Annotated in this window: 48 protein-coding genes and 1 pseudogene (2 of these 49 cut by a window edge); 23 read left to right on the forward strand and 26 right to left on the reverse strand. The window is 72.0% G+C overall.

Annotated elements, in window-relative coordinates; all coding sequences use genetic code 11:
• The 14 genes and pseudogenes from FB157_RS34290 to FB157_RS34355 all read right to left on the reverse strand — a co-directional run.
• Positions 1 to 110, reverse strand: partial view of a nuclear transport factor 2 family protein gene (locus FB157_RS34290; protein ID WP_145884573.1) — the beginning only. 289 nt of this gene lie to the left of the window's left edge; the window shows 110 of its 399 coding nt (coding positions 1-110); the start codon lies at positions 108 to 110; the stop codon falls past the left edge of the window.
• Positions 111 to 200: 90 nt separating this feature from the next.
• Positions 201 to 998, reverse strand: coding sequence for an enoyl-CoA hydratase/isomerase family protein (locus FB157_RS34295; protein ID WP_145884574.1), 798 nt, complete (start codon positions 996 to 998; stop codon positions 201 to 203).
• The gene (locus tag FB157_RS34300) at positions 995 to 2,242 is read right to left on the reverse strand and encodes a cytochrome P450 (protein ID WP_145884575.1); all 1,248 of its coding nucleotides are present in this window, start codon (positions 2,240 to 2,242) and stop codon (positions 995 to 997) included. Before FB157_RS34300 ends, FB157_RS34295 begins: the two co-directional genes overlap by 4 nt.
• 96 nt (positions 2,243 to 2,338) lie before the next feature.
• The gene (locus tag FB157_RS34305) at positions 2,339 to 3,700 is read right to left on the reverse strand and encodes a cytochrome P450 (RefSeq protein WP_145884576.1); all 1,362 of its coding nucleotides are present in this window, start codon (positions 3,698 to 3,700) and stop codon (positions 2,339 to 2,341) included.
• Positions 3,701 to 3,713: 13 nt separating this feature from the next.
• Positions 3,714 to 4,274: an ATP/GTP-binding protein gene (locus FB157_RS34310; RefSeq protein WP_145884577.1), complete on the reverse strand. Its 561-nt coding sequence runs from the start codon at positions 4,272 to 4,274 to the stop codon at positions 3,714 to 3,716.
• A 3-nt stretch (positions 4,275 to 4,277) separates the two neighbouring features.
• Complete coding sequence (locus tag FB157_RS34315) at positions 4,278 to 4,661, reverse strand: DUF742 domain-containing protein (protein ID WP_145884578.1); 384 nt, start codon at positions 4,659 to 4,661, stop codon at positions 4,278 to 4,280.
• Positions 4,658 to 5,500 (reverse strand): roadblock/LC7 domain-containing protein, encoded by an 843-nt coding sequence (locus tag FB157_RS34320; protein WP_261386717.1) that lies wholly within the window; start codon positions 5,498 to 5,500, stop codon positions 4,658 to 4,660. Before FB157_RS34320 ends, FB157_RS34315 begins: the two co-directional genes overlap by 4 nt.
• A complete protein-coding gene (locus tag FB157_RS34325; protein WP_145884579.1) occupies positions 5,497 to 6,678 on the reverse strand; it encodes an ATP-binding protein in 1,182 nt (393 codons plus the stop codon). Before FB157_RS34325 ends, FB157_RS34320 begins: the two co-directional genes overlap by 4 nt.
• Before the next feature lie 326 nt (positions 6,679 to 7,004).
• Positions 7,005 to 7,854: pseudogene (locus FB157_RS34330) on the reverse strand (DMT family transporter).
• Between the two features lie 125 nt (positions 7,855 to 7,979).
• Positions 7,980 to 9,359 carry an FG-GAP-like repeat-containing protein gene (locus FB157_RS34335; RefSeq protein ID WP_261386718.1) on the reverse strand — a complete coding sequence of 460 codons (1,380 nt, stop codon included), beginning with the start codon at positions 9,357 to 9,359 and terminating at the stop codon, positions 7,980 to 7,982.
• Between the two features lie 150 nt (positions 9,360 to 9,509).
• Positions 9,510 to 10,325 (reverse strand): ABC transporter permease, encoded by an 816-nt coding sequence (locus FB157_RS34340; protein WP_145884581.1) that lies wholly within the window; start codon positions 10,323 to 10,325, stop codon positions 9,510 to 9,512.
• Between the two features lie 12 nt (positions 10,326 to 10,337).
• Positions 10,338 to 11,231 (reverse strand): ABC transporter permease, encoded by an 894-nt coding sequence (locus tag FB157_RS34345; protein ID WP_145884582.1) that lies wholly within the window; start codon positions 11,229 to 11,231, stop codon positions 10,338 to 10,340.
• Positions 11,232 to 11,234: 3 nt separating this feature from the next.
• The gene (locus tag FB157_RS34350; protein ID WP_145884583.1) at positions 11,235 to 12,428 is read right to left on the reverse strand and encodes an ABC transporter substrate-binding protein; all 1,194 of its coding nucleotides are present in this window, start codon (positions 12,426 to 12,428) and stop codon (positions 11,235 to 11,237) included.
• Positions 12,429 to 12,487: 59 nt separating this feature from the next.
• Positions 12,488 to 13,519, reverse strand: coding sequence for an ABC transporter ATP-binding protein (locus FB157_RS34355; RefSeq protein ID WP_145884584.1), 1,032 nt, complete (start codon positions 13,517 to 13,519; stop codon positions 12,488 to 12,490).
• Positions 13,520 to 13,629: 110 nt separating this feature from the next.
• Here FB157_RS34355 and FB157_RS34360 point away from each other — a divergent pair, with 110 nt between their 5' ends.
• Both FB157_RS34360 and FB157_RS34365 read left to right on the forward strand, forming a co-directional pair.
• Positions 13,630 to 14,391, forward strand: coding sequence for a FadR/GntR family transcriptional regulator (locus tag FB157_RS34360; protein WP_145884585.1), 762 nt, complete (start codon positions 13,630 to 13,632; stop codon positions 14,389 to 14,391).
• A gap of 38 nt (positions 14,392 to 14,429) precedes the next feature.
• Positions 14,430 to 15,206, forward strand: coding sequence for a cache domain-containing protein (locus FB157_RS34365; protein WP_145884586.1), 777 nt, complete (start codon positions 14,430 to 14,432; stop codon positions 15,204 to 15,206).
• 20 nt (positions 15,207 to 15,226) lie between these two features.
• On the opposite strand, the gene FB157_RS34370 is transcribed toward FB157_RS34365, so the two are convergent.
• The 4 genes from FB157_RS34370 to FB157_RS34385 all read right to left on the reverse strand — a co-directional run bounded on the left by FB157_RS34370 (position 15,227) and on the right by FB157_RS34385 (position 20,251).
• A complete protein-coding gene (locus FB157_RS34370) occupies positions 15,227 to 15,835 on the reverse strand; it encodes a flavin reductase family protein (protein ID WP_145884587.1) in 609 nt (202 codons plus the stop codon).
• Between the two features lie 13 nt (positions 15,836 to 15,848).
• The gene (locus FB157_RS34375; protein WP_145884588.1) at positions 15,849 to 16,523 is read right to left on the reverse strand and encodes a DUF6215 domain-containing protein; all 675 of its coding nucleotides are present in this window, start codon (positions 16,521 to 16,523) and stop codon (positions 15,849 to 15,851) included.
• A 90-nt stretch (positions 16,524 to 16,613) separates the two neighbouring features.
• Positions 16,614 to 18,092, reverse strand: coding sequence for a glutamate-cysteine ligase family protein (locus FB157_RS34380; RefSeq protein WP_145884589.1), 1,479 nt, complete (start codon positions 18,090 to 18,092; stop codon positions 16,614 to 16,616).
• Between the two features lie 92 nt (positions 18,093 to 18,184).
• Positions 18,185 to 20,251: a SpoIIE family protein phosphatase gene (locus FB157_RS34385; protein ID WP_145884590.1), complete on the reverse strand. Its 2,067-nt coding sequence runs from the start codon at positions 20,249 to 20,251 to the stop codon at positions 18,185 to 18,187.
• 176 nt (positions 20,252 to 20,427) lie between these two features.
• Here FB157_RS34385 and FB157_RS34390 point away from each other — a divergent pair, with 176 nt between their 5' ends.
• Positions 20,428 to 22,890 (forward strand): SpoIIE family protein phosphatase, encoded by a 2,463-nt coding sequence (locus FB157_RS34390; protein WP_145884591.1) that lies wholly within the window; start codon positions 20,428 to 20,430, stop codon positions 22,888 to 22,890.
• A gap of 38 nt (positions 22,891 to 22,928) precedes the next feature.
• Here the strand turns inward: FB157_RS34390 and FB157_RS34395 are convergent, their stop codons facing one another.
• A complete protein-coding gene (locus FB157_RS34395) occupies positions 22,929 to 23,750 on the reverse strand; it encodes an SDR family oxidoreductase (RefSeq protein WP_145884592.1) in 822 nt (273 codons plus the stop codon).
• An 80-nt stretch (positions 23,751 to 23,830) separates the two neighbouring features.
• Here FB157_RS34395 and FB157_RS34400 point away from each other — a divergent pair, with 80 nt between their 5' ends.
• Entirely contained in the window at positions 23,831 to 24,436 is a 606-nt protein-coding gene (locus tag FB157_RS34400; protein ID WP_145884593.1) for a TetR/AcrR family transcriptional regulator, read from the forward strand.
• Positions 24,437 to 24,526: 90 nt separating this feature from the next.
• On the opposite strand, the gene FB157_RS34405 is transcribed toward FB157_RS34400, so the two are convergent.
• Positions 24,527 to 26,473: an acyl-CoA dehydrogenase gene (locus FB157_RS34405; RefSeq protein WP_145884594.1), complete on the reverse strand. Its 1,947-nt coding sequence runs from the start codon at positions 26,471 to 26,473 to the stop codon at positions 24,527 to 24,529.
• A gap of 394 nt (positions 26,474 to 26,867) precedes the next feature.
• Between FB157_RS34405 and FB157_RS34410 the strand changes: the two genes are divergently transcribed.
• The 16 genes from FB157_RS34410 (at position 26,868) to FB157_RS34490 (ending at position 44,533) form a co-directional block, all read left to right on the forward strand.
• Complete coding sequence (locus FB157_RS34410) at positions 26,868 to 27,551, forward strand: ScbR family autoregulator-binding transcription factor (RefSeq protein ID WP_145884595.1); 684 nt, start codon at positions 26,868 to 26,870, stop codon at positions 27,549 to 27,551.
• A 121-nt stretch (positions 27,552 to 27,672) separates the two neighbouring features.
• Positions 27,673 to 28,911, forward strand: a complete 1,239-nt coding sequence (locus FB157_RS34415; protein ID WP_145884596.1) for a cytochrome P450 — start codon at positions 27,673 to 27,675, stop codon at positions 28,909 to 28,911.
• A 277-nt stretch (positions 28,912 to 29,188) separates the two neighbouring features.
• Positions 29,189 to 29,845: a ScbR family autoregulator-binding transcription factor gene (locus tag FB157_RS34420; RefSeq protein WP_145884597.1), complete on the forward strand. Its 657-nt coding sequence runs from the start codon at positions 29,189 to 29,191 to the stop codon at positions 29,843 to 29,845.
• 339 nt (positions 29,846 to 30,184) lie between these two features.
• Complete coding sequence (locus FB157_RS34430) at positions 30,185 to 30,436, forward strand: hypothetical protein (protein WP_145884598.1); 252 nt, start codon at positions 30,185 to 30,187, stop codon at positions 30,434 to 30,436.
• 116 nt (positions 30,437 to 30,552) lie between these two features.
• Positions 30,553 to 32,760 (forward strand): cation-translocating P-type ATPase, encoded by a 2,208-nt coding sequence (locus FB157_RS34435; RefSeq protein ID WP_261386722.1) that lies wholly within the window; start codon positions 30,553 to 30,555, stop codon positions 32,758 to 32,760.
• On the forward strand, positions 32,757 to 33,266 hold the full coding sequence (locus FB157_RS34440) for a copper chaperone PCu(A)C (RefSeq protein WP_145884600.1): 510 nt from the start codon (positions 32,757 to 32,759) through the stop codon (positions 33,264 to 33,266). The genes FB157_RS34435 and FB157_RS34440 overlap by 4 nt, the downstream gene beginning before the upstream one ends.
• Positions 33,267 to 33,424: 158 nt before the next feature.
• Entirely contained in the window at positions 33,425 to 34,066 is a 642-nt protein-coding gene (locus FB157_RS34445; RefSeq protein WP_145884601.1) for a hypothetical protein, read from the forward strand.
• A 170-nt stretch (positions 34,067 to 34,236) separates the two neighbouring features.
• Positions 34,237 to 34,893, forward strand: coding sequence for a sigma-70 family RNA polymerase sigma factor (locus FB157_RS34450; protein WP_145884602.1), 657 nt, complete (start codon positions 34,237 to 34,239; stop codon positions 34,891 to 34,893).
• 143 nt (positions 34,894 to 35,036) lie between these two features.
• Positions 35,037 to 36,104: an ABC transporter substrate-binding protein gene (locus tag FB157_RS34455; protein ID WP_145884603.1), complete on the forward strand. Its 1,068-nt coding sequence runs from the start codon at positions 35,037 to 35,039 to the stop codon at positions 36,102 to 36,104.
• A 2-nt stretch (positions 36,105 to 36,106) separates the two neighbouring features.
• Positions 36,107 to 37,177: an iron ABC transporter permease gene (locus FB157_RS34460; RefSeq protein ID WP_145884629.1), complete on the forward strand. Its 1,071-nt coding sequence runs from the start codon at positions 36,107 to 36,109 to the stop codon at positions 37,175 to 37,177.
• On the forward strand, positions 37,174 to 38,010 hold the full coding sequence (locus FB157_RS34465; RefSeq protein ID WP_145884604.1) for an ABC transporter ATP-binding protein: 837 nt from the start codon (positions 37,174 to 37,176) through the stop codon (positions 38,008 to 38,010). The genes FB157_RS34460 and FB157_RS34465 overlap by 4 nt, the downstream gene beginning before the upstream one ends.
• Before the next feature lie 11 nt (positions 38,011 to 38,021).
• Positions 38,022 to 39,416 (forward strand): MFS transporter, encoded by a 1,395-nt coding sequence (locus tag FB157_RS34470; protein WP_261386719.1) that lies wholly within the window; start codon positions 38,022 to 38,024, stop codon positions 39,414 to 39,416.
• 674 nt (positions 39,417 to 40,090) lie between these two features.
• Positions 40,091 to 41,920: an asparagine synthase (glutamine-hydrolyzing) gene (gene asnB, locus FB157_RS34475; protein WP_145884605.1), complete on the forward strand. Its 1,830-nt coding sequence runs from the start codon at positions 40,091 to 40,093 to the stop codon at positions 41,918 to 41,920.
• Between the two features lie 9 nt (positions 41,921 to 41,929).
• Positions 41,930 to 43,159 (forward strand): cytochrome P450, encoded by a 1,230-nt coding sequence (locus FB157_RS34480; protein ID WP_145884606.1) that lies wholly within the window; start codon positions 41,930 to 41,932, stop codon positions 43,157 to 43,159.
• Positions 43,160 to 43,186: 27 nt separating this feature from the next.
• Positions 43,187 to 44,125 (forward strand): L-tyrosine/L-tryptophan isonitrile synthase family protein, encoded by a 939-nt coding sequence (locus FB157_RS34485; RefSeq protein ID WP_145884607.1) that lies wholly within the window; start codon positions 43,187 to 43,189, stop codon positions 44,123 to 44,125.
• A gap of 9 nt (positions 44,126 to 44,134) precedes the next feature.
• The gene (locus FB157_RS34490) at positions 44,135 to 44,533 is read left to right on the forward strand and encodes an ACT domain-containing protein (RefSeq protein WP_145884608.1); all 399 of its coding nucleotides are present in this window, start codon (positions 44,135 to 44,137) and stop codon (positions 44,531 to 44,533) included.
• A 90-nt stretch (positions 44,534 to 44,623) separates the two neighbouring features.
• Here the strand turns inward: FB157_RS34490 and FB157_RS34495 are convergent, their stop codons facing one another.
• Positions 44,624 to 46,903: an FUSC family protein gene (locus tag FB157_RS34495; RefSeq protein ID WP_145884609.1), complete on the reverse strand. Its 2,280-nt coding sequence runs from the start codon at positions 46,901 to 46,903 to the stop codon at positions 44,624 to 44,626.
• A gap of 19 nt (positions 46,904 to 46,922) precedes the next feature.
• Positions 46,923 to 48,155 carry a cytochrome P450 gene (locus tag FB157_RS34500; protein WP_145884610.1) on the reverse strand — a complete coding sequence of 411 codons (1,233 nt, stop codon included), beginning with the start codon at positions 48,153 to 48,155 and terminating at the stop codon, positions 46,923 to 46,925.
• A gap of 262 nt (positions 48,156 to 48,417) precedes the next feature.
• Here FB157_RS34500 and FB157_RS34505 point away from each other — a divergent pair, with 262 nt between their 5' ends.
• On the forward strand, positions 48,418 to 49,779 hold the full coding sequence (locus FB157_RS34505) for a tannase/feruloyl esterase family alpha/beta hydrolase (protein WP_186581819.1): 1,362 nt from the start codon (positions 48,418 to 48,420) through the stop codon (positions 49,777 to 49,779).
• On the opposite strand, the gene FB157_RS34510 is transcribed toward FB157_RS34505, so the two are convergent.
• Together FB157_RS34510 and FB157_RS34515 are read right to left on the reverse strand one after the other, a co-directional pair.
• A complete protein-coding gene (locus tag FB157_RS34510) occupies positions 49,768 to 51,366 on the reverse strand; it encodes a glycerol-3-phosphate dehydrogenase/oxidase (RefSeq protein ID WP_145884612.1) in 1,599 nt (532 codons plus the stop codon). The genes FB157_RS34505 and FB157_RS34510 overlap by 12 nt on opposite strands.
• Positions 51,363 to 51,971: a TetR/AcrR family transcriptional regulator gene (locus FB157_RS34515; protein ID WP_145884613.1), complete on the reverse strand. Its 609-nt coding sequence runs from the start codon at positions 51,969 to 51,971 to the stop codon at positions 51,363 to 51,365. The genes FB157_RS34510 and FB157_RS34515 overlap by 4 nt, the downstream gene beginning before the upstream one ends.
• An 83-nt stretch (positions 51,972 to 52,054) precedes the next feature.
• On the opposite strand from FB157_RS34515, the gene FB157_RS34520 reads away from it, so the two are divergent.
• Complete coding sequence (locus FB157_RS34520; protein WP_186581820.1) at positions 52,055 to 53,644, forward strand: FAD-binding oxidoreductase; 1,590 nt, start codon at positions 52,055 to 52,057, stop codon at positions 53,642 to 53,644.
• Between the two features lie 48 nt (positions 53,645 to 53,692).
• Positions 53,693 to 54,598 (forward strand): YegS/Rv2252/BmrU family lipid kinase, encoded by a 906-nt coding sequence (locus FB157_RS34525; protein ID WP_145884614.1) that lies wholly within the window; start codon positions 53,693 to 53,695, stop codon positions 54,596 to 54,598.
• 4 nt (positions 54,599 to 54,602) lie between these two features.
• On the opposite strand, the gene FB157_RS34530 is transcribed toward FB157_RS34525, so the two are convergent.
• Positions 54,603 to 56,492 carry an ATP-binding cassette domain-containing protein gene (locus tag FB157_RS34530; protein WP_145884615.1) on the reverse strand — a complete coding sequence of 630 codons (1,890 nt, stop codon included), beginning with the start codon at positions 56,490 to 56,492 and terminating at the stop codon, positions 54,603 to 54,605.
• A 259-nt stretch (positions 56,493 to 56,751) separates the two neighbouring features.
• Positions 56,752 to 57,671 carry the 3' portion of a hypothetical protein gene (locus tag FB157_RS34535; RefSeq protein WP_145884616.1) on the reverse strand. Its footprint extends 382 nt past the window's final position, so 920 of the gene's 1,302 nt are visible here — the last part of the coding sequence; its start codon lies off the right edge, out of view; its stop codon occupies positions 56,752 to 56,754.

Raw genomic sequence — 57,671 nt, forward strand, 5'->3', positions numbered from 1 at the left:
GAGGGGAGGACGAGCCTGCGGATGCGTGCCACGTCGGCCGGTCTGCCGCCGCGGTTGTCGAAGGCGCCGAAGAACTCGGCCGTCACCGCGTCGATCTCGATCTTGGACACCGTGTGAAGCTACCACGCACCCGAAGGTCCGCCAAGGGAGCAGCAGTTGGGGGAGGATGCCGCCCGGTCGCCGTCGACCGGGCGCTTTCCCTACGAGTGCTCGGCCACGCGCTGCGGGCGGGCCTGGCCCAGCTGTGCGGTGAGGAGGTGCGCGTCCAGCAGGGCCACGTCGGCCGTGCGGTTGGCGCGCGCGTAGCCCGCGAACATGCGCTTGGTCAGGGTGAGGGCTTCGGGTGAGCGCCGCAGGATCGGGCGTACCCAGGCGCCCACGGCCGCGTCCAGTTCGTCGAGTGGTGCGACCTTGTGCAGGAGGCCGAGCCGGTGGGCGGCGGCCGCGTCGAAGGTCTCGCAGGTGAGCATGAGTTCGCGGATCCTGGCGGCGCCGCCCTCGACGATCAGACGGCCCATGGCGCCTCCCCAGGCGGGCGGCAGGCCGAGGCCGATCTCGGGCATGCGGAACCGGCAGCTGTCGGCTCCGGCGCGCAGGTCGCAGAAGGAGGCGAGCGCGAGACCGGCACCCACCACCTTGCCGTGGAGTCTGGCGACGGTGACCGCGTGCGTGTTCTCCAGTGCGTCGCACACACGGTAGGCCTTGTCCGCGATCCGGCGCATGGCGGCTCCGGTCGGGTCCTCGGCCAGCGCCGCCTGGTACTCGACCCGGTCGGCGCCGAGACAGAAGTCCGCACCCGCGGCGGAGAGGATCAGCACCCGGATGTCGGGCCGGTCGTGGAGGCTGTGGAGGAGGGTGGCGAGATCGTCGAGTGCGGCGACGGTCAGCGTGCCGTCCTGTGCCGGGGGGTTGAGACGGACCCGGAGGACCGGCCCGTCGTGTTCGACGTGCAGCGCCTTGTAGGGGAAGTGGGGGGAGGTGTTGATCATGTCGGTCATGAGAGGGCGACGTCCAGGTTCAGCAGGCGCCTGAAGGCCACACGCGGTGCCCAGGTCGGTCTGCGTACGAGGGTGAGGCGGGGGAAGCGCCTGACCAGCTGGTGGAGCAGGGTCTGTGCCTCCATACGGGCCAGGGGAGCCCCGAGGCAGTAGTGGATGCCACCGCTGAAGGCGAGGTGCGCCGGTTTGCGGTGCAGGTTGAACAGTTCGGGATCCTCGTGCTTGGCCGGGTCCCGGTTGGCCGCGCCCACCATGAGGTGGACCATCTCGTCCTTGCGGACCTCGACGCCGCCGAGGACGCCGTCCCGGGAGGAGACGCGGCTGATGACATGCGTGGGCGGGTCGTAGCGCAACGATTCTTCGACGGCGGCGGGCACGAGTTCGGGGTGGACGGTGAGCCAGTCCCACTGCCGGGGATGTTCCAGCAGCAGGAGCGTCATCGTCGACAGCAGCGTGGCGGTCGTCTCCAGCGCGGCCAGCAGCACGAACAACGCCAGGAAGTAGACGGCTTCGTCCGCCTTGTCCTGGTCGCTCTCCAAGGCGTCCCACAGCGTGATCCACCGCGAGACGGGGTCGTCGCCGGGGCGGGCCCGGCGCCGGCGCACCAGGTCCATGAAGTAGGTCCGCAGCTCCGCCGTGGCCGCGTCCGACTTCGCCAGCTGGCTGGCCGACGGCAGCAGTTCCTGGGTGAAGACCTGGTCGTGGGTCAGCTCCCGCAGCCGGGGGAAGTCGGCGGTGGGCAGCCCGAGCCAGTGCCCGATGGTGGCGACGGGCAGCTCCTCGCCGACCAGGGCGTTGAAGTCCGCCTCGCCGTCGTGCAGCCGCTCGGCGAGCGAGTCGAGGAGCCGGGTCGTGCTCCGGCCCACCGTCCCGCGCAGTTGCTCCAGGGTGGTGCGGTCGAACATGCCCGCCGACCGGCGCACCCAGGTGTGCTCCGGAGGGTTGAGCGCGGGCAGTGTCCGGCTCATCTCACGCGAGGACGGGGCCGTCCAGCGCGTGCCGTCGCCCTGCTGCTCCCGCCAGCGCGCGTCGGGCTCCAGCCAGTCACGGCTGCGCAGCACCTGGTCGCACACGTCGAATGCGGTGACCAGATGTCCGCCCCAGGGGGCTGCGACGACTCCGCCCCTCGACCGCAGCTCCCCGTAGATCGGGAAGGGATTTGCCTGGCCCTTGGCCGTCCTTAAACGGGAGAACAGCGAGACGGCAAATCGTCTGTCGACGGGCGGAGTTATCGCAATCTCCACGATGTCCCCTTCTTGCTCTCACGTATCAGCCGCCATGCATACCCCCCCGTTGGCTGATGCATACAAGATGACTATGTGCGCGGAGAGTTGCCTACGTCACTCTCCCCTGGTCCATGCCAGGAACCGGCTGAAGAGGCCCGGTTTGGGCTTGGAGGCGGCCGGCACCGCAGGCTGCGGCACGTGGTTCGGGCCGTGGTGCGCGGTGGTCGGGGCGGGCTGCTGCGGTGCCTGAGCGGGTGCCGGCGCCACGGTGCGCGGCGTGAACCGGACCGGCAGCGCCACCAGGGACCGGCTCCAGGGAGCGGGCACCCAGTTCAAGTCCTTGAAGGGCACCCGGACTTCGATGTCGGGCAGCCGGTTGAGGAGGGACTCGACGGCGGTGACGGCGATCACGAACGCCGGGTCCTTGGCGGGACAGGCGTGCGGTCCGGCACCGAAGGACAGATGGGCCTTGGCGCTGAGCTGCTCGCGGTGCTCCGCCAGCCGGGGATCGGTGTTGGCGGCCGCGAAGGAGATCACCACCGGGTCGTTCGCGTGGAGCGTCCGGCCGCCCAGCTCCACGTCGTGAGTGGGGTAGTGGGCCGCGTAGTTGGCGATCGGCGCGTAGTTCCACAGGGCCTGGCCGACCGCGTCCTCCACCGGCAGACCGGTCTGCCAGTCCTCGCCGAGGATCAGAGCGCTGCTGGTGCCGATCGTCGCCGACAGGGGCGCGGTACCGCCCGAGAGCAGCGTCACGAGCTGGTGCAGCACCTCCTCGTCGGTCAGTGCCGCGGAGTGCTCCATCAGCCGGGTCGTCAGGTCGTTGCCGGGCCTGCGCCGCTTGAGCGCGATCAGCTCGCCGAGCGCCTCGCCCAGCACCTGGTCCGCACCGGCCGTGCCGTCGAAGATGCCGCTGATCCCGACGATCACCCGGTCACCGATCTCGGGCGGGCACCCGAACAGGTCGCTGAAGACCAGCAGCGGCAGCGGCTGCGCGTACTCGGCCATCAGCTCGGCCTGCCCGAGCCGGTCGGAGCTGAACCGGCTGACCAGGTAGTCGGCGGACTGCTGGGTCTGCCGCACCAGCTGGATCTCGTTGACGGTGGCGAGACTGTCGGTCACGGCCTGGCGGAGGCGGGCGTGTGCCGCTCCGTCGCTGAACAGCGCGTTGGGCCGGTACCCCATCATGGGCAGCGCCGGGCTGTCCTCGGGCACCCGCCCCTCGTTCAGCGCCCGCCAGCGCCGCGAGTCCCGGACGAACGAGGCGGGGTTCTGCAGGATGTACAGGGCGGCGTCGTAGCTGGTGACCAGCTCGACCTCCACGCCCGGGGCGATGTCCACCGGCGCACTCGGGCCGAGGCTGCGCAGGTACGCGTAGGTGGCGTCGGGGTCGGAGCCGAACTGCGGTCCGTAGAGGGGGACATTGCCGTGCGCGGGGCAGCCGGGCGGTGGCCCTTGTATGCCGGGACGCTGCTGCATGTGGGGGAGGCTCCTAGTCGAGAAGGGACAGTAGGTGGTGGACGAGGGTGATGAGGGCCTGCGCCGACGACTGCTGGTCCCGTACGTCGCAGGAGACGACGGGGGTCCGGTCGGACAGGTTCAGCGCCTCGCGGATCTCCGCGAGCGGATAATTGGTCGTGTCGTCGAAGTGGTTGACGCCGATGGCGTACGTCAGGCCGAACCGCTCGACCAGGTCCAGGACCGGGAAGGACTCCGACAGCCGCTCCGGGTCGACCAGGACGAGCGCGCCCAGCGCCCCCCTGGACAGTTCCTCCCACATCTCCTTGAAACGCTCCTGACCCGGCGTGCCGAAGAGGTACAGCACCACCTCGTCGCTGATGGTCAGGCGGCCGAAGTCCATGGCGACCGTCGTGGTGGTCTTGTCCGGAGTCCCTGACAGATCGTCAAAGCCCACACTGGCTTCGGTGATCTCCTCTTCGGTCCGCAGGGGCTCGATCTCGGAGATGCTGCCGATGCATGTGGTCTTCCCGACCCCGAAGTGCCCCACCACGAGGATCTTCACCGCGGTGAGGACACCTGAATCCAGGTACACGAATCACGCTCCGAATCGGGCTTTGAGGCCGTCGAGTACGGCGTTGAGCACTTCTCGGTCGACACGTTCGGCGCGGGGCACGGGCTTCCGCGCGATGATGAGACCGCTCTCCTCCATCTGCGCCAGGAGAATCCGCACGATCCCCAGCGGCAGATGCGTGTGGGCGGCCACTTCGGCGACGGAGAGAAAACCTTCCGTCACCAGCTCCAGAACCTGCCTCGCCTCCGGGGAAAGCGTGCGAGCCGAAGCAGTGGCACCCTCCTGGGCGGACACCAGGGTGGTGCGCTCGTAGGCATTGTCCGGGGGCAGGGCCCGCCCGTTCGTGATCACGAAGAGCGGGACTAATGCTGACGTCAGCTCAAGTTCCTGATCCGGCCCGTCATTCACGTACGGCTCGCCTCCCCGCGTGGTGCCATATATGAGCTCAGTCGTGGCACCACCTGATGCAGCCGGGTGGTGAACTCCTCTATATCGGCATCGTGTTCGGCGGCCGCGGCCAGGAACGCCCCACGGCCGGCCGAGATCAGAAAGATCCAGCCGTGCTGAAACTCGATCACCGTCTGCCGCCACTGCGCGTCCTGGCCCACACCGGCGAACTGCGAGGTGGCCCGGCTGTAGGCGTGAATCCCCGTCATGGCCGCGGAGATGGTGTCCGCCAGGTCCTGGCTCATACCCGTGGTGGCACCGCGGGGCAGGCCGTCGGAGCCCAACAGGACGGCGTGGCGGGCGCCTTGCACCTCGGCGACCACCTCGTCGAGGTCCACGATCGGGATCCCCTGGCCGCCCGCCCCCTGCTGCGCCCGGGCTCCGCCGGACCGCGCGGCGAGGCCGTCCGCGTTCACCCGGGGCGGCGAGGTGAGGTTGTTGCCGAGCCGGGCGACCAGCCGGTGCATGCGGAAGGAGATCTGCTGCATGTCGACGTCCGGCGCCGCCGCCGCCGCCAGATAGGCGCCCTGCCCGGCACCGATGAGGAAGATCCAGCCGTGCGAGAACTCGATGATCGTCTGGTTCCACTGCCTGTCTTCCCCCGGCCCGGCGAAGTGGGAGGTCGCGCGGCTGAGCGACTGCATGCCGGCCATGGCGGCGGAGATCGTCCGCACGTCCTGCTGGGCCATGCCGTCGGTCGCGCCCCGGGGAAGGCCGTCCGCGGACAGCAGGACGGCGTGACGCGCCTTCGGCACGTTGTGCACGATGTCCTCGAGCATCCACGACAGGTCTGTGGTCATGCGTCATCGGACCCTTCGGACGGAGCCGAGGCGAGATTGCGGCCCGAGAGTGTGCCGCGCTGGAAGGCCCCGAGGCTCCGGCCGGCGGCGCGGCCGGCGTCCTCCGGCGCCGCGGCGGGCGACTGTGAGCTGTCCCGGTCGGGAACGCTGGCGATGGGCACCTGGCGGGCGCCTCGCCGCGGCAGGCCGTGCGCGGTACGGCTGACGGGCTCCGGCCGGCCGACAGTGCCACGGATACCGCTGACCTGGGGGTCCTCGGCCGGGGCCGCCTCCTCCTCGGTCCACAGCTCCTCCGGCAGCAGTACGACGGCGCGCACGCCGCCGTAGCGGGACACACCGGTCACGTCCACCCGGAACCCGTACTGCTGCGCGAGCAGGCCGATCACGGGGAATCCGAACTTCGGCTGGTTGCCCAGATGCGAGAGACGGGGCCGGAAGTCACCGGAGAGCAGTGCGGAAGCCTTCTGACGGTCCTCGTCGTTCATACCGACACCGGCGTCGTCGATGACGATGCACAGGTTCTTCTGCACCCGCTGGAAAGTGACCTCGATCGGCGAACCCTGCTGAGAAAAACTGGCAGCGTTGTCGAGAAGTTCGGCGACCGCGAGCGCGACCGGAGAAACGGCGGACGCCTTCAATGCAAAACCGGTCTGCTGCATGATTTCGACGCGCCGGAAGTTACGAATCTGACCCTGCGCGCTGCGCACCACGTCATAAACGCTGGCGGGCCTATTTCGACGGCCCAGCGGAGCACCGCACATAACTGCAATGCCCTGCGACTTGCGGGCCATCTGTGCATTGGCGTGACTGACTTCCAGCAGATCGCTCAGGACGGAATGGCCGCCGTACTTGCGCTGGATTTCCTCAAGAAGCGCCAGCTGTTCCGCGGCAAGGCTCTGCAGAAAGCGGGCGGAACCCTTGAGGACAGCCTTGGTGCTTTCCTCGGCCGCCTCTTCGGCCTCTTGGATGGTCTTGTCGTGCTCGTCCTGGTGCTGCTGCAACTCCGCTCTTAAAGCGGCCAGTTGCACGTCGGCCTCGCTCAGCCTCTGCGTGAGCGCGGCCTCGGCCTGCTGCTTCTTCGCCGCTATGGCCTTGTTGCGACGACTGAGCACCAGAGCCGCGGCGACGGCGATGGTCGTCGCCGCAACCAGGCACCACACGAGTGCGTCTCGATTCATGGAAACCTTTCCTATATGTAGCCTGCAGTCGTCGGCGGACGGATCGGGGGAATCCGTGGCGCAACCGCTTGGCACGACTCGGTCGCCGTCGTGTTGAGAACCGGCCCGATCTCAAAACAGCGCCGGAGCCGAGTGGACCAAGGTCGCAGACGCGGGGATGCTATCACTGAGATAGGGGAACCTTCACAACGCGGAGTCGACCGGTAACCGTCGCGTGTTCGCCGCAGAGGTTATTGATTGAACGACAGCCAACGGCAGTGAGGCCGAGTCGTGAGGTTGTGGGGTATTTATTCGGCACCATGAAGGACTGATTGCCCTTTATGGACTTAACGGACGGCGAGGTGCTGGACGGCCCGGCTCAGGACCACCACGCCCATGACGATCAGTACGGCACCGCATATTTCGGGCGCCAGCCACCAGCCCGTGCGGACGCGTTCGTGGAACAGGGCGATTCCGAGGGCCAGGCTGACCGTGGCGTCGCCGATGGTCAGCGCGGGCTGCGCCGCCACCAGCGGACCGGCCTGCAGGGCGTTCTCCAGCAGGAGCACGGCGACCGCGCCGGTGACCGCGAAGCCGTACGTCTGCCAGGACCGCAGGAACGCCGGAAGGCCGTGGTCGGCGAAGGTCCCCGCCGCCGACTTCAGCAGCGCGGCCGTCAGCGCGTTGCCCGTGGCCGAGGCGGCCGCCAGCAACGCGGCACGGCGCACCGCAGGGCGCCCCCGGCCGGCCGACAGGACCGCGACGGCCATGACGCCGAGACACAGGGCGAGCGCCGGGATCCACCGGTCGAGTGGCGCCTGGGAGGTGGCGCCGTGCGGGGCGGCCGCCGCGAGCAGGACGGCCAGGCCCGTCACCACACCGCCGACACCCCACCAGCCCGAGCGAGGGAGCCGACGGTGCATCAGCGGCCCGGCCACGAGCAGGGCGAAGGGAAGCTCCAGGATGAACAGCGGCTGGACCAGTGCGAGCGGGCCGTTGACGAGGGCGAGGCTCTGGAACAGCACGGCGCCGACCACCCCGGCCATGCCGATCAGCCAGGCCGGCCGGCGCAGCAGCTCCGCCAGGAGCCGTAGCCCGCCGTGGCTGCTCGCGGAGGCGGCCTTGCGCTGGAAGGCCGTGCCGACGGCGTTGCTCGCCGCTTCCCGCGACGGCGAACGCCGCGGCCAGTTCGATCACGACCGTCTCCCGCCTGCGGGCGCACCTCCCGGAGGAGCTTCGGGCACTCCCAGCCTACGAAAGCCCTCCGCGGGCCGCCGCCGAAGCCGGCCGCGGCCCGCACGCCCCGGAACCCGGACCCGGTCCTACTGCAGCATCCCCGGGATGATCTCCCCGTCCACGGCGGTGGCCCCCCTGATCGTGATGCCTGCCGGTGAACCCGGCAGCATCAGGGAACCGTAGGTGCCGGCCACGTACAGGTCGGCCATGCCCTCCCGGTCGGTGTCGCGCAGCCGTACCGTGCCGCCGAAGGCGTCGTCCTCCTGGGGGTAGCCCGGAACGCCGGGGCTGCTGCGGGTGAACCACTTCGAACCCTTGCCGGACAGTCCCGAAGCGGACCCGTACAGGACCGCCACGCCGCCCGCGTACGGGATGCTGCCCAGCTTCTCGCCGTAGACGCCGACGGCCAGGTCCCGGTAGCCGTCACCGTTGGTGTCACCGGACGAGATGCTCGCACCGAACCCGTCGTCCGCCTCGGGGGTGTCGGCGACGCCCGTCGTGGCCTGGGTGAAGCGGGCGCTCCTGTCCGGTCCGGAGGCCGAGCCGTACCAGACGGAGACGCGCCCCTTGTACTTGTCGGCCTTGTACGTGCCGATGGCGATGTCGCCGTAGCCGTCCTTGTCGAAGTCGCCGACGACTCCGTCGCCGCCCCGGGCGCTGCTGCCCCCGCCGGACCGCACGGACTCCAGGTGCAGCGTCCTGCCCGGGTACAGCCGGGCCTTCCCGCCGGAGACGAACCAGGCGTCCGAGCCGACGGACGACGGGTTCGCGACGTCGCCGATGACGACGAGGTCGGTCTTGCCGTCGCCGTCGACCCGGCCGGAGATCAGGGCCGTGGTGTGGAAGCCGGAGCCCTTGTCCAGGAGCGAGACCGTTCCGTGGACGCCGGAGCGCTCGATCGGGCCGCGGTAGACGTAGGTCCGGCCGTCGTCGACGACGGCCAGATCCCGCCTGCCGTCGCCGTTGAAGTCGCCGGTGGCCGTGTCGTCGCCCATGTCGTCGTACGACCCGTGGGGGCCCTTGTCCGGCACGGTGGTGCCGCCGGACAGGCCCGTCCGCGATCCCCACAGGACGGTGACCGCACCCTCGTCCTTGTGGCTGCCGTCGTCCTCGTGGGGCGCCGACACCGCCAGGTCGCCGTAGCCGTCACCGTTGAAGTCGGCCGCGGTGCGCACCGTGCCGAAGTCGTCGTCCGTCTCGTCGGTCCCGGGGACACCCGGGCTCGACTGGTCGATGAACTGGGTCTTCGTGCCCGGCCCGTTCGCGGTCCCGAAGGTCACCAGGACCCCGCCGCCCCTGCTGGAGGAGCCGGGGCCGTGGGAGAAGGCGGCGTAGTCGCGGTAGCCGTCGCCGTCGAAGTCGTCCGCGTACTTCGCGGGGGCGGCCGCGGCCGGCGCGGCCAGTGCGACCGGGGGCAGGCCGCAGGCGAGCAGGGCCGCGGCCAGGAGCGTGGGGCGCTTGCGCAAGGGGTCTCCAGGGTCGAATGAGCGTGCCGCACGCGGTCGTTCACGCGTCCGGGGTGCCATGGCGATCAGGGGACAGCCGGCAAGTGCCGGGGGTTGCGCGGGGCTTGGGTGAACAGTTGGGGTCTCTGTGGTGTACGGGGACGGGGCCCCTCACACCCGGCTCGACGTCGCCGTGTCCGAGGACAGCCGCTGGGCGACATAGATCGGGACGACCGACAGCAGGACGAGGACGGCGGCCACGACGTTCACCACGGGCGCCTGCTGGGGCCGGGTCATGTTGTCGAAGATCCAGATGGGCAGGGTCTCGATACCGGGTCCCGCCGTGAAGGTCGTGACGACGATCTCGTCGAAGGACAGGGCGAAGGCGAGCAGGCCGCCGGCCAGCAGCGCGGAACGGACCAACGGGAAGGTGACGTCGGCGAAGGCACGGAAGGTGGTCGCCCCCAGGTCCATCGCCGCCTCCTCGTACGAGGAGGCCGTCCGGCGCAGCCGCGCCACCACGTTGTTGAAGACCACCACGATGCAGAAGGTGGCGTGGCCGACGATCACGGTGAACAGACCGAGCCCCACACCGAGCGGTGCGAGAACGGTGCCGAAGGCCGAGTTGAGCGCGATGCCCGTGACGATGCCGGGCAGCGCGATCGGCAGGACCACGATGAACGACACCGTGTCGCGGCCGAAGAACCGGTACCGGGCCACCGCGAACGCGATCAGCGTGCCGAGGACCAGGGCGATCGCGGTGGCGCCCAGGCCCGCCTTCACCGACACCCACAGGGCCTCGCGCGCACCGGAGTTGTCGAGGGCCACGGACCACCAGCGCAGGGTCAGCCCGGGCGGTGGCCAGCTCGCACTGCGGTCGGGGTTCAGGGAGTTGAGGAGGACGAGCAGGAGCGGGACGTAGATCACCGCGAAGCCGAGTGCGGCTCCTGCCCGCAGGGCGGTGCGCGCGGTGCGGCTGAGATGCATGGCGCTCTTCTCCTACAGGCTGGTCAGGGCGCCCGTGCGGCGGATCGCCAGCAGGTACAGGACGATCACGAGCACGGGAACGGTGCCGAGCGCTGCCGCCATGGGCAGGTTGAGTTCGATGTTGGAGTACACGAGGTTGCCGACGAGCTGGGTCTTGCCGCCGACGATCTGCACGGTGATGTAGTCGCCGAGGCTGAGCGAGAACGTGAACACTGAGCCCGCGGCAACGGACGGCAGCACCATGGGCAGCACCACCGAGCGGAAGGTGCGGCCGGCCTTCGCCCCGAGGTCGGCCGAGGCGTCGAGCAGATTGCCCGGAAGCTGTTCGAGGGCCGTGTGGATCGGCAGGATCATGTACGGCAGCCACAGGTAGGTCAGGGTGAGCACGGTGGCGGGCAGCCCGAAGCCCGGGCCGCTCAGCCCGAAGGGCCTCAGCATCCAGTCGGCGAGGCCGCCCTCGGAGAGGATCAGCCGCCAGGCGTACACCTTCACCAGGTAGCTCGCCCACAACGGCGTGAGGATCGCCACCACGAGCAGCGGGCGCCACTTGGGGCGGGCCACCCGCGCGGTGTAGAAGGCGACCGGGAAGGCGATGACTACGCACAGCACGGTCACCGCGAGCGCCACGCCCACGCTGCGCAGGATCACCTGGCGGAAGACCGGGGTCGTGAACAGGGCGTGGAAGTTGTCCGTCGACCAGACCTTCACCACCTGGGAGGTGAAGGAGTCCGTCGTCCAGAACGCGGAGACGAACAGGACCGTCAGCGAGCCCAGGTAGAGGACGGTCAGCCACAGCAGCGGCGCGGTGAGCAGCAGGGCGAGGCGGAGCCGGGGTCTGGTGTGCAGCGCTCCGGCGAGCCGCCGGACGGTGCCCCGTCCGGCGGCGGGCGTCACTTCACTCGTCACGGCTCAGCCCTTGATCTCGGTCCAGGCCTGCACCCACTTCGCGTACGGCACGCACTTGACGTCCGTGCGGCCGTCGAGACACTGCTCGATGGGGGTGTTCCAGAAGGCGATGTTCTTCCAGTAGCCCTCGTCGGCGGCGTGGTAGGTCGTGCAGAAGTTCTTGTCGCTGGTCTCGGCGCAGGCCCTGGAGTTGGCCGGGGCCTCACCGAAGTACTCGGCGACCTGGGCGTTGACCTTGGGGGAGACGATCCAGTCGAGCCACTTGTAGGCGCAGTTGGGGTGCTTGGCCTTGGCGTACACCATCCAGGTGTCCGACCAGCCGGTCGAGCCCTCCTCCGGGACGAACGCCTTGACCTTGGCGCCCTCGCCGGCGGTCAGGTTGGCGATGACCTGCCAGGTGGTGCCGACGACCGAGTCCCCGCTCTTGAAGGCGGAGATCTCCTTGAGGTAGTCGCTCCAGTACTCGCCGATGTCCGCGTTCTGCTGCTTCAGCAGGGCCACGGCGGCGTCGAACTGCTTCTGGTCGAGCGCGTACGGGTTCTTGATCTTCAGTTCGGGCTTGGCCGCCTTGAGGTACAGGGCCGCGTCCGCGATGTAGATCGGCGAGTCGTACGCGGTGACGTGCCCCTTGTACTTCGGGGCGTCGTCGAAGACCGCCGACCAGGAGGTGGGCGCCGGGCTCACCTTCTCGGTGTTGTACATCAGCAGGTTGGCGCCCCGGCCGTGCGGGATGCCGTACATCTGCCCCTTCACCGAGTTCCAGGAGCCGTTCTTCAGTCCGCTGAAGACGTCCTTGTAGTTGGGGACGAGGCCGGTGTTGACGGGGGCCGCGTCACCGGAGGCGATCAGGCGCAGGGAGGCGTCGCCGGAGGCGGAGACGGCGTCGTACTCCCCGGTCTTCATCAGCTTGACCATCTCGTCCGAGCTGGCGGCGACCTTGGAGTGGACCTGGCAGCCGGTCTGCTTCTCGAAGTCGCTGACCCAGTCCACCTTCGGGTCGTTGGAACCGTCCTCTACGTAGCCCGCCCAGGCGATCAGGTTGACCTGGCCCTCGGTCTTCCCGAGCTTCGTCGGGGCCTTGAGGTCGGGCGGGTTGAAGCCGGTGGCGGAGGAGCCGCTGCCGGAGGAGCTGCAGGCAGCGGTGAGCAGCAGGGCCGCGGTGCCGGCCGCGGCCACGAGGGTTCGGGTGAGACGCACGACGTTCTCCATGAGTGAGGGAGCCTTGCGCGGAGCGGAGGGTTCGGGGGGAGTGGGGGTCAGGAAGGGATCCGGACGGCGTGTCCGTGGTGCCACCGGAGGCGCACCCGGGTGCCGCGGTAGGCGGCGACGTCCTCGGAGGAGGTCTCGAGGTTCTGCTGGAGGGCGGTGAGGCGGCCCCCGCCGTCGAGGTCGACGAGGAAGCGGGTGGCGTCGCCGAGGTAGACGACCTCGGCGACCGTGCCGGTGACGGTCGCGTGTCCGGGCTCGTCCGCCTCGGCGGACTCCTTGAGGACACGGATCTTCTCCGGGCGGATGTTGTACGTGCCGGGCGCGCCGACGATCCGGTGGGCCGCCTCGCCCTCCAGCAGGTTCGAGGTGCCGACGAAGCCGGCGACGAACGGGGTCGCCGGGCGCTCGTATATCTCGGCGGGGGTGCCGACCTGGGCGATGCGGCCCTGGTCGAAGACGGCGATCCGGTCGCTCATCGTCAGGGCCTCCTCCTGGTCGTGGGTGACGAAGACGAAGGTGATCCCCACCTCCCGCTGGAGTGCCTTGAGTTCGACCTGCATCTGCTCGCGCAGCTTCAGGTCGAGGGCGCCGAGCGGCTCGTCGAGCAGCAGGACCCGGGGGCGGCCGACGAGGGCGCGGGCGAGGGCGACGCGCTGGCGCTGTCCGCCCGACAGCTGGGCGGGGCGCCGCTGGCCGTAGCCATCCAGGCGGACCTCGGCGAGCGCCTTGCGGGCGCGGACGAGGCGTTCGGGCTTGGGCACCTTGCGGACCTTGAGCCCGTAGGCGACGTTCTGCTCGACCGTCATGTGCGGGAACAGGGCGTAGTCCTGGAAGACCGTGTGCACGTCCCGCTCGAACGGGGCGAGGCCCGTGACCTCCTGCCCGGCCAGTTCGATCCGGCCCGCGGTGGGCGTCTCGAATCCGGCGACGAGCCTGAGGACCGTGGTCTTGCCCGAGCCGGAGGGGCCGAGCATGGAGAAGAACTCCCCGTCCCGGATCTCCAGATCCACACCGGCCACGGCGGTCGTCTCCCCGAACGACTTCCGCACGTCCTGCAGCCGGATCGCAATTCCCTCCATGCGGGAACCTTTCTGGCGCGCGCTGAGTTGACCGCAAACATATGAAGTCATAGTTCTAAGCTCAAGATCCCCTTAGGGTAAAGTTTGAGTCAACGCACAAGGTGGTGGCCGTGAGACAGCACGAGATCGACGGCGACGCCCGGGGGGCGGGCGGCGGTGCCCGTCGCGCCGTCTTCGCGCCGGTGGACAACCGGGCCCGCGTGGACACGGTCGTCCGCCGCATCGGCGACGCCATAGAGCTGGGACTCCTCGCCGACGGAGAGCAGCTTCCCGGCGAGAGTGAACTCGCCGGGCAGCTCGGGGTGTCAACGGTTACCCTGCGTGAGGCGCTGATGGCGCTCAGGCAACAGGGTCTGGTCACCACCCGCAGGGGCCGCGGCGGCGGCAGCTTCGTGTCGCTGCCCGAAGTCCCCGCCGACGACCGGCTCCAGGCCAGGCTGGGCGGCTGGAGCACCGAGGAACTGCGCGACCTGGGCGACCACTGGGCCGCCCTGTCCGGCGCCGCCGCCCGCCTCGCCGCCCAGCGCACCGAACCCGAGGACCTCAACCCCCTGCGCCGTACGGCCGAGGAGCTGGCGCACGCGCCGGAGACGGCGGCGCGCAGCCGCCTCTACGGCCGCTTCCACGTGGAACTCGCCGCCGCAGCCCAGTCCGCCCGGCTCACCCGCGAGCAGGTCGCGCTGCAGAGCGAGGTGGGCGCGCTGCTGTGCCTGGTCCTGGGGAGCGGTGAATATCGTGAAGAAGTGGCGGACCGTCACCGCGCCGTGATCTCGGCCGTGCAGGATGGGGCCCACGAATCGGCCGGCACACTGGCCGAGCGGTGCGTCAGGGAGTCGACGGCCCGGCTCGTCGCCGTACGCCTCACCCTCTGAACGCGCCGCGTCCGGTTCCCGTCCCGCTGGAGGACACCATGGGCTGGAGCCCCGGGCAGGTTCACTCGGCTGCCGCGACGCTCGACACGGACACCGAGGCCTGGGTCGCCTCGCAGGTGGGCCGTGCGCTGGAGGCGGTGTTCGAGGCCGTCGCCGCCACCCGGGCCGACACCGCCGCCCTGCTCGCCAGGACGGCCGCACAGGGCCGTCGCCCCGCGAGCGCGGACCTCGCCGCCCTCCGCCCCGGCCTGCACCAGCGGCTCACCCGCCAGGAACTGGTCTCCGGCGTCGGCTTCGTGGCCGCCCCCGGCCTGCTGACCGACGTACCCGCATGGCTGGAGTGGTGGCAGACGGGCGCCGACGGCGACGTACGACCCCTGCTGCTCGACCTCGATCCCGGGCACTCGGCGTATTCCGACTACACGCACTGGGACTGGTTCGCCCTGCCCCGCGACACCGGGCGCCGCGCCGTGGCCGGGCCGTACGTCGACTACCTCTGCTCCGACGAGTACAGCCTCACCCTGTCCGCACCCGTCGAGAACGAGGGACGCTTCGCCGGGGTCGCCGCGGCCGACGTCTACCTACGGCACTTCGAGGCGGCCGTACTCCCGCTGCTGCGGCGGCTGCCCCGGCGCGCCCATCTGGTCAACGCCCGCGGCCGGGTCGCCGCCTCCGCCGACCCCGCCCACCTGGCCGGCTCCCTCACCAAGGGCCCCGACTTCGGCGACCTGCTCGCCGAGGGCACGCCCGCCGAGCACGCGGGCCTGCGGCTGGTGCCCTGCCACGGCATCCCACTGGTCCTCGTGCTGGCCTGAATCCTGCCGTCACGTTCCCGTCAGTCGGCCGTCCACTCCCGGTACGGTACGCGTGCCGCCTCCCGTACCTCCCCGACGGTGCTCCACTCGTTCCCGCCCAACCGGGCCAGCGGGCGCAGCAGTCCGATGTCCGGCCGGCCGTCCACCAGGACGTCTTCGCTGACGGCCGCGTGCACGACCTGGCCGAACACCACCGTCGAGTTGCCGAGCCGCAGCGTCGAGTGCAGCGTGCACTCGAGCGCCACCGGGGAGGCGGCCACGCGCGGCGGCCTCACCCGCAGCGACGGCTCGGGCCGGATGCCCACCGCGTCGAACTCGCCCTCGTGCCTGGGGAAGTCGGTCGCACTCGCGTTGATCTGCTCGAAGAGCTGCTCGGGCGCGAAGTTGACGACGAACTCCCCGGTCTCCTCGGCGTTGCGCAGGGAGTCCTTCCGGCCCACGGAGGTGAACTGCACGATCGGCGGATCGGTGCAGGCCACGGTGAAGAACGAGTGAGGGGCCAGGTTCGCCGTCCTGCCGTCCGCGGTCAGGGTCGAGACCCACGCGATCGGCCGGGGCACGACCACCGCGGTGAGCAGCTGGTAGAACGCTCCTGGGTCCAGGGAGCGGGGTGAGTAGTCGACGCGCATGGCAGCACGCTATCTATGTCCAACCGGGGACCGTCGGCAGCACCCGCTCGGCGACGCGGAGCAGGGCCGTGTCGTCCGGTGGCGCGTCGTCCTGGCGCCAGATGGCGACCTCGAACGAGCCGCCCCCGTCCTTGGCGTCACGCGCGACCAGCAGATGACGGGCGAGGCCACCGGGGCCAGTGTCGATCTTGCCGCCGCCGAGGTTGATCTTGAGACCGATGGTCTGGCCCGAGTACAGGACGGCGGGGTGGCCGAGGATCTTCTTCGACTCCGCGGACCTGCCGAGGAGCCCGGAGAACTCGCCGACCCGCATGTCGTCGTCCGACGCCCACAGCTTCACCGAGTACGTTTTCAGCGAGACCTCCGCATCGGGTGAGGGGGTCTCCTTGCCGTCGGCGTCCTTGAACGAACTCTCGGACCCGTACGCGGTCTCGGCCTTTTCCCGCGGTGTGCCGAGGAGCGTGGGCAGGTCCGGGCGGTTCAGTGCCTTGCACAGCTGTTTCGCGGATACGCGCTCGGACACCGGCTTGTCGTCGTACGAGCACGTGGCCGGTCCCGGCTCCGAGGGGCCCTGCAGTGCGATGTGCACGAGCAGGGCTCCCGGTATCCCCAGGACCAGCACCGCCACGAGCGCCTGGACCCAGGGTCTGCGGTCCCTCTCGGACGCGGGATCGTCGACGTCAACCATGTTCCCCCACCTCGGTCGTCCCCCTGGCAAATGCTGGAGGAGCCTAACCGGTGATCGTCTTCGCCGGCATCCCCGATTTCGTGGTGCCCGTCAGTCGACCGGCCAGGTGTGCACCGGGGCGTTGAGGTGCATGAAGTCGATGTACAGCTCGGTCATCCGCCGCAGGGCCTCGTGCCGGCCGGCGTGCGTGGTGGCGTCGATGCGGTGGAGCATCTCCTTCTGCCACACGGCCCCGTTGCGGGCCGTGACACAGCGCTGCTCGATGATGCCGAGCAGCGGCTCCCGCCAGGCCGCGTCCATGCCGGACAGCTCGAGCCCGCGGTGCGCCAGCGGCAGCAGCCGCCGCAGGACCAGTTCGGGCACCGGCAGTTCACCCATGCCGGGCCAGTACAACAGCGCCTCGATGCCGTGCCGGGCCGCCGTGTGGAGGTTCTCCTCGGCCGCGGAGAACGACATCCGCGACCACACCGGACGGTCCTCCTCCACCAGCGCGCGGGTGAGCCCGTAGTAGAAGGCGCCGTTGGCGAGCGTGTCGGCGACGGTCGGTCCGGCGGGCAGCACCCGGTTCTCCACCCGGACGTGCGGCTTGTCGTGGGCGACGGCGTAGACGGGCCGGTTCCAGCGGTAGATCGTGCCGTTGTGCAGGGTGAGTTCGGAGAGTTCGGGGATGTCCCCGCGGTCCAGCGTCTCCCCGGGGTCCTGCTCGTCGGTCAGGGGCAGCAGGGCCGGGAAGTAGCGCAGGTTCTCCTCGAAGAGGTCGAAGACGCTGTTGATCCACCGTTCCCCGAACCACACCCGCGGCCGCACGCCCTGGATCTTGATCTCCTCCGGGCGGGTGTCGGTCGCCTGCTCGAACAGCGGGATACGGGTCTCGTGCCACAGCTCCTTGCCGAACAGGAACGGCGAGTTGGCCGACAGCGCGACCTGGACCCCGGCGATGGCCTGCGCCGCGTTCCAGTAGCCGGCGAAGGTCTCCGGGGACACCTGCAGATGGAACTGCGTGCTGGTGCACGCGGCCTCCGGGGTGATCGTGTCCGCGTAGGTCCGCAGCCGGTCGACGCCGTCCACCTCGATGCGCAGGTCCTCGCCCCGGGCCGCGAAGATCTGGTCGTTGATCAGCCGGTAGCGCGGGTTCTCCGACAGGGACTCCTCGCCGATGTCCTCCTGGCGCAGGGTGGGCAGGATGCCGACCATGACCAGCCGGGCGCCGACCGATCTGGACCGCTCGTCGGCGTGGTTCAGCGCCGCGCGGATCTCGGACTCCCAGGCATCGGGTCCGCCCGCCGTCAGCCCGCGCGGCGGAACGTTGATCTCGAGGTTGAACCGGCCCAGTTCGGTCGACCACGAGGGGTCCGCGATCGCCTCCAGCACATCGGTGTTGCGCATCGCGGGCTCGGCCCGGTCGTCGACCAGGTTCAGCTCGATCTCCAGTCCGACCTGAGGTCGTTCGGACTCGAAGCGCGCGTCGCGGAGCATCTGTGCGAACGCGTCGAGGCACTCCTGCATCTTGATCCGGTACCGGCGGCGGTCCTCGCGGGTGAAGACGAGCGCCGGGACGTCCCGTCCCATCGGCCCTCCAGGGTTCCGCTCCTCGGACAACTCTCCAACCAGAGTCCCACCGACGGGCGAACCCCACCAAGCGGATGGAGCGGCGCCTCGGTCTACAGGGCCCGTGCGACGAGCAGGGCCACGTCGTCGTGGTCGTCGGGATGGCGCAGGCCGTACAGCAGCCGGTCGCAGGTCTCCTCGAGCGGCCGGCGGGGATCGTCGAGGAAGCCGAGGAGGACGGAGAGACGGTCGTCGATGGGGTGCTGCCGGGTCTCCACGAGGCCGTCGGTGTACAGCACCAGCAGGTCGCCGGGGGTCAGTTCGGCCGTCGTGGTCTCGAACGGGATGCCGCCGACACCGAGCGGGGCCGCGGCGGGCAGGTCGAGGTACACCGGCGCCTGACCGGGCCGCGCCAGGGCGGGCGGCATGTGTCCCGCGTTGGCGATCGTGCACTGCCTGGTGCGGGGGTCGTAGACGATGTACAGGCAGGTGACGATGTAGTGCTCCAGATCGCAGGTGATCTTGTCCAGGTGCTGGAGCACCGCGCCCGGGGCGAGGTCCAGGTCCGCGTACGCACAGGTGGCGGTGCGCAGCCGGCCCATGGTGGCGGCCGCGTCGATGCCGTTGCCCATGACGTCGCCCACCACCAGGGCGGTCTTCGCGTCGGCCAGCGGGATGACGTCGTACCAGTCGCCGCCGACCTCGCTGGTCGCCTGCGCCGGCTGGTAGCGGGAGGCGAGTTCCAGGCCCGGGTGGTGTGGCGAGTGGTCCGGCAGCAGGCTGCGCTGGAGTGTGAGCGCGGTGTTGCGCACGCTCTGGAACCAGCGGGCGTTGTCGATGGCGACGGCGGCACGGCTGGCCAGCTCGCCGGCCAGGACGACGTCGTCCTCGTCGAAGGGCAGCGGGTTGCGGGTGCGCTTGAGATCGAGGGCACCGAGCACCTCGCCGTGCGCGATCAGCGGCACGGCCAGATACGAGTGCACGCCGGCCTGGGCCAGGAGCTCGCCGGACTCCGGATCCCGGGCGATCTGCCGCAGATCCCGGGCACCGACGTGGCGCACCATGACCGGCCGGCCGGTGTGGACGCACAGGGTGACCAGGCGGTCGCCGTCGTACGAGGCGACGTTGCCGGGCGCGCCGGCGGCGCGCAGCGCCACGGTGGGGTGAGCCGCCTTGAGGGCGAGGGCGCGGAACAGTTCGGGGCCGTTGTCGGGCCGGCGGGCGCGGCGCAGGGCCAGCGCGGAGTCGAGGACGTCCACGGCGACCACGTCAGCGAGCACGGGCGTGCAGATCTCGGCCAGCTCGAGAGCGGTCTGCTCGACCTCCAGCGTGGTGCCCACCCGCGCGGAGGCGTCCGCGATCAGCGCCAGACGCCGCCGGGCCCGGTCGGCCTCGGCGGCCGCGTGGTGCCGCTCGGTCACGTCGACGACCGACGTGGCCGCGCCCAGTACCCGGCCGCCCGGGTCCTCCAGCCGGTAGAAGGACAGCGACCAGGCGTGCTCGTGCTCGGGATCGGCCGGCGGATGGCCCACGTGGTACTGGTCGAGGAGAGGCATGCCGGTGGTGAGCACCTGGCGCAGTGCGGACTCGACGGTGTTGACGTCCGGGAACGGCAGGGTCTCCCGCAGATGACGGCCGATGTGGTCCTCGGCCGGGATCCCGTCGATCCGCTCCAGCGCCGGATTGACCAGCAGGTACTTCAGATCGGGGTCCAGGAGGGCAAGCCCGATCGGGGACTGGTTGATCAGCCGCTCGCACAGCGCCAGGTCGGTCTCGACGCGCTGCAGCAGGGTGTGGTCGGCCGCGATGCCAAGGGCGTACACGTCGCCGAGGTCGTCCAGCAGCCGCATGGTGCGGAACTCCGTCAGCCGGCTGCTGCCGTCCTTGTGCCGCACGGGAAAGGCGCCGGCCCAGCCCCGGCCGGTCTCCAGCACCTCCGTGAACAGGCTCACCACGGCCTGCAGATGCTCGGGACGGATCAGCAGCCGTACCGCGAACTTCCCCAGGACGTCCTCCGCCGTGTAACCGAAGAGGTCCTCGGCCTGCGGGGTCCAGAAGACGATGCGGCCGCGCGTGTCCAGCGCCACCGCGGCCACGCTCAGCATGTCCAGCAGGCCGGTCGGCCGCGGCGGCTCGGGGCTCTGCACGTCGTCGTCGGCGCGCAAGGATTCCGATGCCATGCCAGAACCACCTCCAGCGGCCGGTCACCCGTCCGTGCCGGTACGGCCGCACGCCCGGGCGCCGATGAGCGTCACCTCCATGCTGCCTCCAGGGTTCCGCCTGCCCCAACCGCAGCACCGGCCCATGCGTATCCAGCGGACAAGCAGGACCATGGTGGAGGAAGAGGATGGAGCAGATGGAACCACCGCGAGAGGGTTTCGACGCGTCCGCATCCGTGGCACCGAGTGGTCTCCTGGACGCCTCCACCGACGCCGTGGCGGTGATCTCGGCGGACGGCGTCGTGGTCGGCTGGACCAGGGGCGCGGAAGCGCTGCTCGGCCACCGCGCGTCCGAGGTCGTCGGCCACCCCGCCGCACGCCTGCTGGCGGTGCCCGCGGATCCGGCCCGTGCTGCCGCGATCGCGCAGCGGTGCCGCGCCGGGATGGGATGGAACGGCGTCGTCCCCGTACGGCACCGGGACGGCCGCCGCGTGGAGCTCGATCTGCGGGTCTCCGCGGCCTTCCGGATGGGCGGGCAGGAGTGCTTTCTGCTCTCGGCACGGGAGCAGCGGCCGCAGTGGACGGTCGGCCAGTCCGTCCTGGACGGATTCCTCACCCGCTCACCGGTCGGCATGGCCGTGATGGACCTGGAGCTGCGCTACGTCTGGCTGAACGACACGCTGGAACGCTTCGGCGGTGTGCCCAGGGACCAGCGGCTGGGACGCCGGCTGAGCGAGCTGTTGCCCGGGCTGCAGGCGGACACCCTGGAAGGCCTGATGCGCAAGGTGCTGGCGACGGGGGAGCCGGTCACCGACTACGAGTATCTCGGCTGGAGCTGGGCCGATCCGCACCGCCAGCGTGCCTACTCCACTTCCTTCTTCCCTCTGGTGAACGCCGGCGCCGGCATCACCGGGGTCTGCTACATGGTCCTGGACGTCACCGAGCGCTGGACCGCCCGCCGACTGCTGTCCCTGGTCAACGAGGCCGGCACGAGCATCGGCACGACCCTCGACGTGCTGCGGACCGCTCAGGAACTGGCCGACTTCGCGGTGCCCCGGTTCGCGGACTTCGTCACCGTCGACCTCCTGGAGCCCGTGTTCAGCGCCGAGGGCCACGGAGCCTGGCTGACCGACGCCGGGCCGCCGCCCGTCCGGCCGGTGATGCGCCGCGCGGGACTGCAGTCCGTGCGGGAGGGCTGCCCCGAGGCCCTGGTGGGGATCGGTGAGGAGGTCGACCTCCTGCCGCCGCCCCATGACATCAACCTCCTGATCAGCGGCGATCCGTTCCTCGTCCCGACCCTCGACCCGAACGACGCCCCGTGGCTCGCCGAACAGCCCGAGCGAGCGGCCCGCATCCGGGAGTTCGGCCTGCACTCCCTCATCTCCCTGCCGATGCGGGCGCGGAACACGGCGTTGGGCCTGACCACGTTCGCCCGCTCGCTGAACACGGTCCCGTTCGGGCAGGACGACGTCCTGCTGGCCCAGGAACTGGTGGCACGGGCGGCGGTGTGCGTCGACAACGCCCGCCGCTACACCCGGGAGCACACCGCCGCCGTCACCCTGCAGCGCAGCCTGCTGCCCCACGTCCTGACCGGCGGAACGGCGGTGGAGGTCGCCTCCACCTATCGTCCGGCGGACCCCACGGGCGGCGTCGGCGGTGACTGGTTCGATGTGATCCCGCTGTCCGGCGCTCGCGTCGGACTCGTCGTCGGGGACGTGGTGGGTCATGGGATCACAGCGGCGGCGACCATGGGGCGGCTGCGTACGGCGGTGCAGACCCTCGCCGACATGGAGATGCCTCCCGACGAGCTGCTCGCCCACCTCGACGACCTGGTGCTGCGGCTGACCGACGAGGAGGCCGACCGTGCCCCGGCCGACCGGAACACGGCGACGTTCATCGGCGCGACCTGCCTCTACGCCGTCTACGACCCGGTCTCCAGGCGGTGCTCGATGGCCCGGGCCGGGCACCCGCCGCCCGTCGTCGTCCCCCCGGACGGACACGGCTACTTCCCCGACGTCCCGGCCGGGCCACCGCTCGGGCTGGGCGGCATGGCCTTCGAGGCCGCCGAGATCGAGTTGACCGAGAACAGCCTCCTGGGCCTCTACACCGACGGCCTCATCGAAGGAAGCGACGGGGACGTGGAGTCGCGCATGGCCCGGCTCGCCGAGGCGCTGGGGCGGACCGGCACGGACCTCGACGAGCTGTGCACCTCCGCCGTGCGGCAGTTGGTGTCCGCGCCACAGCCCGACGACGTCGCCCTCCTGCTGGCCCGTTCCCACACCCTCGCCGCGGACCAGGTGGCGTCGTGGGACGTGCCCCCCGACACGGCCGCCGTCGGACACGTCCGGGCCGCGGCGACCCTCCAGGTGATGGACTGGGGCCTGGTGGAACAGGCCCTGACGACGGAACTCATCGTCAGCGAACTGGTCACCAACGCGATCCGCTACGCCGACTCGCCCATCCGTCTGCGGCTGCTCCGCGACGCCCGCCTGACCTGCGAGGTCGCCGACGGCAGCAGCACCGCCCCCCGCCTGAGGCACGCCCGCAGCACGGACGAGGGCGGCCGGGGACTGTTCCTGGTGGCCCAGCTCGCCCTGCGCTGGGGCGCCCGGTACACGGCCGAGGGGAAGATCATCTGGGCCGAGCAGGAGATCCCCTGAGGCCTGCCCGGCACCGGCGGGCCCATTCCGGGCGAGTCTCAGCGGAACGCCGCGGCGTTGCGCGCCGCCCATGCCGCGAAGGGGGTCGCGGGGCGCCCCAGGATCCGCTCGACGTCCCCGCTGACCGCCTGCTCCTGCGGGGTCGGCTCGCCGAGGACGGACAGGGTTCCCTCCACCACGGCGCTCGGCATGAACCGCGCCATCTGCGCGCGGGCTTCCTCGCGGCTCTGTTCCACGAAGGTGACCGGTTCGGCGATGGCCTGCGCGAGGGCGGCGGCCCGCTGCCGGGGTGTGGTGGCCTCGGGACCCGTCAGGGTGTACGTCATGCCCTCGTGCCCGCCCCCGAGCAGGACCGCGGCGGCGACCGCGGCCACGTCGTCAGGGTCGACGAACGGCAGCGCCACGTCGGCGAAGGGTGCCGCCGCGGTGCGGTGGTGCCGGACGGGCTCGGCCCAGGCGAACGCGTTCGAGGCCAGCCCGCCCGGGCGCAGCACGGTGAAGGCGAGTCCGGATCGGGCCAGGGCCGCCTCGAAGCCGGCGGCGTGCGCGTAGCTGTGCGGCCGGGTGCCCACGCCCTGCGAGGACACCAGGACCACCTTGGTGACACCGGCGGCAGCCGCCTGCTTCAGGATCCCTTCCGGATCGTCCCCGGCGACGAGCAGGAACAGTGCCGTCGCGCCCTCCAGCGCGGGACCGAGACCGGCCGGCTGCCCGAGGTCGGCGGCCACGGCCCGCACCCCGGCCGGGACGTCCTCGGGGGTGATGTGCCGGGCCACCGCGGTCACGGCCGCCCCTTTCGCGGCCAGCTTCGCGACCAGGGCCCGCCCGACGTTCCCCGTACCACCCGTTACGACGATCATGACAGCTCCTCGACTGAGTTAGTTGACTAACTAAGTCGCTACGCTAGCCGGTCCGTCCCGTGCTGTCTATTCTTAGTCAGGTGACTGACTCAAAATCTGGTACGGCGGCCGGATCCGCCGGCTCCCGGCGGGGCGGCAAGCGTGAACGCCTGGTCGAAGCGGCCGTCCAGGTCTTCCACCAGCAGGGCGTGGAGAAGACCACCCTCGGGGACATCGCCCGGGTCGCCGACGTGCCCCTCGGCAACGTCTACTACTACTTCAAGACCAAGGACCAGCTGGTCGAGGCCGCGGTGGAGGCCCATTGCGACCGGCTCACCCGGCTCACGGCCCGACTCGAGGAACTTCCCGACCCGGCCACCCGTCTCAAGGCCCTGGTGGCCGGCTGGGTCGAGGAGCGCGAGACGGCGGCCCGCTTCGGCTGCCCGTTCGGCACCCTGGCCACCGAACTGGACAAGCGCGACGACGGCCTGGACCTGGCCGCCGCCCAGGTCATGCGGACCCTGCTCGACTGGATCGAGGGCCAGTTCACCGCACTGGGCCGACCCGACGCCCGCGCCCTCGCCGTCGAACTGGTCGCCGCCTACCAGGGCATGTCGGTGCTCACCAACACCCTGCGCGACCCCGGACTGATGGCCGGCCAGGGCGAACGCCTCCAAGCCTGGATCGACGGCTTCGCACAGCCCTGATCCAGGCTCTCACGCCCCGCTGAGCACCGGGCGCGGATCGCCCCGGCCGCATCTCCTGGGCGTGCCGCTTCCCGCGGGGTGCGCGGCCGGCTACTCGGCCGCCGTCGCATAGTCGGCGAGGGAGATGTGGCCCGAGTTGGCCAGCGGGATTCCCTCCAGGTAGGCGGCCGGCAGGTCGAAGCCCTCGACCAGCTCCGTCATGTGCGGGGCGAGGCCGCGCACCGCGTCGTCCAGCAGCTGGGGCAGGGCGCGTACCTGCTCGGCGGACAGATGGCCGTCGGCCAGCAGGTCCCCGGTGTGCTCGCGGAGCTGCTGCAGCAGGAACAACACGCAGAGCCGCTCCAGCAGATCGCGGGCCTCGGGGTCCGCCGCCCGGGCGACCGCGTCCAGGAAGGCGTCGGCCGCCCGCAGCCGGGCGTGCACCGAGACCATCTCCAGGGCGGCGGAGGAAGCGCCGTTCCAGCGCTCGACCGGATCCCCGGAGGGCCCCTGGCGCAGCGCGGCCCGGGCCCGGTCCTGCCAGCCGGCCTCGGCCCGGGCCAGCAGCCCGCGCAGGTGCCGGGGATCCGTCAACCGCTCCACCCCACCGGGGTGTTCGGGCGCCTCTCGCGGCGGCTGGTGCTCGAAGAGCATCTCGGCGGCGGCCTTCACCCAGATCACCAGGTTGTCGCCCTCGGCGGTGATCGTGCCCTCGACGTACTGGGGGAACTCGGACAGGCCGTTGGCGGCGAACAGGCCCTGCGCGCCGCAGCGTTCCCGGCACTCGACGGTGATGTCCCGTGCCTGCCAGGTGATCCAGCTCTTGGCGATCGCGACCAGCCGCTCGGTCTCCGCCTGCTGCCCGGCGTCGTGGCCGGCGTGCACGGCGGCCCAACGGGCGAGCACCGAGCGGTGCAGGAAGGTCATGGCGTAGGCCGAGGCCAGGCCCTTCAACAGCCGCCCGTGGTGCGAGCGGTGGGCGTTGACCGGGATGCGCTCGCCCGCGCGGGGCCCGCTGACCTGCCGCTGGTCGCCGTAGCGGACGGCTATGGCGAGCGCGGCCCGGGTCGCGCCGACGGCGGCGCCGCTCATGCACAGCTTGCCCATCGTGACCCGGCCGATGGACTGCAGGAACCGCTTGCGCCGGTTGCCGAGGCTGCTGTGGAAGCGGCCGTCGGCGTCCAGACGGCCGTGCTCGGACTCCAGCAGGGCGTCACGTGGCAGCAGCACCCGGTCGAAAGCGGTCAGGCAGTGGTCCACCGGGGCACCGGTGCGCAGGGGCAGCCTGCGGACCCGCACTCCCGGCAGCAGGCCGTGCTCGTCGCTCAGCGGGGTCAGGAACAGGAAGACACCCTCGTCCCGGCCCTCGACGATGAGGCGGGCGGCCACCACGGCACTCTTGGGCCCGCCGGTCATGCTGGTGTTGGGCATGAACTTCTGTGCGCCGACGTGGGGGGTGTTCAGCACGAATCCGCCGGTGGCCGGGTCCAGTTCGGCGGTGGTCGCCAGGGCCGAGGCGTCGTTGCCGTGGTCCAGCTCGGTGCACAGGAACGTGCCGGTGCGCCGCAGGGTCGCGAAGTCGGACAGGTCCCGGCGCCCGGCGCCCTCGTGATCGAGCAGACTGCCGAGGAAGAGGTTGTAGTGGATGCTCGCCACCGTGCACAGGCCCCCGCCGCCGTCCACGATCGCCGCCCACTCGTGCAGCCCCGCCAGCAGTTGCGGGTCGTCCGCGAGCGGCTCGGCCCCTCCGGCCGTGTCGTTCACCAGCCGCAGCCACTCGTAGGAGAGGGCGGCGCGCTCGGCGGGTCCGAGGCCGGGACGGTGGCGGAACGTGTCCTTCGAGATGAGGTCGCGCCACATCCCATGGATGTGCTCCCGGTCGTCGCCGTCGAAGAGGAGCCGGGCCAGCTCGCCGGACACGGTGCCGGAGAACACTCCGGCGGGTCCGGCATGCGGACCGTCGGTCCGGAACGTGTCCGGACCAAGTGCCTGATCCGTGTCGAAGTGCTCGATCTCCGGCAAAGAGGGGAGATGTACCTGGGGTGTCAGAAGGGTCATGGCCCTCTCCCGTCGTCGCTGAACCGGAAGGGTGTGGATGCGCAGAGTCAGAAGATACGGACCTCCCGGTTTGCTTATCAAGCCAAATTTCTGCCAACGGTGGCCGAACTTCGGTGCCTTGGGGACACTCCCCGGCCTCAGAAGTAGGCGCCATGCTCAACTCCGGTCCCGTCCGGCGGACTTCCCTGAACCGGCAGATGCTGCGGGAACGTTGAGATACCGGGCGACAGGTTTTATTGTGGCGGTCAGCGACGGCTCGGCAAGTTCCCGCGTACCTGGTGAGGAGGGGCGCATTCACATGGTTGAAAGGCCATCTTCCGAGGTGGCAGGATACGTACCTGTCGGTTTCTTTTTGTGGCCGACCGGTCCGTGAAGCCAGTGCGGAGGATGTGCCGTGGCCCTGCAGGAACGAGCGATCAGGACGAGGCGCAACATCCTGGTGGCAGCCGCCGACGTGTTCGCCGACGTCGGCTACGAGGCGGCGACCATCTCGGAGATCCTCCAGCGGGCGAACGTCACCAAGGGCGCCCTCTACTTCCACTTCTCCTCCAAGGAACAGCTCGCCCAGGCGGTCCTGACCGACCAGTTGAAGTCGGTGCCGGAATCGCCGCCGCGGGAGCTGGTGCTCCAGGAGGGACTGGACGCCGGTTTCCTCCTCGCTCATCTGCTGGGCTCGGGCGACCCCATGGTGCGTGGCAGCATCCGCCTCACCGTGGACCAGGGGTCACCGCACGACGGGCTGGACCGGCGGGTGCCGATGGCCTCCTGGGTCGACTACAACGCCGCACTGCTCGAACGGGCGAAGGCGAACGGGGAGGTGCTGCCCCAGGTCGACGTGGACGCCGCGGCGAAGGCCTTCGTGGCCGCGTTCACCGGGGCACAGGTGCTGTCCAAGATCATGAACAACCATGCCGACCTGATGGAACGCGTGGTCGACCTCTACCGGCACCTGATGACCAGCATCGCGGTCCCCGCGGTGCTGGTGCGCCTGGACATGTCGCTCGACCGGGGCCGACGCGTCTACGAAGAGGCCATGGAGCTGAGCGCGGAACCACAGGAGGCGCCGGCCGTCGGCTGAACGAGGTCTCTCCGCGGACCACGGACACCGGCACCGCTCGGAGCCGGGGAAGCGGACATCGCTGCCATGGGCACGTCGCAACGCCACCACGTGATGCAGAACCGACCCAGGGAGCACATCGATGGAAGAGACCGCCTGCCCTTACGCCCTCGACCTCACCGGCCAGGACCATCTGGGGGAGGCCGCGATGCTGCGCGCCCAGGGCCCCGCGGTCCGGGTGGAGCTGCCCGGAGGCGTGCTCGCCTGGGCCGTCGTCCGGCAGAGGTACGTGGAGCAGCTGCTGACCGACCCGCGCGTCTCCCGCAGCGCCCGCCTGCACTGGCCGCCGTTCATCGAGGGGAAGATAACGCAGGAGTGGCCCCTCTACCCATGGGTGGCGAACGAGAACATGCTGTTCGCCTACGGGGAGCACCACACCAGGCTGCGCCGGCTCGTCGCCGGCGCGTTCACCGCGCGACGCTCCGAGGCACTGCGCCCCCGGGTGCAGGAGCTGTCGGCCGAACTGCTCGGCGCACTGGCGGCCCTCCCGGCCGGCACCCCGGTCGACCTGCGCACCGCGTACGCGGAAGTGCTGCCGCTGCGGGTCATCTGCGAGCTGTTCGGCGTGCCGCAGGGTGCCGAGACGGACGCGCTGTCCGCGGCGTTGAGCACGGTGTTCAGCTCCACCGTCAGCGGCCAGGAGATGGAGGCAGCCCGGCTGGAGGCCTTCGGGCGGCTCGCCGCACTGGTCAAGGCCAAGCGGGAGCGGCCCGGTGACGACCTGACCAGCTCCCTGATCGCGGCCCGGGACCAGGGGGACCGGCTCACCGAGGACGAACTGCTCGGCTCCCTCTTCATGTTCATCGCGGCGGGACAGGACACCACCGCCACCCTCATCACCAACGCGGCCGGCGCGCTGCTGACCCACCCCGAGCAGCTGGCGCATCTGCGCGCGGGCCGGGCGACCTGGGCGGACGTGGTCTCCGAGACCATGCGGGTGCACACGCCCGGTGCCTATGCACCGATGCGGTTCGCGGTCGAGGACATCGACCTCGACGGGGTGCGGATCAGCAAGGGCGACTGCATCCTCGTCAGCTTCGCGGCCGGCGGCCACGAGACCGACCGGCACGGCCCGGACGCGGACCGCTTCGACCTGTTGCGCGGCGGCGACCGGGACATCCTCGGCTTCGGCCACGGAACCCACCGCTGCCTCGGCGCACCGCTCGGGGAGATCGAGGCCGCCTCCGCTCTCGCCAAGCTGTTCGACCTGTTCCCTGACGTGCAGCTGGCCTGCGCCCCCGAGGAGTTGGCCCCGCTGCCGACCTTCATGCTCAACGGATTCCGGTCGCTGCCCGTGCTGCTGCGTCCGTCGGTGTCCTGAGCGCGCGGGCGGACACGTCCGCCGCAAGTCCGCCGCCCGTCGAGGGCGGCGGACTTCCTTGTGCACCACGGGAGCGAAGTCACGTCCTTCATCCGGCCTTCTCGCTTCCGTAGGCCAAACCAAGCACGCGGTTTGCTTCGTGGCCGACGGAGTGTCAGGTCACTCCGACTCAGGAATCTGCCTGGTCCCCGGTGTTTTCGGTCTGGCGGCCCGTCAGGCCTTGCCGTGCCGCACCCACATAAACATACTGAACATGCGGTTATTAGAGGAGGGCGTCATGGTCAAGCAGGTACGGGCGGTTCGCACACGGCAGGCCCTCGTCCGCGCGGCGGCGGAAGCCTTTGCCCACGACGGATACGCGCGCGCGTCCCTGCCTGCGATCAGCAGGCGGGCCGGGGTGAGCGCCGGCGCGCTGCACTTCCACTTCCCGAGCAAGGACGCTCTCGCGAGCGAGATCGAGTGCGCGGCGGCGCGCACGGTGGAGGAGATGACCGCGCACTGCCGGGCCACAGGTGGCAGCGCGCTGGGGGCACTCGTGTCCGCGATCCGCCAACTGGTGGTCGCGTTAGCGGCCGATCCGGTCATGCGGGCCGGGCTGGCGCTCAGCGGAGACCCCGCACGCGACGGCGGGACCGCGGTGGTGGACTCGTGGCACGGCTGGGTGCGCGACGTGATCGGCCAGGCGCAGGCGGCGGGAGAACTGACGGACGACCTCTCGCCCGAGTGCGTGGCCGGGGCCGTGGTGGCGGCGACGGTCGGCTTCGAGGTCCTCGGCAGCGGGGACCGGGACTGGCTGCCGAAGGACCGCATGGTGGAGTTCTGGACCAGTCTGCTGCCGCGGCTGGCCACTGTGCCCGGACCGGACTTCACCCGGGTGCTGGAGAGCGAGGCGACCGGCGACCGGGACGCCGAGAACAGCATGGCGGGTCTCTAGGCCCTGTCGTCAAATTCCCGTCTGCCCCACGACGCCTGGCACGCACTCTCGCCGCACCGGGCGAAAGCCCAAGTACGTCCAGTACGAGGACTTCCGCCCGGCACGCCGAGAGCACGCACCAGACGCCGCGAGGCCGCCCTTCGGGCGACGACGGGAATTTGACGACAGGACCTAGGACGGCCCGGCCCGCAGAGCAGGCGGCTCGGCGGCGCACGGTCGCCGTCCGCGTGACGCGTGCCATACCTGGGCTGCGGAACTCGGCGCCTCTCCGGCCCGACTCCTGAAGCGCTACGGCTCCGACCAGGTGATGCCGTACGACGTGATCTGGAGACGCGCTTGATGGACGAGTCCCGTCAGTCCCCCTCCGGTGCGGGCGTGGTGCTGCGCACAGCGGTGCCCCCGCCCGCCCTCTGCGGATTCCTTCTGTTGCTGGCCCTGCTGTTCGCGCTGTCGTACGCCGTCGGCGCCGCGGCCGGACCCGTCGCCCCCGGCATGCACGGCCCCGGCACCGGCACCGGCCCTCGCGGCGGTGCCGGCGCAGGCATCGACGACGGCGGCGACATGGGGCGGATGCACGGGGGAAGCCACTGATGGGCGCGGAACCCGCGGTCGCGGACCTGACGACCACCGACCCGGCAACCGTCGACCCGGCGACCACCGACCCGGCGACCGCCGGCCTGACGACCACCGACCTGGCAGTGGGCGGGATGACCTGCGCGGCCTGTGTGAAGCGCGTAGAGAAGAAGCTCGGCCGACTCGACGGGGTCACGGCGGTCGTCAACCTGGCGACCGGGCGGGCTCGCGTGAGCCACCCGGCGCGGATCAGCCCCGAGGAACTCGTCACGGCCGTCGAGCAGGCCGGGTACACGGCAGAGATCCCGCAGCGTCCCGAGAAGCGGCTGCGCGAGCGTGGGGGAGGAGCGGGCCCGGAAGAGGAAGCACGTCAGGAGGCACGGCAGGAGCGTGACAGGCTCCTGGTCACCGCGCTGCTCGCGCTGCCCGTTCTCGTCCTGTCGATGGTGCCCGGCCTGCAGTTCCGCAACTGGCAGTGGCTGTGCTTCGTGCTGGCCGCCCCGGTGGCCGTGTGGGGGGCCTGGCCCTTCCACGAGCTGGCGGTGCGCGGGCTGCGGCACTCGGCGGCCACCATGGACACCCTCGTCTCCCTGGGGGCGCTGGCCTCCTTCACCTGGTCGGCGTACGCGCTGTTCCTCGGCGGCGCCGGGGATCCCGGCATGCGGATGCCGTTCACCCTGCTGCCCTCCGCATCGAGCGGTGCCGCGCATCTCTACCTCGAAGCGGCCGCCGGCGTACCGCTGTTCGTGCTGGCGGGCCGCTTCCTGGAAGCAAGGGCCCGGCGTGGGACCGGGTCCGCGCTGCGGTCGCTCGCGGAACTCGTCGCCAAGGAGGTGGCGGTGCGCGAGAACGGCACGGAACGGCTGCTGCCCATCGAGGAGCTGACGGTCGGGCAGGTCTTCGTGGTGCGGCCAGGAGAGCGGGTCGCCACCGACGGTCAGGTGGTGGAGGGCGGTTCCGCGGTGGATCTGTCCCTGGTCACCGGAGAGAGCGCGCCCGTCGAGGCCGGGCCGGGCTCCGCGGTGACCGGCGGGTCCCTCAACACCGGCGGACTGCTGCTCGTACGGGCCACGGCGGTCGGCGCCGACACCCGACTCGCCCGGATCACCGAGCTGGTGACGGAGGCGCAGGCGGGCAAGGCGCGGGCGCAGCGGCTGGCCGACTCGGTCGCCGGTGTCTTCGTGCCGGTCGTGCTCGCGCTGGCCGTCACGTCGCTCGGGTTCTGGCTCGGTGCGGGCGCCGATCCGCAGGCCGCCGTCACGGCCGCGGTGGCCGTCCTGGTGGTGGCGTGCCCGTGTGCGCTGGGCCTGGCGACCCCGACCGCGCTGATGGCGGCCACCGGCCGAGGGGCCCAGCTGGGTGTCCTGGTCAGCGGCCCGCAGGCCCTGGAGGGGCTGCGGCACATCGACACGGTCGTCCTGGACAAGACCGGCACCCTCACCTCCGGCCGGATGAGCGTCGCCAGGGTCACCGCCGTACCCGGCGGGCTCGGAAGGGACGCGGCGCTGCGGCTGGCCGCCGCGGTCGAACAGGGCTCGGAGCATCCACTCGGCAGGGCCGTCACCGCTCACACCCCCGGCTCGCTTCCGGCAGTGAGCGGCTTCCGGGCGGAGGCCGGCCGGGGCGTGTACGGACGGGTCGAGGGGCGGCTGGTCGAAGTCCTGGCCCCCGACGACCACTTGCCCACGACGCTGGCCGAGGCGCTGCCGGTGGCAGAGGCCGCCGCACACACGCCGGTCCTGGTCCGCGTGGACGGGATCGCCGAGGCGCTGATCGAGGTCGGTGACGTCGTACGGCCCGGGGCCTACCGGGCGGTGGACCGGTTGCGGCGCCTCGGCGTACGGCCGGTGCTCGCCACCGGCGACCGCGAGGCACCCGCGCGGGCCGTCGCCACGGAGCTGGGCATCGAGGAGGTGCACGCCCGCTGCACACCCGAGGACAAGGCGTCCCTCGTACGAGACCTCCAGCAGCGGGGCCATCGGGTCGCCGTCATCGGGGACGGTGTGAACGACGCGGCCGCGCTGGCCGCCGCCGACCTGGGCATCGCCATGGGCGGCGGCACTGATGCCGCCATCGGGGCGGCCGACGTGACCCTGGTGCGCGGGGACATCGAGGTCCTCGCGGACGCGGTCCGCCTGGCTCGCCGCACCCTGGGCACCATTCGGGCCAACCTCGCCTGGGCGTTCGGATACAACCTCGTGACGGTGCCGCTCGCCCTCGTGGGCCTGCTCACCCCGATGGTCGCCGCGGCGGCGATGTCGGTCAGTTCGCTGCTGGTGGTGGGCAACAGCCTTCGGCTGCGTACCTGGCAGCCGTCCTCTGCCGGGAGGCGTACCCGATGACCGAGCAGAGCCCGTGGCGTCCCACCCGGCGCCGGCTGACCGACACCCTCCTCGCGGCCCTCGCACCCGTCACGGCGTGCAGCCTGGCCCTCGGCGGCCTGACCACGTGGGTCGGCGCCGGGAAGGCGGGCAGCCCGGCCCGCGTCACCGTTTCGAAGGCGCGGGTCCTCCTGCCGTACGGCGACACGAAGGAGACGGCCGCCTTCTTCGACCTCTCCAACGCCGGCGGCGCAGACGACCGGCTGGTCGAGGTCACGTCCTCCCGAACCGGCGGCCGGATCACTCTCAGCCGGCATCGCAGCACCGGCTCAGGAGCCGCGACCAAGACCGACACCGACTCGGCGGTCGTCCCCGCGGGCCGCACCGTGTCCATGTCGCCGCACGGCCTGGACGTGAACCTGCGGGCCGGGGCCGGGTGGCGCACCGGTGACCTCGTGCCGTTCACGCTGCACTTCGAGCACGGCGGGGCCGTCGAGGCGCTCGCGGTGGTGATCCGCCCCGGCTGACGGCGGTCCCGGCCTCCCCTCGGATGTCGGATCGAACGCGTCACCCGTTCCCGCCATATGAGGTGTTCTGGATCACATCACGCCGGTTGAGTGACACGGCGGGGGAAATTCCGTACCGACGGATGATGACGGACAGCCAGATGCGAGGATGAGACGCCATGACAGCAGGGTGGTGTTCTCGCACGGTACGGGCCGCGGTGTTCGCGGCCGTCTGTGTGCTGCTCGCCGCCCTGGGCCACGTCATGATGTCGGGTCAGCACGTGCCCGGGTGGGCACTGGCCGCAGGCCTGGCCGTCACCGGTGCCGCAGGCTGGTCCCTGGCGGGCCGTGAGCGCGGGGTCCCGCTGATCGTGACTGTCGTGGTCGCCGCCCAGGCGGCGCTGCACGAGGCATTCTCGTTCGCCCAGTCGGCCTCCGCGCCCATGCCGTCGATGCCGATGGACTCCATGGACATGGGCTCCATGGGACACATGGACATGAGCGGCACGGATCACCTGGCGCACATGGGCCACACCATGGGCGACGGCTCGTCGTCCTTCGGAATGCTCGCCGCCCACCTCTTCGCCGCCCTGCTGTGCGGTCTGTGGCTGGCGTACGGCGAGCAGGCCGCGTTCCGCATCCTGCGGGCCGCGGCCGCGCGGCTCGCGGCACCGCTGCGGCTGCTGCTCGCCCTGCCCGACACACCGGTCCGGCCGCGGCCGCGCGTCCGCCGGCGTCGCTCGCGGCGTGCGCCGCGGCTGCTTCTCCTCGTCCACTCGATCATCTCGCGGGGTCCGCCCGCCGGGGTCGCTGTCGCCTGACGACAGCCGGTTTCCCGAGGCCGCCCCGTGCGCCTCGGGCCTCGGCCGTACGCCCGCGCCACGCCGTACCCCCGCGTGAGCGCCCGTAGGGCCCATTCCCCTCTCACCGGACCCCCGGCACCCGATCGTGCCCGCGGCCCGGATCCCGGATGACCCGAGAAGGACACCAGGTGATCACTCCTGCCCTGCCCACCTCGCCCGAAGACAGCGCCGTCGGCGGCAAAACGGTGTCGACCGACGAGTCGATCACCGCGTGGGCCCTTGCGGCCCGGGGCGGCGACCCCCGTGCCGTGGAGCGTTTCGTGCGTGCGTTGCACCGCGACGTCCTGCGCTACGTCGCCCATCTGTGCGCCGACCCCCAGGCCGTGGACGACCTGGCGCAGGACACCTTCCTGCGGGCGCTCGGCAGCCTGCACCGCTTCGAGGGCCGTTCCTCGGCCCGCGCCTGGCTGCTGTCCATCGCCCGCCGCGCCGTCATCGACAGCTACCGGTACGCGGCCGCCCGGCCCCGGCTGTCCGACGTCCCGGACTGGCAGACGGCCGTGGAACGGGCCCAGCCGCGCGACCTGCCCGGCTTCGACGAGGGCATCGCCCTGCTGGATCTGCTGGCCGCCCTGCCGGACGAGCGCCGCGAGGCGTTCGTCCTCACCCAGTTGGCCGGTCTGCCGTACGCGGAGGCGGCCGCGGCGAGCGGCTGTCCGGTGGGCACCGTGCGCTCCCGCGTGGCGCGGGCCCGCGCCACGCTGATCGATCTGCTGGACGATCGGGGCAGCTCCCACGCCCCCGAGGCAGTGGGGGGCGACGCGCCCGCCGTCGTGGCGGTCTGAGTCCGCCGTGAGGGTGCCGGTCTCTGCCGGCACCCTCGGCTTCGGCGGTGTCGACCGGGCGGGAACTCCAGGCATGTCCGCCCCGACTACTGGACCGGGCGACGGACGTTCGCCCGAGTACCAAGTGGACCTGGAGACATTCGATGCGTGTGCGTGTGTGGGGCGGTACCGCGGCCCTCGTGCTCGGCGGCCTGCTGACGGCGGGCTGTGGCGGGGGGAAGGAAGCGGCGGACGAGAGCGCGGGCAAGGCCGTCTCCGGCGGCTATCCGGTGTCGGTCACCGACTGCACGGGCGCCAGGACGACATTCTCCGCCGCACCGAAGAGGATCGTCACCAGCAACGCCTCCGCCCTGGAGCTGCTGCTCCGCCTCGGCGCGGGGGACCGCGTGATCGGCACCGGCTTCCCGCCCGGCAAGGGCAGCCTGCCGCGCGATCTCGACGCGAGGGCGCGGAAGGTCGAGGTTCTCAGTGAGAGCGTCATACCCAAGGAGAAGCTCCTCGGATCCGGCGCCGATCTGTACCTGGACACCTTCGCCTCCATGGGCGGCATGGGCGGCGGGGGCATGGGGGACGCGCCGACCGAGGAGGAGTTCCGGGCGGCCGGGATCAAGCACATCCACCTGAAGTCCACGGCCTGCGCCGCCGGGAGCAGGACCCCGGTCACCGACCTGTCGGCGGTCGAGGCCGACATCACCTCCCTCGGCGCGGTCACCGGCACGAGTGCCAGGGCCGAGGAACTCGTCGCCGGGATGCGGCAGAAGGTGGCCGCCGTCCGGAAGGCCGCCGGCGGCAGGCCGGAGAGCGCTCGGCCGACGTACTTCTTCTTCGACTACGACGCCGGCACCAAGCAGCCCACCGTCACCTGCAACCGCCAGATCGCCAACGCGGTGATCACCCTGGCCGGCGCCCGCAACGTCTTCGCCGACTGCGACGGCGACTTCAAGCAGGTCGGCTGGGAGGACGTGATCTCCAGGAACCCGGACTGGATCCAGCTCGGGGTGCGCGACCGGGGCAGCGACGCGGCCGACGAGAAGGCCTTCGAGGAGGCGGAGAACTGGCTGAGGTCCAACCCGGCCACCAAGGGGCTGAAGGCGGTGCAGGAGGGCCACTTCGTGCGCGTCGGCTCCGAGCGGACCACCATCGCCGGGGTGGAGAACGCCGACACGGTCGAGGCGATCGCCCGGGCCCTTCACCCCGGGAAGGTCCGTTGACGGTGCTGTCCACGCCGACCGCGTCCCGCCGTCCGCGGACGCAGACGCGGACTCTTCCCGTGGTGTCGCTCGCCCTGGTCCTCGGCGCGGCGCTGCTCGCCGCGCTGACCGCGGCCGTCGCCTGGGGCTCGACCTCCATCGCGCCGGGCGAGGTGTGGAACGTGGTGTGGCGCCGGCTGTCCGGTGACGCGCCGCGACCGGGCACCGACGACCTCATCGTGTGGCAACTACGCTTCCCACGCGCCCTGTTGGCGACACTCGTCGGCGCCGGCCTCGGTCTCGTCGGTACGGCGGTGCAGGCCCTGGTGCGCAACCCGCTGGCCGACCCGTACCTGCTGGGCATCTCCAACGGCGCCTCGCTCGGCGCGGTCGCCGCCCTCGTGCTCGGACTCGGTGCGGGCGGAGCGCTGGGCCTCGGTCTGTCCGGCGCGGCCTTCGCCGGAGCGCTGGCCACCTTCGCCCTGGTCTGGGCGGTGGCCCGGCGCGGCGGCGGCTTCGCACCGCTCAGACTGGTGCTGGCCGGCGTGGCCGTCGGCCAGTTCCTGTCCGGCTTCACCAGCTACCTGGTGTTGCGGGCCGGGGACGAGCAGCAGACGCACAGCGTCCTGTTCTGGCTCATGGGCAGCCTCGGCGGAGCGAGTTGGCAACTGCTCGCCGTGCCCGCCGTGACTGTGCCGATCGCCCTGCTGTGGCTGCAGGCCCGCGCCCGCGGGCTGAACGCCCTGCTGATGGGCGACGAGACGGCCGCCGGACTCGGTATCGACGTCGGCCGCCTGCGCCGCGAGCTGTTCACGGTGACCAGCGTGCTGACCGGTGTCCTGGTCGCGGTCTCCGGTGCGATCGCCTTCGTCGCGCTGATGGTGCCGCACGTGTGCCGCCTGCTCGTCGGCGGCGACCACCGGCGCCTGCTGCCCGTCTCCGCGCTGTGCGGTGCCCTGCTGCTGGTCGTGGTCGACATCGTCTGCCGGACGGCCATGGACACGCAGGAGCTGCCGGTCGGCGTGGTGACGTCGCTGCTCGGAGCCCCCGCGCTCCTGTACCTGCTGGACCGGCGCCTCGGGAGCGGCAGTTGAGGATCGACATCGAGGACCTGCACGTCGCCTACGCCGGGCGCACGGTCGTGGCGGGTGCCCGGCTCATCGCCGGCCAGGGCGAGATCACCGGCCTGGTCGGCCCGAACGGCAGTGGCAAATCGACGCTCCTGCGCACCGTCTACCGGCACCTGCGACCCGCCGCGGGACGCGTGCTGCTGGCCGGCACCGACCTGCGCGAGCTGACCCCCGTCGAGTCGGCCCGGCACATCGCGGCCCTCCCGCAGGAGCGCGGCAGCGACTTCGAGCTGAGCGTGCGCGAGGTCGTGGCCATGGGCCGTACGCCCTACAAGCGTGCCTTCGCCGGGGAGGACGCCGCCGACCGGGACATCGTCCTGCGGGCACTCGTCGACGTCGGCATGGCGGAGCACGCCGGACGCCGGTTCACGGCCCTGTCCGGCGGCGAGCGCCAACGGGTCCTGCTGGCCCGCGCGTTCGCCCAGGACCCGGACGTGCTGGTCCTGGACGAGCCGACCAACCATCTCGACGTCCGGCACCAGGTCGAACTGCTCGCCCTGCTGCGTGCCCGGCGCCGTACGACCCTGGTGTCGCTGCACGACCTCAACGCGGCCGCCTCCGTGTGCGACCGGCTGCATGTGCTGCACGCCGGAACCGTGGTCGCCTCGGGGCCGCCGCGCGAGGTCCTTACCCCGGCGCTGATGGCCGAGGTGTTCGGCGTACGGGCGGCCGTCGTCGACCACCCCCTCACCGGCGACCCGCTGATCGCCTTCGACCACCGCGCCGGGAACTCCGAGGCCGTTCGCCCCGACTTGTGGGACGGGGCCGCCGACCGGCGGTCCACGTGCGAAGGGTGAGGGGCGGCAGGGTGACACACGAGGGGCCCGGCTCGGAACAACCCGGTGACATACCCGGCGGTGCCGACCACTGGCCGCTGGTTGGGCTGGCGGGCCTGCTGTCGTTCGTGGCGATGCTCGACATGAACATCGTCAACGTGGCCCTCGCGGACATCGCCGACGGCCTGCGGGTGTCCTCGGCGACCGCCCAGTGGGCCGTACTCGGCTACCAGCTCCCCGTGGTGGCACTGCTGTTGCCCGCAGGACGATGGCTGGACGGGGTGAGCCTGCGCCCGGCCGTGCTGTCCGCCACCGCGGGCTTCGCCCTGTGCAGTGCGCTCGCGGCCCTCGCACCCTGGGCGGTCTGGCTGATCGCCGCCCGGCTCGCCCAGGGTGCCTTCGCCGCCGCGCTGTTCGTCCTGATGCCGGTCCTCGCGATCCGATCCGTACGGCCCGAGGCACGTGGCCGGGCCATGAGCGTGCCCGCGACCCTGGGCCCGCTGGGCGCGGTCACCGGACCGGCCGTGGGCGGTCTGCTGCTGGACCACTTCGGCTGGCACTCCGTGTTCCTGGTGAAGCTCCCGTTCTGCGCGCTCGCACTGGTGGTGGCGTGGCGCGCGCTGCCGCGCGAGGGACGGCTGCGCCTGCCCGGCCGACGCGAGTCGGCGGACGCGCTCCTGGTCGCGGGCGGCGTGGCCGTGCTGCTGCTGGCGCTGACCCTGGCTGCGGACACGGACACCCCGGCGTGGCTGCTGCTCGCGCTCGCCGCCCTACCGCCGGTGTGGCGGTGGCTGCGCGGCCCGGGCGGCCGCCCGGTGGCCGACGTGCTGCGGGCCTCGGCGCTGCTGCGGCCGCACGGCGCCGTGCTGGCCCTCGCGACCGGCTTCGCCGCCCTGCACTATGTCGTCGCCCTGCACCTTCAGCGCGAGGACGGTGCCAGCGCCACGGCCACCGGCCTCACGGTCCTCGCCTTCCCGCTCGCCATGGGCCTGGCCGGACCGCTCGGCGGGCGCCTGGCGGATCGGTACGGTGCCCGTCCGGTCGCCGTGACCGGAGCCGTGCTCACCGCGTCCGGCCTCCTGTTGTGCGTGCCGCTGGGCGACGGTTGGTCGCTGCTGGACGTGGCCTGGCGGCTGGCGCTCGCCGGCCTCGGCATGGGCCTGAACGGCGGACCGGCCCAGGCCCTGGTCATGGGCGCCGCCCCACCGGACCGGACGGCCACCGTCGGGTCCACGGTGCAGCTCGCCCGCAGTCTCGGCTTCACGCTCGGCCCCGCGCTGGCCACCACCGCCTGGACCCTGGCCGGTGCCCGGGCCGGGCTGTATCTGGCCGCCGTCGCCGCCTGCCTCGCCGTACCGCTGCTCGCCCGGCCCGGCCGGCGGCCCACCCCCCTCTCCGAGAAGTCCGCCGACTCCGTTTCCCCCTGACCAGGAGGAGTCCAGTCCGCATGCTCACTCGCCCCGGGCCGGCGTCCTGCCGCTCTCCCCGAGAAGCCCACCGACCCGGTCTCCACCTGTCCCGGGAGCCGACCGGCGCTCGCCCCGCCATGCCGGTCCCCGGCCAACGTCCCTGAGGAGGAACACCGACCCGGTATCTCCCTGACCAGGGGCTGCTCCGACGCTCGCCCCGCCCGGCCTGCATCCCGTCACCGTCCCCGAAAGACCGCCCCCGGTCTCCTCCCGCCCCCGGGAGTCGATCTGCGCCGGCCCTGTCCGGCTGATCCCCGGCCAACGTCCCTGAGGAGGAACACCGACCCGGCATCTCCCTGACCAGGGGCTGCTCCGACGCTCGCCCCGCCCGGCCCGCATCCCGTCACCGCCCCCCGAGAAGACCGCCCCGCATCGCCTGCCCCAGGAGCCGACCGTGTTCGCCATGCCCGGCCGACGCCCCGTCACCGCCCCCGAGAAGACCGCCCCCGGCCGCCCCCTGACACCCGGGAGCCGACCCGTGCTCGCCCTGTCCGGTCGGCCCCCGCCCCCGCCCCCGCCCCCACCCCTCCCTGACCAGGAGCCGACTCACGCTCACCCGGCCTGGCCGGCACCCCGCCGCCCTCCCCGAGAAGACCACCGCCCCACATCCCCCTGACCCAGGAGCCGTCCCCATGTGCGGAATCACCGGCTGGGTGTCCTTCCACAGCGACGCCCGCACGCAGACCCCGGTCATCGAGGCCATGACCGCCACCCTCGCCCCGCGCGGCCCGGACGCCGGAGGCGTATGGCTCGGTGAGCGGGCCGCGATCGGCCACCGGCGACTGGCCGTGATCGACCTCGAAGGCGGCGTACAGCCGATGACCGACCGGCCCGACGAGCCGACGATCGTGCTGAGTTACAGCGGGGAGGTCTACAACCACCACCAGCTGCGCGGCGAGTTGCGCCGCAGAGGACATGTCTTCCGCACCCGCAGTGACACCGAGGTGGTGCTGCGCGCCTACGCCGAATGGGGCGAGGCGGTGGCCGAGCACCTGGAGGGCATGTTCGCGCTCGCCGTGTGGGACGAGCGTGAGCAGCGGCTGCTGCTGGTGCGGGACCGGCTCGGCGTCAAGCCCCTCCACTGGGCCGCCGTCGACGGCGGCCTGGCCTTCGCCTCCGAGCCGAAGGCGCTCTTCGCCCACCCGGAGATACGGCCCCGGGTCGACGCGGACGGGCTGCGGGAGGCGTACAGCCTGCTGTTCAACACCGGGCCGACGGTGTGGTCCGGGGTACGGGAGGTCGAGCCGGGCGGGCTGCTCGTCCTGGACCGGGACGGCATCCGTGAGCGCCGCTACTGGCAGCTGGAGGCGGCCGCGCCCCACACCGACGACCGGGACGCGACCGTCGAGCGGATACACGAGCTGGTCGGCGCCGCAGCACGCGGCCAGCTGGAGGCCGACGTCCCGCTGTGCAGCCTGCTCTCCGGAGGGATCGACTCCACCGTCCTGACCGCCCTGCTCGCCGCTGAACTCCGTTCGCGGCAGGGGCCCGAAGCCCGGATCCGCTCCTACGCGGTCGACTACAGCGACCAGGCCGTCGAGTTCACCGGTGACGTCCTGCGCACCGGCCACGACACCCCGTACGCCGTCGAAGCGGGCGCCTTCATCGGCACCGACCACAGCACGGTCGTCCTCGACCCGCGCGCGCTCCTCGACCCCGGGCACCGCACGGCGGTCGTCGTCGCCCGGGACTCGCCGATCGGCGTCGGCGACATGGACACCTCGCTGTATCTGCTGTTCGGCGAGATACGGCAGCACTCCACCGTCGCCCTGTCCGGCGAGGCCGCCGACGAGGTCTTCGGCGGCTACCCCTGGTTCCACAGTCCCAGGGCGCTGGCCGCCGGCACCTTCCCCTGGCTGCTGGTGACCGGCGACGAGGCCGCGATGCCGCTCAACCCCGAACTCGACCTGCGCATGGCCGAGTTCCGCGACGACACCTACCGCACCGCCCTGGCCGCCGTACCCCACCTCGACGGCGAGACCCCCGCCGAGCACCGCCTGCGTGAGCTGCAGCATCTGTCCCTGACCCGCTGGCTGCGCCAACTCCTGCACCGCAAGGACCGGTTGAGCATGGCCCAGGGCCTGGAGGTGCGGGTGCCGTACTGCGACCACCGGCTCGTCGAGTACGCCTTCACCACACCGTGGGCCCTGCAGAGCCACGACGGCAGGGAGAAGAGCCTGCTGCGTGCAGCGGGAGCCGGCCTCGCCCCCGACTCGGTGCTCCACCGGCCCAAGAACCACTACCCGGCCACCCACCACCCCGACTACAACCGCGGCCTTCAGCAGCTGGCCCGCGACGCCCTCGCCGCCGAGCAGGTCCGCGCCCTCACCGACGAGACCCTCCTCAAGCCCTGCCTGGACACACCGCCCGACCGGCTGGAGTGGGGGCACCGACTGCGCCTGGAACGCGTCGTCGACCTGGCCCTCTGGCTGGACCACTACCGCCCCGAACTCGCCCTCTGAGGAACACCCATGACGACACTGCCCGACCCGGTCCCCCTGATGGGCTGCCCCTACAAGAGCAACCCCTACCCCCTCTACGAGCAGATGCGCGAAGCCGGCCCGGTCCACCGCGTCCTCTTCCCCAGCGGCGTACACGCCTGGCTGGTGACCGGCTACGACGCCGCCCACTCGGCCCTCGGCGACGACCGGCTCGGCAAGAACCACGACCGGGGCAACGACCGCTGGCGCGCCCGCGCGTCGATCATGCCCGAGCCGCAGCACTCACGGCTTCAGGTCCACCTCCTTCACCAGGACCCGCCCGAGCACACCCGCATGCGGCGCCTCGTCACCGACGCCTTCGCTCCGCGCCGCATCGAGAGCCTGCGCCCCCGCTTCCAGGAACTGGCCGACGCGCTCGTGGCCGCGCTGCCCCAGACCGGTCCCGCAGACCTCGTCAGCGGCTTCGCCGCGCCCTTCCCCTTCCAGGTCCTCGCCGAAGTCATCGGTCTCCCGAAGAAGTTGGCGGAACGCTTCGACCGTGACTGGGGCAAGGTCGTCCAGCCCGTCGGACCCACCGACCCCGGGCGGCCAGCGTACGAGGCCCGGCTGCACGGCCTGCAGAGCTACATCGCCGACATCGTGGCCCACAAGCGGGAACACGAGGACGACGACCTGCTCAGCCGGCTCGTCGTGGCCCGGGACCGGGGTGAACTGTCCCAGGAGGAGCTGGACTCCATGATCTTCCAGCTTCTGGTGGCCGGCCAGGAACCGGTCACCAACCAGATCACCACCGCCCTGATCGCACTGTTCCGCCACCCGGACCAGCTGGCCCGCCTGCGCGACACCCCGGACCTGCTGCCCCGCGCCGTCGAGGAACTCCTGCGCCACGACAGCGCCTTCGAGCTGACCACCTGGCGCTTCTTCGACCGGGACAGCGACCTGCACGGCACCACGATCCCGGCCGGCGACTCCGTGATCGTCTCCCTGTGCGCCGCCAACCGGGACCCGCGCCGCTTCCCCGCCCCCGACACCCTCGACCTCGGCCGCAGCCCCAACCCCCACCTCGCCTTCGGCCACGGCGTCCACTTCTGCCCCGGCGCCGCCCTGGCCCGCGCCGAACTCCAGATCGCACTCGGCACGCTGCTCGCCCGGCTGCCCGGCCTGCACCTCGCAGTCGCCGACGAGGACCTCGCCTGGATCCCGGCCGTCCTGGGCCGCGGCACCCACCACCTGCCCGCCGGTTACGACCGACGCCGCTGACCGAGACCCCTCTCCCCAAGGAGTGACATGCTGTTGACGACCGCCTCGCCCACGCGCATCAGCACGGACATCCTGAACCTGCTGCTGCCGTATCACCGCACCACGGACCGAGCACCCGCCCCCGCCGAGGCGTTCGCGCACCAGCGGCGCCGGATCGCCGGCTTCGTGCGCGCCGGCGCACCCGTCGAGTTCACCCTGCCCGGCTTCCCCTGCAAGTCCCCCAACCCGGCCAAGGTCCTCGGCCACCTGCCCGACCGGGCGGAGCGCCTGTCCCTGTGCTTCCTGAACACCCTGTGCGCCGAGATCGAACGGATCCACCCGCCCGGCGCCCGGGTGGTCATCTGCTCCGACGGCCATGTCTTCGGCGATCTCGTCCGGGTGCCCGACCGGCACATCGACGCGTACGGCGACGAACTGCGAGCCCTCATCATCGACTTGGGGCTCGGCAACCTGTCGGTCTTCGACCTCCGGGACGTCTACGGCCCACTTCCGTACGACGTGAAGCGCGCCCATGTGCAGGACCGCTACGCCCCGACGGCCGAGGCCCTGCGCGCCCTGGTCCGGTCCGACGACGCCACCCGCGCCCTCTACCGCGGCATCACCCGCTTCCTCGTCGAGGACACCGCCGACTTCCCCGGCACGCGCTCCGCCCTCCAACGCGAGTGCCGTCGGCGGGCCTACGACGTCATCCGGCGCAGCCGCGCCTGGGGCGCCCTCATCGCCGAGCACCACCCCCGTGCCGTCCGGCTGTCCATCCACCCCCAGCCCGTGGGCGACGTCAAGTTCGGTATCCGTCTGCTCGACGCCCCGGACGTCTGGACCACTCCGTGGCACTCGGCCGCCCTGCGCCGCACCGACGGCACCTGGACCCTCCTGCCCCGCGAGCGGGCCGCCAGGCTGGGCCGTCTGGTCGACCACGACGACAGACCGAGCCATTTCGAGCAGCACCGATCGCACGTTCCGTAACGTGGGATCATGACCGGCGAGAGAGATCTGCAGAAGCTGCTGAGCGGGATGCGTCCGGAGCTGAATCCGGGCCGCTACGTGTTCACCACCGTCGAGGGCAATGTGCCCTCCGGCATCACCCCTGTGGTCACGGTCGCCGAACAGGAGGGCCTGACCCTGGTGGCGCGGCTGGACGAGGCGGACGCGGCGGGGCTGGGGTACGACTACGTGGCCGCCTGGATCACCCTGCGCGTCCACTCGGCACTGGAGGCGGTGGGGCTGACCGCCGAGGTCGCGCGGGAACTCGCCGAAGCCGGCCTGAGCTGCAACGTCGTCGCCGGATTCCACCACGACCACCTTTTCGTGCCGTACGAGCACGCTCACCAGGCGGTGGCCGTCCTGGAGAGTCTGGCCCGGCGCTCCGCCTGATCCGGAACCGTGACACGGGGGTTGTCGCGGCCCACAGCGACTCCGCCCTCGACCGAGCGGTGCGTGTTCTCCCGGCCGCCCGAGCGGCGGTCAGCCCGTCTCCCCGGGCCGGGCCGCCGCTGCCAGGCTGGGCTGGAGGCGGCTGGCCGCGTTGATGTGGTCGACGGTCCAGATGACGCGTACCGCCGTGTCGGAGGCCCGCCCGTCGGCGTCCCGCAGGTCACGGCGGACCGAGTCGACCAGACTCGCCTCGGCCGCGGGGTCGGGCGGCAGCGGATCCCGGACGGCGGAGCGACCGGCCAGACTGACGGCCAGATCCCGGTACCAGCCGGCCACCCGGCCGGCGGCACTCAGCAGCACCAGGCGTGCCTCGGCGCGGTCCGTGCCCGTGTGCAGCTCGCTCGCGCGCTGCCACAGTCCGAGCACCGCGTCCGCGGCGAGCCGAAGACCCACGATTCCGGTGACCAGGGTCGTCAGGTCAGCCAAGGAGACGGGCTTCGCCCCGCGTTCGGCCAGGAAGCTCCTGAACGCGTCGTCGAGCCTGCGCGCCGCGGCCGCAGCCTCGCGGCCCTCCTCCAGCGGAGCGTCCGCCGCCGTGGGCCGGACACCGCACCGGCCCACGGCGTACTCGACGGCCCCGGCCAGATAGCGGGCGCTGCCGGTGTACGCCTCGGCCAGCGCCCGGTCCACGGCGGCCGCGGCACCGCGGGGCCAGAAGAACAGCCCGACCAGCACGCTCACGGCGCAGCCGATCCCGATGTCCTGGACCCGCAGCAGCACGATGTGCCAGTCGGGGTGCTGGCCGATGTTGAACAGGATCACCAGCGTGATGGTGAAGGCCGCCTGACCGGCGGCGAAGGACACGGCGGCCGGGGCGATGCCGGCGATCAGCACCGCGACGGGCAGCAGGAACCACAACGCGGTGCCGTGCCGGCCGATGAGCTGCAGCAGCCCGGCGCCGATGACGGAGCCGGCGATCGTTCCGCCCAGCGCCCGGATCGCGTTCTGCCCGGTGCTGAGAGCGTTCGAACGCAGCACCGACAGGGTGCCGAGCAGTACCCAGAACGAGTGCTGCACGCCCGTCAGCACCGCCAGGGTGACCGCGATGCCCAGACCGACCGCGCCCCGGAGACTGTTGTGCAGCCACACCGAGTTGGGGCGCAGATGGGCGACGGCCCGCTCGCGCGCCGCGGCCAGCGGCCGGCCCGGGCCGCCTGGTTCGAGGCCGAGGAGCCGCTCCGGCCAGCTTCGTCGTTCCGCCGCGGCCGCCAGATCCACGTTGTCCGCGACCTGGAGGGTCGCGAACCCCAGTTCCTGGGCGCGGAACGACATGTCGAGGGTCTCCAGGAAGGCACGGACCCCCGGCTCCGTACTCGGCCCGGGCAGGTGCACCGGCAGCAGTGCGGTGGCGCTGCGCTCCATCCGGCCGATCGCCGCGCGCAGCCGTGCCGTCCCCACGCGCAGCGCGTCGGGGGAGCCCCGCGGCTCGTCCAGCAGATCGGCGGTCCGTTCCAGCACGGACGCGGCTGCCTGCCGCACCACGAGGGCCCGCGGATCGCAGACCGGGTGGCCGCCCGACGGCGGAGCGCTGTCCGCCACGATCGTGCTGAGCCAGGTCAGTTCGTCGACCAGCCGCACCAGGGCGCGCGAGCCGGCGGACAGGCCGGTGGGCCGGTAGGGGGTCCCGTCGAACGCGGTGCGCAGGTCGGCCGCGGCGACTGCCGTCTCGTCGGCGGTCTCCCGGCACCTGCGCACGCCCGGTGCATCGGCCCCTGCCGCCAGGTGGGAGGCGTCGGTGCGCAGCTGTGCCGCGGCCGCCCGGCACACCCGGGCGGCGGGCGCGCTGAGCGGGTCCGCGGTGGGGCGCGGCCACAGCAGCGAGACGGCGAGCAGGGCGGCGGCCGAGGCGAGTCCCGCGCCGGCGAGCCGCTCGGGCAGCTGCGACAGCGGCGCGGGCGTGGTCACCGGCAGCACGAAGGCGAGGAGCAGCGCCGTCGAGGCGCCGGCGAGCACCGAGCTGACCACCCCCGAGAACAGCACCACGAAGCCGACCACGACGGTGGCGGTGACCGCGACCCAGCTCTCGCGGGCCGCGAGCGTACCCAGAAAGATGAGCAGCAACCAGGCCACCGCGAGCCCCACATGGGCGCGCAACCGCTGCACCGTCGGTCCGGTGAACTCGACCAGCAACAGCATCGAGAAGGAGCCGAACGCCGCGAAGGTCGCCATCGCCGACGAGTGGAACACCTGTGTGCACAGCGCGAACAGCGCCGGCATGACCAGGGCGGTACGGGCCGCCCTGCGCGTGGCGGCCAGCTCCGGGTCGCGCGAGCACAGCCACGCCGGGATCCTCGTCCACCACCTCGGCATCGGGCCGGCCTCCTGCGCGCTACCAGGTCACCGGCAGGGCCCTCGGCCCGCGGATGAGTCCCTCGCGCTGGAACTCGACCTCGGCGGCGGGTACGGCGAGCCGGACACCGGGGAAGCGGTCGAGCACAGCCTTGATCATGACCTCGGCCTCCATACGGGCCAGCAGAGCCGCCAGGCAGAAGTGGGGGCCGTGCCCGAAGGCCAGGTGGCCGGCACCGTCCCGGTCGAAGTCCAGCACGTCCGGTTCGGGGAAGACCGAGGGATCGCGGTTCGCGGCGACATAGGCGTTGTACACGGCCTCGCCCTTGCGGATGACGTGACCGCCGATCTCCACGTCCTCGGTGGCGATGCGGGGGATCCCGACACCGTTGCGGTGCGGGACGAAGCGGTACAGCTCCTCCACGGCCCTGGGCAGCAGTTCGGGAGCGCCGCGCAGCCTGTCCAGCTGCTCCGGATGGGTCAGCAGCGCGTACATCATCGAGCCGCTGTTGTTGCGCACCGCGTGACCGCCGCTGACGTAGATGGCCATGGCCAGCGAGATCGCCTCCTCGTCGGTGATCTCACCGGCCCTGGCGGCGTGGGCCAGTACTCCCGCCAGGTCGTCGCGGGGTTCGGCGCGGCGGCGTTCGAGCAGGTCGACCACGCGGCTGCGCGTCGTGCGCCGCGCCGCCTGATTGCGTGCGCCGCCGTCCGGCGCCTTGGACAGGAGCGCTTCGGAGTTCCCGGCCCACTCGTGCCAGTCGTCCTCGTCCGCGCCGAGGAAGAAGCAGACGACGGCGATCGGGAAGGGGGTGTGCAGATGCTCCATCAGATCGCCCGGAGGGCCGGCCTGCTCCATCCCGTCGAGCATCCGATGCGCGGTGCGCTCCGCCAGCGGGCGCAGCCTGGCCATGCCCTTGCCGGTGAACGCCCGGGCCACGACCCTGCGCAGCCGGGTGTGCCGGGGCGCGTCGATGTACTGCAGGCCCGCCGTCTGCGAGGCCACGGCCTGCGGCACCATGCTGGTCACCGAGCTGCCGACGACCCGCTCACGCGAGAAGCGGGGATCGGACGTGACGAAGCGGACGTCCTCGTACCGCGTGACCAGCCAGGCGTGCCCGGAGCCGTACGGCAGGCTGATCCGGGTGATGGCCTCGTCGCGGAGCGCCTCGTCCAGGAAGGGATCCGGGTCCAGGGCCGGAAGGTCGTCGACGGCCCAGGGCCGCACCGGAGGAGGAGGCGACGCGGACGCGGATTCCGGTTCGAGGGTCATGGCGCATCACTCCTGAAAGTCCCGTTGCCCGGGCGTGGAGCCCTGGTTGAGCAGCCGACCTCGCCCGGACGGCGGGAGCGGCCTGTCACCCTCGGCCACGCCCTGTCCCTTCTCTGTCCCTCCCCGTAGCGTGCCGCAGGCACCGACCGCCCGCACGCCGGAGACGCCCGTCGCAGCATGTTCGTCGGCTCTACTGCGGACGCCACCGGAGTGTGGGCTCCCTCCATGGCCGGCCTGGCCCAGCAAGCCAACGATGTGCGTCATGCGCCCCAGTCGACGAACCACCCTCCTGTCCGCCGCCCTGCTGGCGGCGTCGGCGGTCACCCCCGCGGCCGCCGCCCGAGCCGACGACGGTTCCGGCCGCCGGCGCCGGATCACGGTCCCCGGCGCCGAACGGCAGCTGCTCTCCCGTCACGACGACCTGACGACCAGTGCCCTCACCGGCACGCCCTACACCGACCCGGCCGACTGGGCCGGACTCGCCGCCGCGGGCACCCACAACCCCTCCGGCGTGCCCGGCTGGCAGATCGACGGCTACTTCCCCGGCTCCTCGCACCTCAACACCACGCACGGGTGGAACCACGACGCCCAGTTCGTCATCCGGCTGCCCGAGGAGTGGAACGGCAAGCTGGTCGTCACCGGCGCCCCCGGCGTCCGCAGGCAGTACTCGATGGACACCCTCGTCTCCGACTGGGTACTGGCCCAGGGCTGCGCCTTCGCCGCCACCGACAAGGGCAACTGCGGCCCGGACTTCTACACCGACGGCGTGCGTCCCGGCGACGCCGTCGCCGAGTGGAACCGGCGCACCACCCAGCTGACCCGGGCCGCCAAGGCCGTGGTGGCCCAGCACTACGGACACGCCCCGCGCCGCACGTACATGACCGGGATCTCCAACAGCGGCTACCTCACCCGCTGGCAACTGGAGAACCACCCCGAGCTGTACGACGGGGGCGTCGACTGGGAGGGCCCGCTGTGGCGGCCGCAGGGCCCGAACCTGCTCACCTTCCTGCCCACCGCCGTCGCCCGCCAACTGGGCCGGGCCGACGACGAGGACATGTACGCGGCCGGCTTCGCACGCGGGTCGGAGTTCCTTTGGCCGTACCACGAGAAGGTGTACTGGGGCCTGACCCAGAAGATCTACCGCGCCGAGTTCGACCCGGGCTACGACCCCGCCTGCCCCGGCGCCTCGGCCGGTACGACCCCGGAGGAGATCCTCGCTCCCTGCCCCTCCGACGCCGCGTACGACTACGCCGCACGGCCCGGGCCCGTCCATGACGCCGTCGCCCGGATCTCGCTCACCGGCCGCATCGGCCGGCCGATGATCACACTGCACGGAACCCTGGACGCGCTGCTGCCCATCGCAGTCCAGTCCGACGTCTACGCGCGGATGATCGCCGAGCAGGGCCGGTCCGTACTGCACCGGTACTACCGGATAGAGGGCGGCACCCACGTCGACAGCCTGTACGACACCTTCCCGGACCGGCTGCGGCCGATCCTGCCCTGCTACCGGGCCGCCTTCACCGCGCTGACGGCCTGGGTGGAGCGGGGCGAGGTGCCGCCGCCGAGCGGCACCGTTCCCCGGCCGCGCTCCGGTGCTCCGGTCGACACCGGCTCACTCACCTGACCTCGGTCGGGCCGGGGTGTCTGCCTGCGCCAGGACCTCCCCGGCGATCGCGAGCGCCTCGGCGCGGTCCTCGGGGACGACACCGATCCGGGTGCGCCGGTCCAGCAGGTCCGCCGCGTCGAGTGCACCCTCGTGCCGGGCGGCCCACACGAGTTCGGCCCGGGTGACCGGATGCCCCGGCAGCACCGGTTCGGCCAGGGCCGGATCCCGTTCCATGAGGGCGTGGACGGCCGGGGCCTCGGTGCCGTAGCGGCGGACCAGCCGGCGTGGCGCTGGCACGGCGCGCAGCCGGTCCGGCGCGGTGGCGCCGACCAGCGGCAGGGAGGCGGTGGGGGAGGGGCGCAGGGGCAGGCCACGGGCCTCCACCGCGGCGTCCACGGCGTCCTGCGCCATCCGGCGGTAGGTGGTGAGCTTCCCGCCCACGACGGTGGTCACCCCGTCGGGTGAGGTCAGTACCGCGTGCCGCCGGGAGATGTCGGAGGTACGGGCCGGTGCGTCACCCGGGCCGTCGTGACCGCTGGTGTCCAGCAGGGGGCGCAGCCCGGCGAAGGCGCCGACGACCTCGTCCCGGCGTACCGGCGTGTCCAGTACGGACCCGAGCACGTCCAGCAGGAAGCCGATGTCGGTCTCGGGGACCTCCGGCACGTCGGGGACCGGGCCGTCGACCGGCTCGTCGGTGAGTCCGACGTAGACCCGGCCGTCCCCCTGGGGCAGCACCAGGACGAAGCGGTTGGTCTCGCCGGGGATCGGGAGGTGCAGGCCAGCCGGCAGGGCGCCGAGCCGCTCCGAGCGCAGGACCAGATGGGTGCCGCGGGAGGGCCGGATCCGAATCCCCTCGACCAGGTCACCCGCCCACACACCGGCGGCGTTGATCACGGCGCGGGCGCGGATCTCGCCCTCCTCGCCGGTGAGTTCGTCGCGGATGCGGGCGCCGGTCCCGGTCGACTCCAGCACCCTGACCCGGGTCAGCACCCGGGCGCCCCGCGCGGCGGCGGTCCGCGCCAGCGCGGTCACCAGCCGGGCGTCGTCGGTGACCTTCCCGTCCCAGGACAGCAGCCCGCCGCGCAGGTCGGCCGCGCGCACCGAGGGCGCCAGATGCCGGGCCTCCGTCGCCGACAGCCGGCGCGGGGCGGGCAGCACCTGCCGCGGGGTCCGCGCGGCCAGCCGCAGCATGTCGCCGGCCCGGAACCCGGCCCAGGCCAGGGAGGACTGCGCCCGCGACACCAGGGGAGTCAGCGGCAGCACGAACGGCTGGGCGGCGACCAGGTGCGGGGCGGTGCGGGTCATCAGGACACCGCGTTCGACCGCGCTCTCGTGGGCGACGTCGAACTGTGCGGAGGCCAGATAGCGCAGCCCGCCGTGGATGAGCTTGGAACTCCAGCGGGAGGTGCCGAAGGCCAGGTCGTGCGCGTCGACCGCGACGACGTCAAGACCGCGGGCGGCCGCGTCCAGGGCGGCTCCGGCCCCCGTGGCGCCGAGCCCGACGACCAGGACGTCGGCGACCCTGCCGTCGGTGGCCTCGGCCAGTTCCCGGGTCCGCCGGCCCGCGCTGAGGGACGAGCCTCGTGCGGCCTCGTGGTGGCTCATGGCGTCAGGGTCCTCTCCAGAAGGGTGCGCAGCTCGCCCAGCAGGGCGGCGGAGTCGAGGTCGGGGTCGTCCTCGTCGGTCATCGTGCGCAGGGACAGGGCGAAGGACTGCACGATCAGCAGCAGGCCCCGGGCCTGCCGCTGGAGGTGAGCGGTGCGTACCGATCCGTCCGCGTGGCCCTCGCGCAGTGCGCCGGCCAGCAGCTCCAGCAGCGCCTCCTGGCTCGCCCCGCGCCGGTCGAGCACGTAGGGGAGCAGCAGTTCGGGATCGACGTCCACGATCTTGCGGAAGAGCGGGTGGGCACGGAACGCCTTCACCCCGGCCACCAGACCCGCCACGATCCGGCCGCGCGTGTCGGTGCCGGGGGCGGGCTCCGGTATCGCGCGGGTGGCCACGTCGATCCACTCACGGGTCATCAGATCGCCCACCAGTGTGCGCAGGTCGGGCCAGCGCCGGTACAGCGTCATGCGTGAGACGCCGGCGCGGCGGGCCACGTCGGCGAGGGTGGTGCGGCGGACCCCTACGGCCAGTACGCAGTCGCGCACCGCGTCGAGCACGTGATCGTTGCCAGAACTGTCTGCACCGTTGTGACGAATAGGCGTCATGTGTCACAGTGTAACGCCCCGGGGGCCGGGCGGAGACGCCGCCGCGCGAACCGAGCACACCGATCTGTGAGGACGACCCTTCGATGGACATGCTGTGGAACGGCTGGGGCGACCCGGCCAAGGCGGCACCGCTGCCCGACTCGGTGACCGGACTGCTGCGCGACCTGCTCGGCGTCAAGCCGCGCACCACGCCGCCGCTCGCCCTGGAGGACATCGACCTGCCCGCGCCCACGGCCGATCCGGCCGCGCTGAAGGCGCTCGCCCAGGCCGTCGGCGGCGAGGAGCACGTCCGCACGGACGCCGAGAGCCGTATCCGGCACACCCGCGGCAAGTCCACCCCCGACCTGCTGCGGCTGCGCGCCGGCGACGTCCGCGACGTCCCGCAGGCCGTGGTCCTGCCCGCCACCCACGACGAAGTCCTCGCCGTGATGCGAGCCTGCGCCGGGCACGGCCTGGCCGTCGTCCCCTTCGGCGGCGGCACCTCCGTCGTCGGCGGACTCGCCCCCGAGCGGCGCGCCTTCGTCGCCCTGGACCTGCGCCGCATGAACCGCCTCCAGCTCCTGGACCGGGTCTCCCGCACCGCCGTGCTCCAGCCCGGTCTGCGCGCCCCCGAGGCCGAGGCCCTGCTCAACGAAGAGGGCTTCACCCTCGGCCACTTCCCGCAGTCCTTCGAGTGGGCCACCATCGGCGGCTTCGCCGCCGCCCGCTCCAGCGGACAGGCCTCCGCCGGATACGGCCGCTTCGACGAGATGGTGCTCGGCCTCACCCTCGCCACCCCCGAGGGAACCGTGGAGACCGGCCGTGCCCCCCGCTCCGCCGCGGGCCCCGACCTGCGCCAGCTGATCCTCGGCTCCGAGGGCGCCTTCGGCGTCATCACCTCCGTTCTCGTACGGATCCGCCCGCTGCCCGAGGTGCGCGTCTACGAGGGCTGGCGGTTCGCCTCCTTCGAGGAGGGAGCGGCGGCCCTGCGCCGGCTCGCCCAGGACGGACCCCGGCCGACCGTGCTGCGCCTGTCCGACGAGACCGAGACGCTCATCGGCCTCGCCCAGCCGGACGCCATCGGCGCCGGCCTGGAGAGCAACGCCGGATGCATGGCGATCACCGGCTACGAGGGCACGGCCGAGGACACGGCCCAGCGCCGTGAGCAGGCGGCAGCCGTCCTGCGGGACGCCGGTGGCACCCTGATCGGATCCGAACCGGGCGAACGCTGGGCCCACGGCCGCTACTCCGCGCCGTACCTGCGCGACTCCCTGCTCGACGCGGGAGCCTTCGCAGAGACGCTGGAGACCGCCGCCTTCTGGTCCCGGATCCCCGAGCTGTACGCGGCGGTCCGCACCGCCCTCACCGACACCCTGACCGAGGCCGGCACCCCGCCCCTGGTGATGTGCCACATCTCCCACGTGTACGAGAACGGCGCCTCCCTGTACTTCACGGTCGTCAGCGCCCAGGGTGAGGACCCCGTCGCGCACTGGGCGCGCGCCAAGCACGCCGCCAACGACGCCCTGCTCGCCGCCGGCGGCACCATCAGCCACCACCACGGGGTGGGCACCGACCACCGCGACTGGTATGTCAAGGAGGCCGGACCCCTCGCCGTCGAGGCCCTGCGCGCCGTCAAGCGCCGCCTCGACCCCGAGGGCCTCCTCAACCCGGGCGTCCTGCTGCCCACCGACTGATCAGCCCCACCCAGCCCGTCACTCTCGTCATCGCCCGGAGGCCCACCGATGCGACAGTTCACCGCCGTCGTCAACCCGACCGCGGGCGACTCGACCGGGGCGGCATCGCTGCTCCAACTGGCCCGACTGCTCCGCGAGGCCGGGGCCGAGCTGGAGACGGAGTACAGCCACAGCCTCGCCCACGCCCAGGACATCGCCCGGCAGGCCGGGGAGCGCGGCCGGGTGGTCCTGGCGGTCGGCGGCGACGGCATGGCCGGCGGCATCGGCGGAGCGCTCAGCGGCACGGGTACGGTCCTGGGTCTCGTACCCGCCGGACGGGGCAACGACTTCGCCCGGGCGCTGAACCTGCCGTCCGACCCGGCCGAGCTCGCCGACATCCTCCTGCACGCCGAGCCCAGCCGGGTCGACACCATCGAGGTGGAGTCCGCGGTGCACCAGCGCACCGTGGTCCTCGGCAGCGTCTACGCCGGGGTCGACGCGCTGGCCAACCGGCACGCCAACGAGGCCCGGCTGCTGCGCGGGTCCGCCTCGTACTACGCGGGCGGCCTGCGCGCGGTGACCACCTGGCGGCCGGCGGACTACCGCGTCATCGTCGACGGCGAGGAACACGCCCACCGCGGCTACACCGTCGTGGCCGCCAACTCCCCCTACTACGGCTCCGGCCGGCTCATCGCCCCCGGCGCCAGGGTCGACGACGGACTGCTGGACATCGTGATGATCCGCGAGGCCCCGCGCCGGTTGTTCTTCGCCCTCATGAACGAGCTGAAGACGGGCGGACACGTCCGCCGCCCGGAGGTACGGGTCCTGCACGGAAAGGAGATCCGTATCGAGGCCACCCGTCCCGTACCCTACGGAGCCGACGGCGAGGTGGAGGCCACGCTGCCGGTGACGGTGCGGGTACGGCCCGCGGACCTGCCGGTGCTCTGGCGCCCGGCCGCCGCGGACCGCCCCTGACCTCTCAGCGGTCGTGGGACAGGGCCAGGAGTTCGGCGAAGGTGCCGCCCGCGTGGACGAGGTCGTCGTAGGAGCCCTGCTCGGTGATGCGGCCGTCGTCGAGCACCACGATGTGGTCGGCGACCTTGGTGTTCTCCAGCCGGTGGGTGACCACCACCGTGATCCGGTCGGCGGCGATGGCCCTGATCCGCTCGAAGATGCCGTGCTCACCCCGCGGATCCATCTGTGAGGTGGGCTCGTCGAGGATCAGCAGTTCCGGCCGGCGGTACAGGGCACGGCTGCAGGCGAGCCGCTGCCACTGGCCGCCGGAGAGTTCCGCCCCGCCGAAGATCTCCCGGGCGAGCAGGGTGTCCAGGCCGGCCGGGAGGTTCTCCACCGCCGCCCGCATCCCGACCGCGTCGACGGCCTCCCACACGGGACCGTCGTCGTCGCTGCGGGGCTGGCCGAGCGTGATGTTCTCGCGGACCCGCAGCGGCCACTGGGCGAAGATCTGCGGCACCAGCCCGGTCCTCGCCCACACGGCAGCGGGGTCGGCGTGGGCGAGGTCCGTGCCGTTCCAGGTCACCTTGCCCTTGTCCGGCAGGTAGATCCCGGTGAGCAGCCGGGTCAGGGTGGACTTCCCCGAGCCGTTGACCCCGACGATCGCCAGGATCGACCCCTTGCGCAGGGTGAGGGAGACACCGTCCACGGCCGGTCTGTCCTTGCCGGGGTACTGGTACACCACCTCGTCGAGCCGGATCTCGTCGACCGTCCCGGCGACGGCGCGGTCACCCCGACGCGGGGCGCGGGCCGCCGCGTCGTCCAGGAAGGCCTGCATGTCGCCGAGATAGAGACTGGTGTGGAAGACCGCGGCGCCGTTGACGACGACCTGCGACAGTGCGGCCAGGGTGGTCTGGACGGCCACGACCGCGGTGGCGGCGATCGCGAGTGCGATACGCCCGGTCACCGCGAGCCAGGCCAGCGTCGCCCAGGCGGTGACCAGGAAGACCCCGCCGGCGAGCGCGGTGAGCAGCGCGATCCGCAGCGTGCGCGGGGCCGCAGCGAGAGTGCGCCGGTCGCACCGGTCGGACAGCGACCGGTACCAGAACACCAGGTAGTCCGTCATCGAGTTGGCCCGTACCTCGTCCCCGTACTTCGAGGTCGTCGCCCACCAGCGCATCATCCCGCGTACGTTGCGGTCGGCCACGTTGGCGTAGTGGATCTCGTAGTCCACCCGGGCCGTCAGCACGGCACCGATCCCCGCGGGCAGTACGGCGAGGAGGAGCAGCGGCAGCATCATCATGTTGAGCACGGACAGGACACCGCTGGCGGTGATCATGCGGATGAGCGCGGACATGAACCGCTGGGCGTCGGCCACCATCACAAGCGTGCGCATCACCCCCATCTCCGCGGCCTCCTGCCGGTCGGTGAAGCCGTCGACCGCGTAGGCCGCCGCTTCCACCCGGCACACCGCCTCCACCAGCGCACTGTCGGTCTCCGTGGTCAGCAGCGGTGTGATCCGGCGCTCGGCGTACGTCGCCACCGCGCCCGCACCACGGGCGAGCGCGGCAGCGGCGGCCACGACCACCAGCGCGGGTACGGCCGCGCCCAGCCGACCGTCGACCGGGCCCGGCCCGAGGACGTGCCCCATCGCCCGGGCCGTCGCGGCGAGTTGGACCGCCGCGGACACCCCCGTCACCACCTGGCAGCCGAGCAGCAACTGCACCGCACACCGGTCGGTGCGCCACGACAGCCGTCCGATCCGCGCCAGAACCGCGGGAATCTGCCCGCACATCCGCCGGAAGGACACCTCGGCCAACGGATTGACCGAGTACTGCCCGCTGTATCTGATCTCCGCCGGCGGTGGCGGAGGAGGTGTCGCGTCCTGCTGATCGTGTGTGTCGGCCGAGGTCAACGTGATCCCCCTGACGGTCGCTCCGGCTTGTCACGTGGCTCAACGACCCGGCACCAATATCGAACACACGTGTTTCGGCCGTGCTCCGAACCCCGGCACAGAGCCCATCGCGGAGCGTGCCTGATGCACCGACCCTTGCCGGGCAACATGAGGCAGAGGGCGGAGGGTTGGCCGAAACGCCGACCAGCGGACCGGCGGCGGATCCGGCTGGACGATTTCACTGCTCACTGCTCACTGCTCACTGCTCACTGCTCACTGCTCACTGCTCAGTGCCGAAAGCCGCTGCCGCCTCGGTCCCCGGCGCGGTTTCGAGCTGGCTCGGCGCATGGTCGGCAGGTGGAGCGGCGTGCTCGCCCTGGAGCGCGGCTCCTTGTGCGAACGTCGCACCGCTCGCCTCGTACCCCTGCTCCGGCGCCGGTCCCGCCGCCGGCGCGGCGAGGCCGTGTCCCTCGTCCTGAGTGGTGCCGGCTGCCTGCGCGTGGTCGAGGTGGTCGGCCGTGAGGGAGGCGCCGGAGAGGGGTGTGCCGGCAGCGTGGCCGTGGCCGACGCCTGCGGGCCCGGCGACACCGGGGAGGCAGGGGTGAAGCTCCGTGCCGGTGAACTTGGCTCCGGACGGATCACCGACGGCCGAGACGTCGGCATCGTGGGGGCCGGCTGCCGTGGTGAAGGAGCTTCCGCTCAGATCGTCCGGTGACGTCACCGGAAGGACGGGATGCCAGTTGCCGGCCCTGTCGGCCCAGACCCCGTCCCCCAGGGTCACCTGACCGATCGGGTCGGGCGAGGCAGTGGAAGGAGGGGGAGGGCCCGTCTCGGCATCGCGGTGGGTGACAGGTGGCACGCCCGCGTCGAATCCCTGGCCCGTGTCGGGTGGAGCCTCGGGGAGTGAAGGTGTGGTTCCGGGCGGTGCGGTCGCGTCGTCCTCGTCGGGCGCGCGCAGGTACCGCAGAATGTCCGCGCCGGTTCCGTGTTCTCGGGCGTCCGCGCCGAACGCCGCCCCGCAGCCGTTGACGTACAGGTCACCCGGGTCCATGGCTCCGAAGTGCGGTGCGACGGGAAAGCCGATCGCGTGGGCTGCGTTGTGGCCCAACTGGATCACTTCTTCTCCGTAGCCGAGGACCCTCGCCCCGGTCTCGCCGACGCCGAAGCCGTGGCCGTTGCCATCGGCGGACAACCACTCGA

The sequence above is a fragment of the Streptomyces sp. BK340 genome (assembly GCF_007827595.1).
In the GTDB taxonomy this organism is placed as follows: domain Bacteria; phylum Actinomycetota; class Actinomycetes; order Streptomycetales; family Streptomycetaceae; genus Streptomyces.

What these genes read in the sequence shown, in the direction of transcription:
- FB157_RS34375 (WP_145884588.1), bottom strand. Translation starts at nt 16,523, where the DNA reads ATGGTTGACGTCGACGATCCCGCGTCCGAGAGGGACCGCAGACCCTGG.
- FB157_RS34380 (WP_145884589.1), bottom strand. Translation starts at nt 18,092, where the DNA reads ATGGGACGGGACGTCCCGGCGCTCGTCTTCACCCGCGAGGACCGCCGC.
- FB157_RS34455 (WP_145884603.1), top strand. Translation starts at nt 35,037, where the DNA reads ATGCGTGTGCGTGTGTGGGGCGGTACCGCGGCCCTCGTGCTCGGCGGC.
- FB157_RS34485 (WP_145884607.1), top strand. Translation starts at nt 43,187, where the DNA reads ATGCTGTTGACGACCGCCTCGCCCACGCGCATCAGCACGGACATCCTG.
- FB157_RS34340 (WP_145884581.1), bottom strand. Translation starts at nt 10,325, where the DNA reads ATGCATCTCAGCCGCACCGCGCGCACCGCCCTGCGGGCAGGAGCCGCA.
- FB157_RS34435 (WP_261386722.1), top strand. Translation starts at nt 30,553, where the DNA reads ATGACCTGCGCGGCCTGTGTGAAGCGCGTAGAGAAGAAGCTCGGCCGA.
- FB157_RS34505 (WP_186581819.1), top strand. Translation starts at nt 48,418, where the DNA reads ATGCGCCCCAGTCGACGAACCACCCTCCTGTCCGCCGCCCTGCTGGCG.
- FB157_RS34395 (WP_145884592.1), bottom strand. Translation starts at nt 23,750, where the DNA reads ATGATCGTCGTAACGGGTGGTACGGGGAACGTCGGGCGGGCCCTGGTC.
- FB157_RS34430 (WP_145884598.1), top strand. Translation starts at nt 30,185, where the DNA reads ATGGACGAGTCCCGTCAGTCCCCCTCCGGTGCGGGCGTGGTGCTGCGC.
- FB157_RS34385 (WP_145884590.1), bottom strand. Translation starts at nt 20,251, where the DNA reads ATGGCATCGGAATCCTTGCGCGCCGACGACGACGTGCAGAGCCCCGAG.
- FB157_RS34525 (WP_145884614.1), top strand. Translation starts at nt 53,693, where the DNA reads ATGCGACAGTTCACCGCCGTCGTCAACCCGACCGCGGGCGACTCGACC.
- FB157_RS34365 (WP_145884586.1), top strand. Translation starts at nt 14,430, where the DNA reads ATGGGCTGGAGCCCCGGGCAGGTTCACTCGGCTGCCGCGACGCTCGAC.
- FB157_RS34295 (WP_145884574.1), bottom strand. Translation starts at nt 998, where the DNA reads ATGACCGACATGATCAACACCTCCCCCCACTTCCCCTACAAGGCGCTG.
- FB157_RS34500 (WP_145884610.1), bottom strand. Translation starts at nt 48,155, where the DNA reads ATGACCCTCGAACCGGAATCCGCGTCCGCGTCGCCTCCTCCTCCGGTG.
- FB157_RS34495 (WP_145884609.1), bottom strand. Translation starts at nt 46,903, where the DNA reads ATGCCGAGGTGGTGGACGAGGATCCCGGCGTGGCTGTGCTCGCGCGAC.
- FB157_RS34320 (WP_261386717.1), bottom strand. Translation starts at nt 5,500, where the DNA reads ATGACCACAGACCTGTCGTGGATGCTCGAGGACATCGTGCACAACGTG.
- FB157_RS34305 (WP_145884576.1), bottom strand. Translation starts at nt 3,700, where the DNA reads ATGCAGCAGCGTCCCGGCATACAAGGGCCACCGCCCGGCTGCCCCGCG.
- FB157_RS34440 (WP_145884600.1), top strand. Translation starts at nt 32,757, where the DNA reads ATGACCGAGCAGAGCCCGTGGCGTCCCACCCGGCGCCGGCTGACCGAC.
- FB157_RS34510 (WP_145884612.1), bottom strand. Translation starts at nt 51,366, where the DNA reads ATGAGCCACCACGAGGCCGCACGAGGCTCGTCCCTCAGCGCGGGCCGG.
- asnB (WP_145884605.1), top strand. Translation starts at nt 40,091, where the DNA reads ATGTGCGGAATCACCGGCTGGGTGTCCTTCCACAGCGACGCCCGCACG.
- FB157_RS34520 (WP_186581820.1), top strand. Translation starts at nt 52,055, where the DNA reads ATGGACATGCTGTGGAACGGCTGGGGCGACCCGGCCAAGGCGGCACCG.
- FB157_RS34420 (WP_145884597.1), top strand. Translation starts at nt 29,189, where the DNA reads ATGGTCAAGCAGGTACGGGCGGTTCGCACACGGCAGGCCCTCGTCCGC.
- FB157_RS34515 (WP_145884613.1), bottom strand. Translation starts at nt 51,971, where the DNA reads ATGACGCCTATTCGTCACAACGGTGCAGACAGTTCTGGCAACGATCAC.
- FB157_RS34415 (WP_145884596.1), top strand. Translation starts at nt 27,673, where the DNA reads ATGGAAGAGACCGCCTGCCCTTACGCCCTCGACCTCACCGGCCAGGAC.
- FB157_RS34480 (WP_145884606.1), top strand. Translation starts at nt 41,930, where the DNA reads ATGACGACACTGCCCGACCCGGTCCCCCTGATGGGCTGCCCCTACAAG.
- FB157_RS34370 (WP_145884587.1), bottom strand. Translation starts at nt 15,835, where the DNA reads ATGCGCGTCGACTACTCACCCCGCTCCCTGGACCCAGGAGCGTTCTAC.
- FB157_RS34405 (WP_145884594.1), bottom strand. Translation starts at nt 26,473, where the DNA reads ATGACCCTTCTGACACCCCAGGTACATCTCCCCTCTTTGCCGGAGATC.
- FB157_RS34490 (WP_145884608.1), top strand. Translation starts at nt 44,135, where the DNA reads ATGACCGGCGAGAGAGATCTGCAGAAGCTGCTGAGCGGGATGCGTCCG.
- FB157_RS34445 (WP_145884601.1), top strand. Translation starts at nt 33,425, where the DNA reads ATGACAGCAGGGTGGTGTTCTCGCACGGTACGGGCCGCGGTGTTCGCG.
- FB157_RS34325 (WP_145884579.1), bottom strand. Translation starts at nt 6,678, where the DNA reads ATGAATCGAGACGCACTCGTGTGGTGCCTGGTTGCGGCGACGACCATC.
- FB157_RS34355 (WP_145884584.1), bottom strand. Translation starts at nt 13,519, where the DNA reads ATGGAGGGAATTGCGATCCGGCTGCAGGACGTGCGGAAGTCGTTCGGG.
- FB157_RS34390 (WP_145884591.1), top strand. Translation starts at nt 20,428, where the DNA reads ATGGAACCACCGCGAGAGGGTTTCGACGCGTCCGCATCCGTGGCACCG.